The sequence below is a fragment of the Xanthomonas sp. Leaf148 genome, assembly GCF_001423585.1.
In the GTDB taxonomy this organism is placed as follows: Bacteria; Pseudomonadota; Gammaproteobacteria; order Xanthomonadales; family Xanthomonadaceae; genus Xanthomonas.
In genome coordinates, this window is sequence record NZ_LMOP01000012.1 from 345,392 (window position 1) to 403,062 (window position 57,671).

Genomic DNA, 57,671 nt, shown 5'->3' on the forward strand with positions numbered 1-57,671 from the left:
ATTCCACCCCGGCCCCGTAGAATGACGCCTTTCCGGCGACAGGCCGGGGCCCCGGAATTGTCATGATCCACAACGATGTACTGCGCAGCATCCGCTACATGCTCGACCTCAGCGACGACAAGGTGGTGGAAATCACTCACCTGGCCGACCCCGAGTTCGCGCTCGACAAGCCGCAGGTACAGGCCTGGCTGAAGAAGGAAGACGAGCCCGGTTTCGAGCCCTGCACCGATGCGATGCTGGCGCGCTTTCTCGATGGCCTGGTGCTGCGCTTCCGCGGCCGCGACGAAAGTCAGCCGGCCCGCCCCCTGGAAACCCGCGTCGGCAATAATCTAGTGCTGAAAAAACTGCGCGTGGCCTTCGAACTGAAGGACGTGGACATGCACGCCATCTTCGCTGGCGCCGGCTTCCCCCTGTCCAAGCCGGAACTGTCGGCCCTGTTCCGCCAACCCGGCCACAAGAACTTCCGCCCTTGCGGCGACCAACTGCTGCGCGCCTTCCTCAAAGGCCTCACCGCCCGGGTGCGCGAAGCGGGGTAAGTGTGCCTGGCGCACTGCCCGACGGATCCCGATCCGTACGGGCGTGGCGCAGCGCAGCGGCATCGCGGCTTGCACAGCTGACGCATGTAGATAACGCAAACCCAACACCGCGATCACTACGCTTCAAAAGTGACCACACGGATGTGACGAATGGGGAGTGCACCAGGATTGCGTGCCGACTCACGTTGGCACGAGTCAGCATCGGCATTGCTCGCTGTGTTCGTGCTGCACGTGGTGTTTGCCGTTTGGCTCATACACCTGTCCGCTAGCCACATGACATCGCAGCGCGACATCACCGCCACGCGCATCACCCTCACGTTCATCGCAGGTGACCCGTCGCCAGCACCCACCCCGCCTGTCCTGATGCGGCAACCAGCCACCAAGGCACCGACGCGCACGAACACGCGCCTCATCGCGATTGCGCAACAGCCTATCGGACCCACGTTGGCGACGCCCTCGCCCCTCACTCCCGGCATGGCAGCGACCGGCACGCCCGGCTTGAACCTGCATGTGCACGACACCACGCCAGTGATCGCTGCAAGCAGCCAGCGCCTGCTCACGCCGCCGGATGCCTTGCCGGTGGACACCACGCGCTTCAACCAGGCCTGGGCGCCGGATGGTGGCGAAGTGCAGCAGACCTGGGCCTTCCGCTCCGGCTTGGCGCGCGCGGCTTTATCGATGACCGGGGCCTTACGCCAGCCCTGCAACCAGCGCGAGCGCGATCAACGCCTGGAAAAATGCTTCGGCAGGCAATACCAGAGCGACGTGGAACCGCCCGCGTCGCCCGGCCGCTGAAACAGGCGACGCACCTGCGAAAATCCATCGCCGCTGCCGCGCCATGATGCAACCCACACCACCTAGCAAGCCGTGGTCAGCCGGCAACGCGCGGCGCGCAGAAACCGGCGTGCAGACTTCGCCCTTCTTGCCGGCACCGCAAACCCACCGCGCACCTGTCGGCGACGCTGCGGCTGCGCGCCGCGCTCACGCAGCCACCACCAAGCGCGGCTTGCGTGCATCCAGTCGGAACACCGACACCGCTTCGCTCAGCTCCACTGCCTGTTCTTCCATCGCACGTGCGGCGGCCGAGGCTTCCTCCACCAACGCGGCATTGCGCTGGGTGGTTTCGTCCATGTCGTTGACGGTGCGCGCCACCTGTTCGATGCCCGACGATTGCTCGCGCGATGCAGCGGAAATCTCGGCGATCAGCGTGGTGACCTGCTGTACCGATTGCACGATGTCCTGCATCGTGCGTCCGGCCTGATCCACGCGCGCGCTCCCGCGCGCCACGCTCTCCACCGATGCATCGATCAACTGCTTGACCTCCTTGGCGGCACCGGCCGAGCGCTGTGCCAGCGCGCGCACTTCGGAGGCCACCACCGCAAAGCCGCGGCCCTGTTCGCCAGCGCGCGCGGCTTCCACCGCCGCGTTCAACGCCAGGATATTGGTCTGGAACGCGATGCCGTCGATGACGCTGATGATCTCGGCGATCTTCTTCGACGACACTTCGATCTCGCCCATGGTATCGACCACGCTGGCGACCATCTCGCCGCCACGGCCGGCGATGTCGGCAGCGGCCTGCGCACCACGGCTGGCCTGCTGCGCGGTGTCGGAGTTCTGCCGCACGGTCGAGGTGAGTTCTTCCATCGAGGCGGCGGTTTCTTCCAGATTCGCCGCCTGTTGTTCGGTGCGTTGCGCCAGATCGCTGTTGCCGGCGGCAATTTCTGCCGAGGCGGTGCGGATGGTCTGCGCGGCCAGCGTGATATCGCCAACGATATCGGTCAGGCGTTGCACGGTGGCGTTGGCATCGTCGCGCATCCGCGCGAACACGCCCTGCTGGTTACCGCGCATGCGCGCGGTCAGATCGCCATCGGCAATCGCCTTGAGCAGCTGCGACAACTCGCCCAGATTCTGGTCCACGTTCTGCATCAGGCCATTGAGGCCCTCGACCATGCCGCGGAATTCGAACTTGTAGGCATCGGCATTGCCGCGGGTCGCAAAGTCGCCGGCCGCAGCGGCGTCCACCAGGCCGCGAATTTCGCCATTGATGGCCGCCAGGTTGCGCTTGGTGGTGTCCATCGCATCGGTAATCTGCGCCTTTTCGCCCGGCAGGCGCGGCATGTCCACCGACATGTCGCCCACCGCGTAATGCTGCATCACCTGCAGCATGGTGCCGATCAGGCCCACCTGCGCGCCGATCAATCCGTTGGTGTCATCGACCATGCGGCCGTAAGCGCCGGGAAACGCCTGCGCGTCCATGCGGTAGCTCATCTGCCCGGCTTCGTGGCGCTGCGCCATGTCCGCCTGCGCGCTGGAGACATCGGTAAGCGTGTTGACCACCTGCCCCATTGCCTGGCCAAGCAGGCCGATTTCATCGCGATTACTGACCGCAGCCCGCGCGGACAGATCGCCGGCCGCCACCAGGCGTGCCGCACGCGCGACGTTTTCGATGGGACGCACGATCGAGCGACGAATCCACCACCCCAACACCACCACCAGACATAACGCCGCAGCAATGGTGGCCAGCGCCGAATACACCAGCATGTGCTGCGCCGATTGCGAACTTGCCAGTACGGCCGCATCGGCCAACGCCTTGCTGCGCGCGACCAACGCCTCCAACGTCTGGCTGGGCGCGCGGTCCTTGCCCTTGACCAGCTGGTCGCCCACCTGGGTGTCGTAACCGGACTCGGCAAACTTGCCCAACGCCGCTTCGTAGCTGACCTGCAGTTCCAGATGCGCCTTGGCAAAGTCCTGCGCCAACGTGCGCGCCTGCGGATCGGCCAGCGCGCCTGCCAGTGAGGTGACCGTGCCCTGCACACTCTTGCCTTTGTCGCGGAAGGCAGTCAGATGTTTTTCGAGCTGTGCGGGGTCGCGGCCCCGGATCAGCACGTTCTTCCATTCCTGCACCTGCAGGCGGAAATCGCGGGTGAGTTCTTCGCTGGCCGAAGCCTGCGCCACTTCCACCGGCACCTTGCCGGACAGACTCAACCAGGCAGAGCCCAGACCGCCAAGTGCGCATAACAGGATGATCGACAGACCAAGCGCAAGGGCGCCCAGCAGCTTGCTTTGCAGACTGACAAAACGCGGGGACGGGGTGGACATGGTCAATCCAATGACGGGTTCAACCGGGTTATCGACGCCGGCCATGCACTCTGAAGCATGCAAGCCTCCTGCATTTGCACTCGTCGGATCCGCCCCGCGGCAACCTAGCGGACGCTGCCGGAGCGGCTGTGGGGCGCATATCTTTGTGCACGCAGGCTCTTGGTCCGCAGCACGTTGCCGGGTAGCAAGCGCTGGCGGCAAGCCCAAGCAATTGCGTTGCCGACAGGCCCTACGCCATTCCCTGACAGGCTTCACCTCGATCCCCGACCATCGCACCGGCGCGAGCAGGCCCGTATCCTTGCCGCGCATGACCGAACCTGCATTCCCCATCGCCCCACTGCTGCCGCAGATCCGCGACAGCCTGGCCGCCCACCCGCGTCTGGTGCTCGAAGCCCCGCCCGGTGCCGGCAAGACCACCCAGGTGCCGCTGGCGTTACTGGATGCGCCGTGGCTGGCCGGCCGCAGCATCGTGATGCTGGAACCGCGCCGGGTGGCCGCGCGTAGCGCTGCGCTGTTCATGGCGCGCCAGTTGGGCGAGCCGGTCGGCGAAACGGTGGGCTACCGCATCCGCTTCGAAAACAAGACCTCTGCGCGCACCCGGATCGAGGTGGTCACCGAAGGCATCCTGACCCGGATGATCCAGGATGACCCGATGCTGGAACGCGTGGGCGCGCTGCTGTTCGACGAATTCCACGAACGCCATCTGGCCGGCGACCTCGGCCTGGCATTGGCGCTGGACGTGCAGGCACAGGTGCGCGAGGACCTGCGCATCGTGGCGATGTCGGCCACGTTGGATGGCGAGCGGCTGGCCGGCTTTCTGGATGCGCCGCGTCTGAGCAGTGCCGGGCGCAGTTTTCCGGTGGAGATCGCACATTTCCCCGCGCGCCGCGACGAAGCGCTGGAACCACAGACGCGGCGCGCAGTGGAGCATGCCCTGCTCACCCATCCCGGCGATGTGCTGGTGTTTCTGCCAGGCCAACGCGAGATCGCGCGCGTGCAAGGCGCCTTGCAGGACGCGCTGGACCCGGCCATCCAGGTATTGCCGCTGCACGGCGAGTTGTCGGTGGACGCGCAAAGCCAGGTGCTGCAGCCGGATGCGCAGGGCCGCCGCCGCGTGGTGCTGGCCACCAACGTGGCAGAGTCCTCGGTGACCTTGCCCGGCGTGCGCGCGGTGATCGACAGCGGCCAGGCGCGCGAGCCGCACTACGACCCCAACAGCGGCTTTTCGCGGCTGGATGTAGCCACCATTTCGCAGGCGTCGGCCGACCAGCGCGCCGGCCGTGCCGGACGCGTGGCCAGCGGCTGGGCGTACCGGCTGTGGCCGCAATCGCAGCGCCTGGAGCCGCAACGGCGTGCCGAAATCGCCCAGGTGGAACTGGCCGGCCTGGCACTGGAACTGGCCGCCTGGGGCAGCGATGCGCTGCGCTTTGTCGATGCCCCGCCCGCTGGCGCGCTGGCCGCCGCGCGCGAATTGCTGCAACGGCTGGGCGCGCTCAGCGACAGCGGCGGCATCACCGCGCTGGGCCGCCGCATGCTGGCGCTGGGCACGCACCCGCGTCTGGCCGCGATGCTGGCGCAGGCCGGCGCTGCATCGCGCCTGGCACTGGCCTGCGACCTGGCCGCGTTGCTGGAAGCGCGCGACCCGCTGCGGCAGGGCGGCGATGGATTGGCCGCACGCTGGCGCGCGTTGGCGGCATTTCGCCAGGGCCGCAACGCGCCCGATGCCAACCGCGGCAGCCTGGCCGCGATCGACAGTGCCGCCAAACAATGGCGCCGCCGACTGCGCTGCGACACCGCCCCACCCACCAGCGTGGAGGCGCACGCGCTGGGCGACCTGCTCGCGCATGCCTTCCCCGACCGCATCGCCGCACGCCACCCGACCGACCCGTTGCGCTATCTGCTCGCCAACGGCCGCAGCGCGCGTTTGTTTGACCGCAGCGACCTGCGCGGCGAACCGTGGCTGGTCGCCAGCGAGCTGCGTTACGAAGCCAAGGACGCCCTGCTGCTGCGCGCCGCTCCGGTCGACGAGGCTTATCTGCGCCGCAGCCTGCCCGAGCGCTTCGTGCAGCAGGACGTGGTGCAGTGGGACGCCGACAAACGCGCCTTGGTCGCGCGCCGGCAATCCAGCTTCGACCGCATCGTGCTCGACAGCCGCCCCGCCGGCCGTGTCGATCCCGCCCAGGCGGCCGGCGCACTGACCGAGGCGGTGCGCCAGCTCGGCCTGGACGCCCTGCCCTGGACCGAGACCCTGCAGCAATGGCGCGCGCGCGTGTTGTCGCTGCGGGTGTGGATGCCCGAGCTGGAGCTGCCCGATCTCTCCGATACCGCATTGCTTGCCTCGTTGGACCGTTGGCTGCGCCCGGCCTTCGCCGGCAAGACCCGGCTCGACGCGCTGGATGAGTCCAGCCTGGGCGAGGCGCTCAAAGCCGCACTGCCGTGGGAACGCCGCCAGGCCATCGACCGCCACGCTCCCACCCGCATCAACGTGCCGTCGGGCATGGAACGCCAGATCAGCTACGCACTCGACCACACCCAGCAACCGCTGCCGCCGGTGCTGGCGGTCAAACTGCAGGAGCTGTTCGGCCTGGCCGAAACCCCGCGCATTGCCGATGGCCGCATCCCGCTGACCCTGCACCTGCTCTCGCCCGGCGGCCGCCCACTGCAGGTCACGCAGGATCTGAAAAGCTTCTGGGCCAACACCTATCCGGACGTCAAAAAAGAAATGAAGGGCCGGTATCCCAGGCATCCATGGCCAGACGACCCCTGGACAGCTGCCGCAACCCATCGCGCAAAGCCCCGCGGCACCTGATCCGCCATGCTTTAGCCCCTCTCCCGCCCGGAGAGCGGTTGGCGTGCGGGGACGGCCGCGCGTTGATCGTGCAATGCAAAACGACATCTCTCTTGAACGCAGGCAACAACGCTTTTTAACCGTTAGCCAAACGGCGCTTACTGCCGCTAACGCCGCCTATACGCCATTGGCCACAGACTGCAGGTCACGTACTCGGAAAGGAAACGCCTTCAATGAGCAAGCTGACTGTGATCACCGAACGCGCCCTGGAGCGTGCCCTGGAACTGGCCGGCACCGCCGGCGACCAACTGCGTCATGCCGCATCCACTGCGGGCGACCAGGCACGTAGCGCCGGCAGCAGCCTGCGTCATTTCGGTCCGGGTGCCAGCGAATGGCTGAAGACCGGCGTGGCCCTGGGCGCAGTGCGCAGCGGCGGCAAGGCGGCCAGCAAGCTGGTCAAGCGCAACCCGGCCATCACCGTGGCAGCGGCCGTCGCCGGCCTCGGCCTGATCGGCTATGCGGTGTATCGCAAGCGCCAGCGCGATCAGCAGGTGCTGGGTGGCAATGTGCACCGTCTGGACCGCGAACACGCCAGCAATGCCAATGCACGTCGCGCCGCCTATCAGCGCCGCGCCGCAGTGACCCCGAGCGACGGCGTCGAATAAGACACCGAGTCCGCCGAACAGGCGGATTGCACTGCACAACGCCACGGCCTCTCGCCGTGGCGTTGTCGTTTGTGGGCAGGCATTGCATAGCGCTGTGTGGCACTCAGCCGCACAGCAACCCACTACGTTGCCGGATCGCTACATCGCTTTAGAGCAGCTAAGCAAACGACGAGGCGCACCGCCAGGCGGCCGGTGCTCGGTGCTCGGTGCAGCACGGAATACCCGTACACGTACACGCGGGATCCGAGTGCGGCATCCACACCCACGTAAGAGCTGCTCGCTACGTGTCGTCATCCGCTCGTTGAAAGAGGCATGCAATCGCCGCATTTCGATCGCATCACTGGCGATTGCAGCCATCGCGCCATCGAGGTGATCGCAACACCCCAGCGCTATCTACGCGACCCACGCCCCTGTCGCAGGCCAGGCGTGTCATCCACACGCCACTGGCCAGGCGCGAGCGCATCCAGTCTCCAGTCGCCGATCGCCACCCGCACCAAACGCAAGGTGGGCAGACCGACCGATGCGGTCATCCGACGCACCTGACGGTTGCGGCCTTCGGTGATCTGCAGTTCCAGCCAGGCATCGGGCACGGTCTTGCGCACACGCACCGGCGGATTGCGCGGCCACAGCTCCGGCGCGGGGTCGAGCTTGCGCACCGCTGCCGGCCGGGTCGGGCCGTCGTTGAGCAGCACGCCATCGCGCAAGGCCTGCAGCTGTGCTTCCTGCGGCTCGCCTTCTACCTGCACCCAGTACGTTTTGGGCTGTTTGTGCCGTGGGTCGGTGAGCCGATGCGCCAATGCACCATCGTCGGTAAGCAACAACAGCCCTTCGCTGTCGTGATCCAGGCGGCCCGCCGCGTACACGTCCGGCGGCAGGCCGAACTCAGCCAGCGTGCGCTTGGGCGGCTGCGAGCGGTCGCTGAATTGCGACAGCACGCCATAGGGTTTGTTCAACAGCACCAACATGGACAGACCTGTTGCAGGACAGCGCTGCGCGCGGCGATCGCCGCGCGTGGCTGTATGACGTAAGCAAGATGTGCGCCGCCAGCATCGCGGTCGCTGGCATGCGGCATCCCGTGAGAACAACGGAAACTTCGGGTGCGCAGGTCACCCCATGGTCAGACGCCGCTGTCCGCCACGCATCGCAGATCCCGTCTCGACGCACTCGCAACGCAGATGCACTGCGTTCTTACGCCGGCTGTCATACACACCCAACCGCACGCCACATGACCGCCGTTATGCGCAGCAACCACTGCATGCCGGCCGCATCTGCGCCGGCATGCAGACACGTGCTTACTGTTTGACGAACTTCAAGGTCATGCGGTCGCTCTCGCCGATGGCCTTGTACTTGGCATCGTCGGCCTTGTCGTGGCTGTTGCTCGGCGGCAACGTCCACACGCCACCCGGGTAATCCTTGGTATCGCGCGGATTGGCGTTGAGCTCGCTTTTGCCTGCCAGCTTGAAGCCCGCCGCTTCGGCCATCGCGATCACCTGCGCCTGACCGACATAGCCGCTCTTGTCGTCGGCCGGCACGTCGGTCTTGGCGCGGTGCTCGACCACACCCAGCACGCCGCCGGGCTTGAGCACCTTGTAGAAGCCGGCGAACATCGCCTCGGCACTGCCGGCCATGCGCCAGTTGTGCACGTTACGGAAGGTCAGCACCAGGTCGGCCGAGTTGTCCACGCCGAACGACGGCGACTTGGGCACATACGACACGAACGACGGCTTGCCATACACCTCGGGCTTGGCCTTGAACTTCTTTTCCAGCTCGTCGCGCGCACGCTGGGCGTAATCGCGGTTACGGCCTTCGGATGCCGACGCCGGGTCGACCACCGCTGCCACGTACTTGCCCTTCTCGCGCAAGTAAGGCGACAGGATTTCCGAATACCAGCCGCCGCCGGGCGTGATCTCGATGACAGTCTGGGTCGGCTTGATACCGAAGAACGCCAGCGTCTGGCCCGGGTGGCGGTACTGATCGCGCTGCACGTACACACGGTCGCGCCAGTTGCCATTGATGGCCGCCTGCAACGCGGCATCGGGCGCCGGCAGGCTCGCGCTGTCGGCCGGCTTCATGGCCATTGCCAGGGGCGCACTCATCGCCACCATGACACTCATCACACACGCACAGGCCAGCTTGTTGCGGATCATCGCAGCGCCCTCTTCCGGGTAAAAGTAGCGCGAGCCTAGCACGCGGCCCGGGGCCTGCCATGTGCCCGAATCGCAATGCTCAGCGGTGGTTCGCATCGCCGTGCATCCGCGAGATGTTCATATCCTGTGAGCCGATGCACACGATCGGCGGAACGCTGAATCCACATCGATGTCACACGCATGATCGGTGTGCATGACTATCCTGTCGGCAGTTCGCATCAGGAGCTTCCACGATGACTCACCCCCGCGCACTGGGCCGCTCCGGCCTGCAGGTTCAACCGATCGTCTTTGGCGGCAATGTGTTCGGCTGGAGCGCCGATGAGGCGACCTCGTTCGCCTTGCTGGATGCATTCGTCGATGCCGGCTTCAATCTGATCGACACCGCCGATGCGTATTCGGGCTGGGTGCCGGGCAATCGCGGCGGCGAATCGGAAACCATCATCGGGCGTTGGCTTGCACGCAGCGGCAAGCGCGACAAGGTGCTGATTGCGACCAAGGTCGCCAAGTGGAGCGAGCATCCCGGCCTGTCGCCGGAGAACATCGCAGCGGCGGTGGAAGATTCGCTGACGCGTCTGCAGACCGATGTGATCGACCTATACCAGGCGCACGAAGACGATGAGTCGATTCCGCTGGAAGCCACGCTGGCCGCGTTCGGTCGTTTGATCGAACAAGGCAAGGTGCGCGCGATCGGCGCGTCCAATTACAGCGCGTCGCGCCTGCGCGATGCGCTGGATATCTCCGAGCAATACACGCTGCCGCGCTACGAGAGCCTGCAGCCCGAATACAACCTCTACGACCGCGCCGGCTTTGAGGCCGAGTTGGAACCGCTGGTGCGCGAGCGCGAGCTCGGCGTGATCAGTTACTACTCGCTGGCCAGCGGCTTTCTGACCGGCAAGTACCGCAGCAATGAGGATGCCGGCAAGAGCAGCGCGCGTGGCGCCTCGGTGGTCAAGCAATACGTCAACCCGCGTGGCCTGCGCATTCTGCAGGCGCTGGACGACCTGGCCGCGACCCACAACGCCACGCCGGCCCAGATTGCGCTGGCCTGGTTGATCGCACGCCCCGGCCTCACCGCGCCGATCGTCAGCGCCACCAGCGTGACCCAGCTGCACGATGTGCTGGCTGCTGCGCAGCTGTCGCTGAGCGCCGAGCAGATTGCGCAACTGGATGGCGCAAGCGCGCCGGAACCGGCTGCAGCGTAACGCCGCAACAGCGCAGCATCGGCCTGTTCATTCACTCGCACGGCGACTTCTGTCGCTGTGTTCCCTCGGCCGCGCACGCGCGGCTCCCCTGCGAGGATCTTCCGCATGACATCGATCACCAACCGCCGCATCGTGCTGGCGTCGCGCCCGCACGGCGAACCCAACGCAGACAACTTCCGCATCGAAGAAGTCGCCCTGCCGCCCACCGGACACGACCAGATTCTGGTGCGCAACCGCTTCCTGTCGCTCGACCCCTACATGCGTGGCCGCATGGACGATGGCCCGTCGTATGCGGCGCCCGTGGCCATTGATGCGGTCATGGAAGGCGGCACCATCGGCGAAGTCGTCGAGTCGCATCATGCCGACTATCAGCCCGGCGATCTGCTGGTGCTCTCCGGCGGTTGGCAGACCTATAGCCTGCTCACCCCGACAACACCGCTGCGCAAACTTCCCAAGGACGACAGCCTGCCGCTGAGCACCGCGCTAGGCGTCTACGGCATGCCCGGCTTTACCGCCTACGCCGGCCTGCACGAGATCGGCAAGCCGCAGCCCGGCGAAACGCTGGTGGTGGCCGCGGCCAGTGGGCCGGTTGGCGCCACCGTAGCGCAGTTGGCGCGCCTGCAAGGCTTGCGCGTGGTGGGCATTGCCGGTGGCGCAGAAAAAGTGCGCTACCTGCGTGAGTCGTTGCAGGTGGATGTGGCGCTGGATCATCGCGCCGACGAGTTTGCTGCGCAGTTGCGCGCCGCCACGCCCGACGGCATCGATATCTATTTCGAAAATGTCGGCGGCAAGGTATTCGACGCGGTGCTGCCGCAACTCAACGACTTTGCACGCATTCCGGTGTGCGGCGTGATCGCGACGTACAACAGCCGCGGGCAGGCACTTCCTGGACCCGATCGCCTGCCGGACTTCATGGGCCATGTGCTGCGCAAGCGACTGACCGTGCGCGGTTTCATCCAGCACGATTTCATCCGCCTGATGCCCGCATTTCTGCGCGAAATGGGCCAGTGGCTGCGCGAAGAGCGCATCCAGTATCGCGAGCATGTGCTGCATGGCCTGGATGCCGCACCGCAGGGGCTGATCAGCCTGTTGCGCGGCGAAAACTTCGGCAAAGCGGTCGTCGCACTCGACTGATCAATTCGCAGCGCTCTACCGGCTCTTACGATTCCCCATTCCCCATTCCCCATTCCCAAAAGGAACATAATGACTGTCCCCGCATTCGGCCTCGGCACCTTCCGACTCAAAGATCAGGTCGTTATCGACTCGGTTCGCAACGCGTTGGCGTTGGGCTATCGCGCCGTCGATACCGCACAGATCTACGACAACGAAGCGCAGGTTGGCCAGGCGATCACTGCCTCGGGCGTGCCGCGCGACCAACTGTATGTGACCACTAAAATCTGGGTCGACAAGTTCGGCCGCGATGCGCTGCTGCCGAGTCTGCAGGAGAGCCTGCGCAAACTCGGCACCGAGTATGTCGACCTCACCCTGATCCATTGGCCGTCGCCGAAGGATCAAGTACCGATGCGCGAATATCTGGAAGCCTTGGCGGATGCCAAGCAGCAGGGCCTGACGCGTGCGATTGGCGTGTCCAACTTCACCATTGCCCTGGTCAAGCAGGCGATCGAGATCCTGGGCGCCGAGGCGATTGCCACCAACCAGATCGAGGTGCACCCGTACCTGCAAAATCGCGCGTTGATTGCATTCCTGCGCGAACAGGGGATCCACGTGACGTCCTATATGACGCTGGCGGTGGGCGAGGTGCTGAAGGATCCGGCAATCCTGGCCATTGCCGCGCGCCACGACGCCACCCCGGCGCAAGTCACGCTGGCCTGGGCACTGCAGCAGGGATATTCGGTGATTCCGTCGTCGACCAAGCGGGCGAATCTGGAAAGCAATCTCAAGGCGCAGGACCTGCGCCTGAGCGAGCAGGACATGGGCGAAATCGCCGCACTCGACCGCGGGCAGCGGCTGGCCAACCCGCACGCCATCGCGCCCGACTGGGACTGATGGTGCACCGGCGCCTGCAGCGGGCTGAGAGCGGCTGACAAAACGACTGCGCTCACCACCAGGCGGGCGCAGTCGGTACGCGGTGTGGCATGGACCACTCAGACACTCCGGTTCTGAGTGCGCTGCCCACACCCATCTGATGACTGCTCGCTACGGTATTAGCCGCGCTTGGCGCTGCATGTATCGACAGCGGTGGCGACCGCTCGTCGTCGCGGACTGGTGAGCCGTCACCGGCGCTGCTACGGTGCCCGCACAGGGGGGTAGCCCGGTCACGGAGTCCTACCCATGCACAGCGCAGCCGTTCTGACCCGCAATACCGTCAATGTCGACGCAGAGATCGCCTACTGGCGCGATGTCCATGCCGAAGGGCATCTGGGCGGTTACGCGTTTGCCGATTACGCCCGCCTGCTGATGCTGGGCTACGACATCTACCTGGCGTATCCGCGCGCCACCGAAGCGCAGCTGTACCGGGTACTGCAGGATGCGTACTACCAGGACCAACCGCTGCTGTCGGTGCCGTGGGACCAGGCGCGCTGGATCGTACGCCATGCCTGGCAGCATCTGCAGGATGCAAGCGTGCGGCACTGAAGGCGCCTGCGTTTCGGCACAACGCAAGAATTTTGCAGGATGGACGGCAGCGCAGTTCGATCAAGAAGCGCGTGCTGCGTGTTGTGCTGAGCGCCCTATGCTCGCGATGACTGCACACCGCTACGTTGTTTGATTTGGAAAGGGATATCTTTCGCGAACCGCGTCAAATCAGGTTGGGCAGTAAGCGCGAATCAGCCGCCGTTTTTAAGCGCGCTGATGCTACAAACATCGAACACACGCTGGCGCGATAAGGCAGCTGGCAACATCAACACCTGCACCACACGACGCCCTAAACGCGCGGCATTGCGACCGCTCTACTCCGCGACGTCATCACCCCGGTGACAGCTGGCCGCGCAGCAGCGCGCGGCATCTTGGGCAGCAATCAGTTCAACTGACCCATCGCCATCGCCTGCCGATCGATACGGTGCTTTTCGGCCAGCGCCTGCATGCCTTGCAGCGTCGAGGCGATCAGGCTCGCGTAACGCAGCCGCCACAGGTTGGCGCGGTCGTCGTCGTCCTGTGTGCTGCCCAGCCCATCCAGCACCTGCGGCAAGCGGCGGTCTGCCAAGGCGGACGCGGCCAGATAAGGCTTCGGCGGTGCGATCACATCCACCGGCGCGCGCCAGTCGTTGGCGACGTGGCGGGCAATGCCGGCCAGGTGCGACAACTGATGCATGCCGATCAGGGTTTCGTGCAGCATCTCGCGGCACGCCCACTGCCACAGCGCCACCTTTTCCGATGGGTCCTGGGCGATTTCGGTCAGCGCCAGGTCAACCTTTTCGATACGTGTGTCGAGCATTGCTGAGCTCCGATGCTGCTATGCAACATAATTCACACCATACGCCGTGAGAATCAAGTGAGCCAGTCGTTTGGATACCGTCAGCGCGCCGATGCTCGACCCGGTTCACGCTTTACGACGACCGCCGGTCGGAGCGGCACGGCCGGCACCCTGACTTTCTGCCCATGCAGCCCAAGCGCCGCTGCGTGATGCTGCAGTCCCCCGCCCGCGGTCACTCCCATGCGCCTTGCCGTCCTTGTGCCGCTGCTTGTGTTGGCAACCTGCACTGCGCAGGCCGAGACCGCCAAGCCGCAGCTGTCCTCGCGGCAATGCGAGGTCAGCACCTCCTACGACGTACTGGCCGATAGCGGCGGCATCTGGCTGCGTCGCAAGCAGGGCGCGCCACGCGAGATTTTCTTCCACGGTGGCGAGCTCAACGTGGACCGCCAGGCGCAACCGGTCAGCGCAGCCGATGCGCAACGACTGCGCGAACTCGAACAACGCACCCGCGCGCTGATGCCGGCGGTGACCTCCATCGCCCACTCGGTGGTCGACATCACCTTCGATGCGCTTGGCGGTGTGGTGCATGTGCTGTCCGGAAGCGCACGTCAGCAACGCAAGGTCGAGCAATTGCGCACCGGCGCGCTGGCGCAGGTGGATGGCAGCCTGGGGCGTGGGCGCTGGGAGCAGCAACTGTTCGACGAGCGCTTCGAGGCCAGCGTCGAGGACGCGGCCGAGGATCTGGCCGGCAGCCTCACCCGCAGCGTGATGTGGACGGTGATGACCGGCCGTGCCGGGCAGCTGGAACGCCGTGGCGCGGAGCTGGATGCACGGCTGGAGCAAACCATGCAGCAGCGCAATCAGGTGCTGGAAACACAGGCCCAGGCAGTGTGCGTGCATGCGCAGGCGCTGTATGCCATCCAGCAGGCGCTGGAATACCGCTTCCAGGGCGAACCGTTGCAGATGCTGGAACTCAACACCCCCTCGCCCAAGGATGACGCGCCGGTGTCTGCCAGCGTGGTTGCCACCGCGGCACATTGAACGCGTCACCCGCGTGCTGGCTTTGCTAGTCCAACACCATTGTCTGATGCGCCGCGTCTTCTTCGGAAGAGCCACGCGCTAGCGGAAAGGCGCGTGGCGATCGACCGCGTTTGACCCATTGCTGCCTGGCGCAGCAGCCAGTTGCGTCACGTATCCGACACCGCCTGCCGCTGTTCCAGCTCCAGCACGATGCACAAAACGACGCACACACATACGCCCGATGCGGCCGCACCGGGCGTATCTGCTATGGCAATCCACACTTACACGATGGCACCGAGCAGCGGGCACACACCTCCATCCGGCTCACCGTGAAGTGACCGCGGCAGTTCGCTTGAAGGGTATGCACCACTCGTACTTTCTGCTGCCGAACGCGCCGTCAACAGGGGCTGACGAACACCGACCGGTCAACGGCCGCGGTTACTTGGCCAGATGCTGCTGCAACTCATCGCCCGCCTGACGGATGGCGGTGCGCACTGCCGGGACCTCGCTGAGCGCGTTGAGCAGGCCGTAATCGTGAATCAAGCCGTTGTAGCGGGTCACGGTGACGTCCACACCGGCCTGGTCCAGCTTGCGGCCGTAGGCTTCGCCTTCGTCGCGCAACACATCCAGCTCGGCGGTCTGGATCAAGGTCGGCGGCAAGCCCTTGAGCTGCTCCACGCTGGCCTGCAACGGCGAGGTATAGATCTCGCGGCGCTGCTTCGGGTCGGTGGTGTAGCTGTCCCAGAACCAACGCATCATGTTGCGGCTGAGGAAATAGCCCTGCTGATACTGCTGGTAGGAGCCGTTGTCGAACGCGGCATCTGTCACCGGCCACAGCAGCACTTGATAGCGGAGTGCCGGCGTGCCGGCCGCCTTGGCCTGCAAGGCCACCGAGGTCGCCATGTTGCCACCCACGCTGTTGCCGACCACCGCCAGGCGCGTGCCGTCCACGCCAAGCTCGGCGCCGTGCTCGGCGACCCACTTGGTGGCCGCATAGGCCTGGTGGATGGCAACCGGATAACGCGCTTCCGGCGACGGGCTGTAGTCCACGTACACCGCAGCCGCGCCCGAGGCGCGCGCCAGATCGCGGATCAGCCGCTCATGGGTGGGGAAATCTCCCAATACCCAGCCGCCGCCGTGGAAGAACATAAACACCGGCAAGGTCTTGCCGGCGCTGCCCGGCGGCTTGACCACCACCAGGCCGAGCGGCTTGCCGTCGACGGTGATGGTCTTGCGGGTGACCTCGGCGGCCGGCAGCGTGGCGCCGGCCTGGGCGTCCACCAGTATCTTGCGGGCCTGCTGCGGGGTGAGCTGCTCCATCGGCTTGCCGCCGGAGGAGTTGAGCGCGTCCAGGAAGGCCTGGACCTTGGGTGAGGCGGCCGGTGCGCTGGAATCGGTCGGCGCGGCAAGCGCGCCGCCGATTGCCGACGCCAACGTGCCAACCAACAGCAACGATGCGTAGGGTTTCATGGGGATGTCCGGGGTGGGATCAGGCCAACGTCAGGGTGACGTCGATGTTGCCGCGGGTGGCATTGGAGTACGGGCAGACCTGGTGGGCCTTGTCGACCAACGCCTGCAGTTCGGCCTTGTCCATGCCCGGTACGGCGACGCGCAGTTCGACCGCGATGCCGAAGCCGCCCGGAATCTGGCCGATGCCCACGCTACTGTCGATGCTGACTTCGCCTGGCAGCTTGAGCTTGTCCTGCGCGGCCACGGCCTTCATCGCACCGATGAAGCAGGCCGCGTAACCGGCAGCGAACAGCTGCTCCGGGTTGGTGCCGTCGCCGCCAGCGCCGCCGAGTTCGCGCGGGGTGGACAGCTTGGCGTCCAGTGCATTGTCCGAAGACACGGCACGGCCTTCGCGGCCGCCGGTGGCAGTGGCGTGGGCGGTGTAGAGGATCTTTTCGGGTGAGGCCATGGTGGTTCTCCTGAGTGAGCGCAGTGCGCGTTGAATAAATTGTTAACGATTAAATAGCGTGCTACTTAGTGGATAGAGCGATTTGATGCGATGACCGACTTATCCCGCACCCAGGCTGGAGCGTAGCTTTTCCAGTTCCTGCTTGAGTTGACGCAGTTCGTCCAACGAGCAGGCCGAGGCGCAAAACACCTGCTCCGGCACGCGACCGGCCTTGCTGCGCAGCGCGCGCCCGGCATCGGTCAGCGCAATGATGACCTGGCGCTCGTCGCTGACGGCGCGCGTACGGGTGACCAGGCCCGCGCTCTGCAGCCGCTTGAGCAGCGGCGTCAGCGTGGCCGAATCCAGATACAGCCGCTCGCCGATCTCCGACACGCTGCGGCTATCGGTCTCCCACAGCACCAGCATCACCAGGTACTGCGGATAGGTCAGGTCCAGATCCTTCAGCAGCCCGCGGTAGAGCTTGTGCATCGCCAGGTTGGCCGAATACAGCGCAAAGCACAGCTGGTTATCCAGTTGCAGCAAGGCGTTGGTGCGGTCGTTGGTGGCAGTGACGGTGTCCATGGGTTGCAATTTACATAGCGCACTATTTAATTGCAAGCGATTTTTTGTATGTTTGTGATGGACTGCTGCAGCCATGTCGTCGGGAGTCCAGCGGCCTCTACCGGAGCTATCGGTATCGGTATCGGTATCGGTATCGGCAGGCTAGGTCTTGGCATCGCTCGACACGATGTTGTCGCGTTGGTTTTGCGGAGGGAGGCGACCTTGCACAACGCAGCCCGGCGGTCGCCGTCGCCTCGCCGTTCGATCGCTGTAAACACCGTGGCTGCCATGCCATCGGCCAGCCAGGAGCTGGACAGGAACAGGTCGGTCAGGATGACGCGCGGCAGCATCGGCTGGCGGGTCGACGGGGCGCTAGGCAACCACGGCATCTTGTTCAACTACGCGCAGCCGCCAAACTGGCTCTACCCGCACTCTTCTTCGACGGCGCCGATCTTGTAGCGCCCCGGCGCAGGACGCGCGTGCGCGCTCACGCCCGATGCGCAGTCGCCAGATACTCCGCGCTCTGCATTTCGATCAAACGCGAGGCGGTACGTTCGAAGGCGCCGGCCAGGCGCTGGCCGCTGTACAACGCTGGCGGCGCATCCTGCGCGGTGCAGACCAGATTGACGTGACGGTCGTAGAGTTCGTCGATCAGGTTGACGAAGCGCCGCGCGGCATCCTCGTTCATGCGATCGAAATGCGGAATGCCACCGAGCAACACGGTGGTGAATTCGCATGCGATCTCGATGTAATCGGCCGGACCGCGCGGGCCTTCGCACAGCGCAGCAAAATCGAACCAGGCAATGCTCTTGCCGCGCGCGCGCACCGCGATCTTGCGCGCTTCGATTTCGATATTGCCGCCGCGTGCCTCGGCATTGCCGCTCAATTCGCTCCAGCGCTGCAGCAGCCAGTCATCGGCCTGCGCATCCAGCGGCGCGCGATACACCGGCGAGCGCGTCAACGCACGCATGCGGTAATCCTCGGTGCCTTCGGCATAGAGCTCGACGCAGAATTTCTGCAGCAGCCCGATCGCCGGCATGAAGCTGTCGCGCTGCAAGCCGTTGGCGTAGAGGTTGGCCGGCGCGGTGTTGGAGGTGGTCACCAGGGTTACGCCCTCGGCGAACAGGCGCTCCAGCAGGCGCGCCAGCAACATCGCATCGCCGATGTCGGTGACGAAGAATTCGTCCAGCACCAGCACGCGCAGATTTTCGCGCCATTGCTGGGCGATCTTGGCCAACGGATCGCTTTGCCCGGCGTGTTCGCGCAACTGCTCGTGCACGCCGCGCATGAAGCGGTGGAAGTGCGTGCGGTACTTCTGTTTGATCGGCAAGCCGTCGTAGAACAGATCGACCAGGAAGGTCTTGCCACGCCCCACGCCACCCCAGAAATACAGGCCGCGCACCGGCTCGGGCTTTTTCCAGAACGCCGACAGCCGATCCAGCCAGCCGTCCTGCGCGCTGTCCACCAAGGCCTCGTGGATACGGTCCAGTTCCGCCAGCGCCGCCTGCTGCGCAGGATCGGCGCGCCAGTCGCCGCGTTGTACGCCGGCGGCGTAGCGCTGCGACGGGGTCATCTCACTCATTATGTTCTCCGCGGGCCGGCTGCTGCCCTGCCCGCTCAACGGCGCATCGCCAGGCGATACGCGTGGTCCATGCCGCGGTCAGACAGCGGCCGGCAACCAGCGCCGGACACCATGCTGGATCGCACCGCGCAGGTCGATCAATTTGCGGTGGAAGAAGTGGCTGGTGTCGGGCATGCGCACCAACTCGGGCTGCTGCTCCAGCGTGTCCAGCCAGGCGTACACCGCCTGCGGGTCGACGATTTCGTCGGCATCGCCCTGGATCACCAGCCACTGCTCCGGCGGCTGCATGTCGCTGAAATCCCAGCGCCCGGCCGGCGGTGCGATCGAGATCAGCACCTGCGGCGCGAGCGCACCGGCAGCCCGCAACGACACATACGCACCGAAGCTGAAACCGCCCAGCCAGAGCGTGTCGCCCGGCCGCTGCGCGCGCACCCAATCGGCGACCGCGCGCAGGTCGTCCTGCTCGCCGTCGCCATGATCGAAGCTGCCGGCCGAGGTCCCCACGCTGCGAAAATTGAAACGCACCACGGTGATACCGAGCTCGCGCAGCGCGCGCGCGGCCATGGTGACGACCTTGTTGTGCATGCTGCCGCCCTCGGTAGAGAGCGGGTGGCAGAGAATGGCCGTGAGCGGTTGCGCGGCAACGTCCGGCTCGGGCAGATCGATCGCGACATCCAGCGGACCGACCGGCCCATCCAGCGTCAACGTGGCGGATTCGGTGGGAAATGGGGGATTGGACATGCCTGCATAATAGCCGCCCCGCCGGCCGCGTTCATCGCTCTGCCTGCACACTTCGTTGCGTTGCCCATGCATTTTCTGCTGTTTGCCGTTGTCTGCAGCGTGTTGGTGTCGGTGTTGTTGAAGCTGGCACCGCGTCGCGAGATCGACGTGTTTCAGGCCATTACCTGGAATTACGCCACCGCCTGCGTGCTGGCCGTGGCACTGCTCAACCCCGCATTTTCCAGCCTGAGCGCGGCGACCACGCCGTGGCTGGCACTGCTGGGCCTGGCGGTTGCATTGCCAGGTATTTTCCTGGTGCTGGCGCGCTCGGTGCGCGTGGCCGGCATCGTGCGCACCGACGTGGCGCAACGGCTGTCGCTGCTGTTGTCGCTGGCGGCGGCGTTTACCGTCTTCGGCGAAGCCGCCGGGCCCTGGAAGCTGGCAGGGCTGGGCGTCGGATTGCTGGCGATGGTCGGCATCGTGCAGCGCGCGCATGCACCGGCGACGGTCGAGCCCGCATCTACCACCGGCGCGCAGGCACGTGCGTGGCCCTGGCTGCTGGGCGTATGGGTGGGCTTTGCGCTGATCGATATCCTGCTCAAGACGATTGCGCTTTCGGGCACGACCTCACTCACTGCGCTGACGCTGTGCTTTGCAATCGCGTTCGGGTTACTGCTGTGCGTGCAGCTGGTGCGCATGCAGCGCGGCCATCGGCTGCATCCGCGCAGCATGGCCACCGGGTTGCTGCTGGGCGTGCTCAATTTCGGCAACATCCTGTTTTACGTGCGCGCCCACCAACAGCTGCCGCACAGCCCCGCCACGGTCTTTGCGACGATGAACATCGGGGTGGTGGCGCTCGGTGCGTTGGCCGGTATCGCAGTGTTCGGCGAGCGCACCACGCGCTGGACGCGCGTGGGTCTGGGATTGGCGGTGCTGGCGATTGCGCTGATTGCCTGGGGCTCGCGCTGAGGGGCCAACTGCATCGTCACGTCGCGGCTGTCACCCGTACGCCACCGGCGCCCGCATGACAGCGTGCAAAGACTTCAACGCTCCCACTGCGGGAACGGATCCTCCAGCAGTTGCCACTGCGCCGGACCCTGGCGCAGTTCGTGATCGCTGAGCAGACAGGCATCCAGTGCGGCGCGCGTGTGCGTCGTATCCATTTCCACACCGATCACCGCAAGCTCCTGGCGACGATCCCCCCATAGCGGGTGCCAGAGCCGCTGCATGGCGGCGTACTCGGTGGCATCGCCTACTTCATGCAGCTGCGGTAGCGGCGCGGTCCAGCATTGAGTCTGCTGCCGCTGCCAACCGATGTCGGTGTACGGCAGCGGCGTGATGCTGGTCTGCAGCCGCTCGCCGATCGATTGCGCATCCACACGATGGCGTGCGGCAAACCAGAAGCCGGCAGCATTGGTCTGGGTGGCGCCGCCCACGCTGGACAACTCGCCCACCCAATCCATGCGGCTGGCCAACCAGAAAAATCCCTTGCTGCGGATCACCTGCGGCAACCCATTGTGCACCATGCGCGCAAACCGCTGCGGGTGAAACGGCCGACGTGCGCGATACACGAAACTGCTGATGCCGTATTCCTCGGTCTCCGGCGTGTGCTCACCACGCAGTTCCTGCATCCAACCTGGCGCCAGCTGCGCACGGGTGAAATCGAACCGCTTGGTATCGAGCAGTTGATGCAATGGCACATCCCCGTGGGTCGCATCCACCATCGCCGCCTCGCGATTGAGCGCACGCAGCACCGCGCGCAGACGTTGCAGCTGCGCTGCATCGATACGGTCGCACTTGCTGATCACCAGCACATCGGCGAACTCGACTTGTTCGCCCAGCAATTGCACCAATCCGCGCGTATCGTCCGGCCCGGCTTGCTGACCCAGCTCGGCCAGCGTCGTGGCCGAACCGAAATCCTCGAGAAAACGGCTGCCGTCCACCACCGTCACCATCGTGTCCAGGCGCGCGATATCCGACAGGCTGAAGCCATCTGCGTCGCGCACTGCGAAGGTCGCCGCGACCGGCATCGGTTCGGCGATGCCGGTCGATTCGATCAGCAGATAGTCGTAGCGACGCTGCTCGGCCAGCCTGCGCACCTCCTGCAGCAGGTCGTCGCGCAGCGTGCAGCAGATGCAGCCGTTGCTGAATTCCACCAGCGTCTCTTCGGTCCGCCGCAATGCCGCGCAGCCGTTGCGCACCAGCTGCGCATCGATGTTGATCTCGCTCATGTCGTTGACGATCACCGCCACACGCAGGCCCTCTCGGTTGTGCAGGATGCGGTTGAGCAAGGTGGTCTTGCCGGCACCCAGAAAACCGGACAACACGGTGACGGGAAGACGGGGATCGCGGGTGGGGGACAGGGACATCCGGACAACCTCGGGGGAGTGAAGTGTTACTATATAACACTTACTCAACGAGACCGCGTCCATGCGTGCAACCGCTTCGTTACTGGATACCTCGGCCATCGCCTTGTCCGGCCTGTGCCTGCTGCATTGCCTGGCACTGCCTCTGCTGGCCGTTGCGCTGCCACTGCTGGGTGCCTGGAGCCGGGCCGAATGGGTGCACGTCGTATTTGCCGCTGCGGCGGTGCCGCTGAGCGGTTTCGCGCTGTGGAGCACGCATCGACGCCACGCGCTACCGGCGCCGGTGTGGGCGTTGGCGGGTTTTGGACTGGCCGGCCTGGCATTCGGCGCCAGCGGCATTGCAGGCGGCACTCTGGAAACACCCATCACGGTCACAGGCAGCTTGCTCCTGGCCAGCGCGCACCTGCTCAATCTGCGGCTGCGCCGCAGCGCTGGGCAATGTGAGAGCTAAACCTGCTGCGGCTCGGCCCGGCCTAGACGGCGTTGTGGACGCTGGCGTTCAAGGCGCGAGCAGGCGGTGCAATCACAAGCGCTGATGGCCGTTTTGGCGAAGACTCGCCGCTGCGATTCTGCACTGGCTATCGGCACGATGGCGTTGCCGACGGCACTGCTGCACGCGCGCCTGACAGCAGGCATCGGCGACAACATGCCTTCGTGATATAGCAAGACGGCAACACGGCAACGTATATAGCTGGTCGCTGCATCCGCGCACCAGCACCGCCGCGACGACCGCGCCTCGGCGTCACCTACAACGAAAAGCCCAACAACACCGGGTCGTGATCGGAGCTGCGCCACGGGCCGGGCAGGTTGCGCTTGGCGTAGCCGGCGTCGTCCATCGCATCGGCATTGACGTGCCATTCCACTGCGCCGCGCAGTTGCTTGGCCATCGCCGGGCTGAGCAGCGCATGGTCCAGGCGCCCGCTCATGCCGTCGTAGACGTAGCTGTAGGGCTGCTTCACCCCAGCCACCGCAAAGGCATCCTGCCAGCCACTAGCGCGCAGGCTGCGCATCGGCGTTTCCATCGCGTAGGCGTTGAAGTCGCCCAGCAGCACGGCCAGCTTGGTCTGCGCGCCGGTGGGGTCGGTCTGCAACCATTGGTGCAGACGCTTGGCCGATTCGGTGCGCGTGGCATTCCAGCACGCTTGGCCGTCCTGCTGGTCGGCATCGGCGCCGCTGGCGGTGCCGCAGCCCTTGGACTTGAAGTGGTTGGCGACCACCACGAAGGTGGCGCCGCGGCTGCTGCGGAAAGCCTGCGCCAACGGCACGCGGCTATGGTTGTCGAACGGCCCGCCGGTCAGCGTGGCCGGCTTGCCCACCGGAGTGACCTGCGAGCTGCGATAGAGCATGCCGACCCGGATCGCGTCCTCGCCCGGGCCGCTGGCGGTATCGACGAACTGCCAGTCCTTGTCCTTGCCGGCGGCGTTGAGCGCGGCCACCAGCTGCGCGACGGCCGCATCGGCGCCGTTGCCGTCGTTTTCCAGTTCCATCAGCGCGGCCACGTCGGCCTGCAACGGCAGGATGGTGGCAACCAGCTTGGTCAGTTGGGCCTGGAATTGCTCGTGCGTGCGCGCGCCGCGCTTGGTCGGAAAACCACCGCCGCGGCCATTGCCGTTGAAGAAGTTCTCCAGATTGAACGAGGCAATGCGCAGATCGCCGCCGACCTGCGGCGCCACCGCCGTCGGCATGGCCGGCAGCGTGAGCGGAGTCAGCACCTGGATGCGGTACTGGCCGTCATAGCGCTGGTCGACGATGCCGTCGACCGACTTGAGCAGGCTGCCGCTGCGCAGCACCGCCTCGGGTTGCAGATACGACACCGTCTTGGGGCTGCGTCCATTGCGCGCATCGTCCAGCAGCACGCGGCGGCGCGCGTTCTCGGTTTCGACCTGGGCAAAGGCCGGGGTGCCGGCGGCGGCCACTTCGCTCGGCTGCCACAGCCGCCCACCGAATGCAGCGACCAGCTCGCCGTAGGTGTCCAGACGGTCGCTGCCGTTGAGCGTCAGCGCGGCGATGCGCACATGCTCGCCTTCCAGCGCTTCCCAGTTGGCCGGCGGCCCGCTGAGCATGCGCACCGGCACCGGCTGGCCGCTGGCGAGCCGTTCGATGCTGCTGGCATCCACCGAGGTCAGACTCCCCTCGCCGCCTGCCGACACCTCGCGCACCGTGCCGATGATGCGGACGCGATCGCCCACCGCCACCTCGGCATTGCCTGCACCGGTGACAAACAGGCCATGCGAGCGCCGCGGCTCGAAGCCGGGCTGCTGCACGAACAGGCCGGCCAGCCCGGCACGCGTATCGGCAGTGACGATGCCTTCCACGTCGACCACACGGCCGTCGTAGGGGCTGCGGGTGTCCTCGCCCTGCACATCGGCAATCGACAGACGCTGCGGCGCGCTGTCGGCCGCGCTGCACAGCAGCGGCGCCAGCAAACCGATCACACCGAGCACAAGCAGCGGGCAACGCGACATCGAAACACTCCAGAAGATAGGTCAAACGCAAACGCCGCCCGGAAGGCGGCGCGTGAGGACGGGGGCGCAGGAGCAGGCTAACAAACCGCTGGGAAGTACCGCCAGATCCTGCGTCGACAGGTCCGTGGCGGACCGGCGGCACCCGGTGTGCACGTCGCCACGTTGACAGACCCGTGCAATGAAACGCGCACCGACCCGGCGAGCGAGCTCATCAGACGCACCCGCCACACACGCACCGCCACAGTGGACGCGGGCCTGTTGACGTCAACGACGCCGCAAAAGGTTATTTCAGATTGCCCAGCATCCAGTCGACCGTTGCGCGCACCTGTTCTTCGGTCAGCCCCGGGTTGCCACCCTTGGGCGGCATGATGCCGCCGTCCGGGCCGGTGTAGCCCTCGATCGCGTGCTTGTACAAAGTGTCCTTGCCCTGGGCGATACGCGCGTCCCAATGCGAGTGATCCAGCGTCGGCGCCTTGCCCACGCCGGTGGTATGGCAGGCGGTACACAGGTTGTCGAAGATGGTCTTGCCGTCGGTGGTGCCACCGTAGGCGGACTGCGAGGACGCCTTGGCCAGCGCTGCTGCCTGGGCCGCAGCCTGTGCGGCTGCACCGGTGGTGCCGGCATAGACCGCGCCCGCCGGTGCGATGCGCTGCTGCACGCGCTTGACGGCAGTCGGCGACACCTCATCGGGGATGGCACGCTGCAAATAGGCTGCCAGGGCGATCAGGCCCAGGGTGATGACTACAAGTAATCCGATCACCATCGAGAATTTTTTCAGGAACTCGAGGTCGTAATTCCGCACGCGCTCACCCCTGGCTGTTGGTCGAAGACCTCTGCTAACGCCGGAGTATAGAGCACAGTTCATGCCCGTCTGACCAGCGTGCATGACAGTTTTTGCCGCGATGTGCGCTGCGCCCTGACCGGCTGTAGCCCCTGTGCGCGGGCACGCTCGCGCCCGCCGACAAATTGCCGCAGTGCCGCATGGCATGTTGGTCTCTGCGAAGGGAATTGCGTATCATTCCCATCAACCCACGGTGACGCGCCTGCTGCCTCGCCCGGTCCCGTCAACGAGGAGTCGCCGCGATGAAGTCTTTCCTGCTGTCCTGCCTGGCCTTGGCCAGCATCAGTCTGTCCGCCCAGGCCCACGAAATCTGGATCGAACGCGATGGCAGCGGCCCGGTACGCATCTTCTTCGGCGAGCCAGCGCAGGAAACCCTCGACCACGGCCAGGACGAGATCAAGCGCGTGGTGAAGCCGAGCGTGTTCGGTCCCGCCGGCAAGGCCGGTGCCCTGACGCGTGGCGACGACGTCCTGACCGCGCCGCTCTCCGGTGCCGGCGATGCGTGGCTGAGCGATGACAGCGTGTTCGAACCGTGGAAGGGCGAAGCCGGCGGGTTCGAGACGGTGAGCTATTACGCCCGTGCCGGGCGCAGCACGCCAGCGGCCAAGCTCGATCTGGAGCTGGTGCCCACCACCGCCAACGGCAGCACGCTCACCGTGCTCTATCGCAACAAGCCGCTGCCCAAGGCTGAGGTCACCGTGATCGACCCGCAGAAGTGGCAAAAGACGCTGACCTCCGACGACAAGGGCCAGGTCACCCTGCCCAAACTGCGCGCCGGTCGCCACATTCTGGTGGTGAACAACAAGGAGCCGGTGAAGCGTGAAATCGCCGGCAAGCAGGTGTCGATGGTGCATCACATCAGCACCCTGACCTTCGTCGCCGAATAAGCATCGCGTTAGGTCAGCCACGCCTGTCGCCCGCCTGATGTCCAGTGCATCGCCCCTGTCGCTTCCGTGGTTCCGGCGCCCGTGGCTGGGCGTGCTTGCGCGCACGCTGGCGGCGATCTTCGGCGGCTACGCGCTGGCCAGCGCGACCAATCTCTTGCTTGCGCTGGTCTTGCCGTTGCCGCGTAGCGAAGCGGTCTTGACCAGCATGCTGGTCGGCATCGTGGTGTGCGCATGCGCGCCGCTGTGGGCATTCGCCACCGCCAGCGTGTGGCGTGCCTGGGCCGGCATTGCGGTGCCGGCGGCACTGATGTTGGCGCTGGCCACCTGGCTGCAACGGGGTATGGCATGAAGCAGGGATTCCGCCAGTCGATGGCCTGGCTGCACACCTGGACCGGGCTGCTGGTCGGCTGGGTATTGCTGCTGATCTTCATGGGCGGCACGGCCAGTTATTACCGCGACGAAATCAGCCGCTGGATGCGCCCGGAGCTGCCCACCACCACGGTGAGCACGGAGATCGCACTGCGTAGCGCCGAACGCTATCTGCAAACGCATGCAGCCGACGCGCTGAGCTGGAACATCACCTTGCCGGAGACGCGCAACCCGGTGGTGAGCATGTATTGGCAAAATCCTGCCCCCGCCGACGGCAAACCGGCAAGCCGCCGGCAACTGTATGGCAATGCCATCATCGATCCGGCCACCGGCAAGGAGATCGCCGCGCGCGACACGCTGGGCGGCGAATTCTTCTACCGGCTGCATTTCGACCTGCATTATCTGCCGGTACTGTGGGCGCGCTATATCGTGGGGTTCTGCGCGATGTTCATGCTGGTGGCGATCATCAGCGGCGTGATCACGCACAAGAAGATCTTCAAGGACTTCTTTACCTTCCGCCCGGGCAAAGGCCTGCGGTCGTGGCTGGATTTCCATAACGTCAGTGCGGTGACCGCGTTGCCGTACCACGCGATGATCACCTATACCGGCATCGTGACCTTGATGTTCATGTACCTGCCGTGGGGCATCAAGGCACGCTACGCCGACGACGAGATGCGCTTCTACGACGAGTCGGCCAACCGCGTGGCCGATACGCGGCAAGCGGCCGGTACGCGGGCGCCGATGCTGCCGTTGGAGCAGTTTGTGGAGCGTGCGCGCCGCGATCTGCATGGGGCCGACATCGGCAACGTGGCGGTGTCGCTGCCCAACGATGCGCATGCCGCCGTTGGCGTGAGCCAGTTGGCAGCCAAGCTGTCCACCACCGCGCCGTCCATGCTGTACGACGCGGTCAGCGGCGAGCGCCTGCAACGCAGTAGCGCGCCCGGCGGTGCGAGCGAAACACGCGGCGTGATGGTCGGCCTGCATATCGCGCACTTCGCCGGCCCCTGGTTACGCGTGCTGTTTTTCAGTTCCGGATTGCTGGGCTGTTTGATGGTGGCCAGCGGCGTGGTGATGTGGGCGGTGAAAGAACGGCCCAAGCATCTGAAAGCCGGCCGCATCGGGTTTGGATTGCGTCTGGTGGATGCACTCAATATCGGCACGGTGGCCGGCTTGCCGATCGCCTTCGCCAGTTTCTTCTGGGCCAACCGGCTGTTGCCGGTGACGCTGGAATCGCGCGCGGCGATGGAAGCGAACCTGTTCTTTGCCGCCTGGGGTGTTGCGTTGCTGGCTGCGTTCGTGTGGCCGCGCCGCGCGATGTGGAGCTGGCAGCTGTACATAGGCGCTGCCTTGTTCGCGCTGGTGCCGCTCGTCAACGCAGCGACCACCGATGTGCATCTGGGCGTCACGCTGCCGGCCGGGCAATGGGCGTTGGCCGGTGTCGATCTGGTGTGCCTGGGCCTGGGCGTGTGCCTGGGCATTGCCGGCTGGCGCCTGCAGCACTGGAAGGCGCCGCAATCGGCAGCCGCGCGCCGTGCACGCGCCACCACGACTGCGACAGCGGTGCAAAACAACGTCCCCGTGCAGGAAGGCGCATGAGCGTGCTGCTGTTGCTGGCGCTGAATTTTTCCGGATTCGCCGCGCTGTGTCTGGCAATGGAAAAACATCAGCACGAGGTCCGTGGCCGCAGTCTCGGCACTGCCCGCACGCAGCAGCTGCGCATCGTCGGTTGGCTGCTGCTGTCGCTCACCTTCGGCATCGCCGTCCATGCACAAGGCTGGGGTATCGGCCCGGTGCTATGGCTGGGGACAGTGACCGCTGCAGCGGCACTGTTATCGCTATGGCTGTTGCCGTACCGGCGTGCACTGATCCTGCCGGCCGCAATGGCCGCCCCGGTGCTGGCCGGCATGGCGCAGCTGCTGGCCGGTTGAATCCGGTCGCGCTGTTTTCGCGGCGGCAGTGCCCTGGGTTGCAGCGGTTTCTGGTGTGCTGCGATTTCCGGTGCTTTCGCGCACGCGGCGTTGCTGGGCACGTGGACGGACCAGGCAATCTTCAGGACATTGGTCACGCGCGTTTTCCTCGCATCGCGGCCGCAATGACACCCCATGCGTTCGATGCAGGATCCGCAACTGCCGCGCGTCTGGCCGCTACACCGCTGTCGGCGGGTCGCCCCAACTGCGGCCATCGCGCGGCAGGCGTCCATCGTCGAGCACGCGCAGCACCTGATCGGGCTGCAGCATGTCCAGGAACACCGCCACGTTGACGCCATTGGGCGCGGCCATGCTGGGGAAGATCACGCCGGGAATCAGCGCCTCGCGCAGCATGTCGCCAAGCACCCAGCTGACCGGCTCGACCTTGTTGACCAGCGCCTTGCGCCAGTCGTCGGTCCAGTCGGCCCATAGCGCGTCCCAGCTTGCGTCGAGCAGGCGCAGGTCGGCCAGCGCAGGCAACGCGGCCGCATAACTGACCAGCGTAAACGGCGGCAGGAACGGCGCCGCCTGCGCATATTCGGCAGCAGCGGTGTCCAGTTCCATGGCCAGATACAGTGCCGGCTGACCGAAGCGGTTGAAGCGGCCACCCGATCGCGCGGCGCCCGCACCACTCAGCGGTTCGGCGGCCCAGCGCGGAGTGAAGGCGCGATACAGCGTGCAGTGCGCCGGGGCGCTCAGCCTCAACCCGCGGCCCCGGCGGCGACGGTGCGCAGATACGTCAGCGCGTCGTCGGTGCGGCCCTGCTTGACCACTTCCAGCAGCGTGGCGAATTCGAACGCAGGAATTGGCGTGTTTTTGAGATGGAACACCAGTTGGCGCTCGTCCGGCTGGATCTGCGCCATCGCCACCAACAGGCGCGACAGGTTGCGCAGCAGATCCTGCACACGCGGGCTCTCCGGGTGCACGCGCAGACTGTTGCGATGCACGCCGGCAAGCTCGGCCAGCTCCTGCTGCGACAACTCCAGCAGGCCCGCCATGGCCGACGGCGAGAGGATGGTGCGATCGGGCGCGCGCAGCCGCTCGGTCAGGGACAGCGGATTGAGGACGGCGACCATGGCATGTGCTTCGATACGGAGTGCGCACAGTATATGCACAGTAATCCGCCTCCATCCAGCACAACTAGATGCATGGTCAGTGCATCCTCAGGCGGGCGCGGCTGCGCCCACGGCGCGTAGGCAGAAGCCGCAGATCGCCTCAACCAAGTGCTCGCCCTGCTGCGGATCGCCCCGGCTAGGGGCAATCGGCCCGACAAGGGCTTCGGTAAAGGCGCCGACGATGCAGGCCGCGGCCGCATCCAGCGACTGCTCGGGGAACTCTCCGGCCGCCACGCCTTCGGCGAGCAACTGACGAAACACCTCGCCAAACAGTCGACGGCCACGGATACGTTCGGCATCCACCTCGCTCTCCACCGGCTCGGCGATGAAGGCGTAGGCCAGCGCCGGGCCGGCCAGCGCTCGCCGCACAAAGGTGGCGATGGCGCTGCGCAGGCGCTCGGCCGCGCTGGCATCGGTGGTGGCGATGGCGCGCAGGATGGCCATCTCGCGCTGCACCGCCGCGTCGAGAACTTCGACGAAAAGCTCGGCTTTGGAGGGGAAATGCCGGTAAATCTGCCCGGTCGAGACTCCGGCGGCCGCTGCGACGGCGGTGATCGGGGCATTGCGGTAGCCGCCTTCGGCGATCAGGGCGCGGGCCGCGTGCAGGATGCGTTCGCGATTGCCGGCCAAGCGTTCTTCCATCAGGGCGGAGCGTCGATAAGCCATGGTGTGATTCTGGGTTCAATAGTTGAATTTTAGTTCACTTTTTTGTCGCGGACCGCTAGGCTGCCCCACATACGCCGTGCGGCCCGCCCGCTCCCACCCGGCACGTCCCGATCCTTGTGGAGTCGCTCCATGCATGTGCCGTCCTTGAACTTCGAGCTTGGCGAAGAGATCGATCTGCTGCGCGAAAGCGTCGCGGCGTTCGCCAGCCACCATATCGCCCCGCTCGCCGCCGCGGCCGATCACGACAATGTGTTTCCGTCGCAGCTGTGGCGCCTGTTCGGCGAACAGGGCCTGCTCGGGCTCACCGTGGAAGAAGAATACGGCGGCAGCGGCATGGGCTATCTGGCGCATGTGGTGGCGATGGAAGAAATCTCGCGCGCCGGCGGCGCCATTGGTTTGTCGTACGGCGCGCATTCCAACCTGTGCCTCAACCAGCTGCGCAAGAACGCCACGCCCGAGCAGAAGCAGCGCTACCTGCCCAAGTTGTGCACCGGCGAGCATGTCGGCGCGCTAGCGATGAGCGAGGCCGGCTCCGGCTCGGACGTGGTGTCGATGAAGCTGCGCGCCGACGCGCGCGGCGACCGCTTCGTGCTCAACGGCAGCAAGATGTGGATCACCAACGGCCCCGATGCCGACGTGCTGGTGGTGTACGCCAAGACCGACCCGGATGCCGGCGCACGCGGCATCACCGCGTTCATCGTCGAAAAGGGCATGCCGGGGTTCTCGACCGCGCAGAAACTCGACAAGCTGGGCATGCGTGGCTCCAACACCTGCGAGTTGGTGTTCACCGACTGCGAGGTGCCGGCCGAAAACGTGCTGGGCACGCTCAACGGTGGCGTGCGCGTGCTGATGTCCGGGCTGGATTTCGAACGCGTGGTGCTGGCCGGTGGCCCGCTTGGACTGATGGCCGCCGCGATGGATGTGGTGTTTCCGTATGTGCATGAGCGCAAGCAGTTCGGCGAGCCGATCGGTACCTTCCAGTTGATGCAGGCCAAGCTGGCCGACATGTACGTCGGGCTCAATGCCTGCCGCGCGTATGTGTATGCGGTGGCGCGCGCCTGCGATGCGGGGCGTACCACGCGCCAGGATGCAGCCGGGGCGATCTTGTACGCCGCCGAAAAGGCGACCTGGCTCACCGGCCAGGCGATCCAGGTACTTGGCGGCAACGGCTATATCAACGACTACCCCACCGGGCGCTTGTGGCGCGATGCGAAGTTGTACGAGATCGGCGCGGGCACCTCGGAGATCCGCCGTATGTTGATCGGCCGCGAGCTGTTCGAACGCACCGCCTGACGGAGCCACCATGAGCGTGATCACCAGCAAGCTGCAGATCAGCAGCGACAGCTTTCAGGCCAATGCCGCTGCGATGCGCGTCGTGGTGGATGACTTACGCCGCACCTTGGCGCACACAGCGCTCGGCGGCAGCGAAGCCGCGCGTGAAAAGCACGTCGCACGCGGCAAGCTGCTGGTGCGCGCACGCATCGACGCGCTGCTCGACCCCGGCAGCGCCCTGCTGGAAATCGCGCCGTTGGCAGCACATGGTCTGTACGACGATCAGGTGCCGTGCGCGGGCGTGGTGGCCGGCATTGGCCGCGTGTCCGGCGTGGAATGCGTGATCGTGGCCAACGATGCCACCGTCAAGGGCGGCACGTATTACCCGATGACGGTAAAAAAGCATCTGCGCGCGCAGGAAATTGCGCAACAGAATCGCCTGCCTTGCATCTATCTGGTCGATTCCGGCGGCGCATTCTTGCCATTGCAGGATGAAGTCTTCCCCGATCGCGATCACTTCGGGCGCATCTTCTACAACCAGGCCAACCTGTCGGCGCAGCGCATCCCGCAGATCGCCTGCGTGATGGGGTCGTGCACCGCCGGCGGTGCCTATGTGCCGGCCATGAGCGATGAAACGGTAATCGTGCGCGAACAGGGCACGATCTTTCTCGGTGGCCCGCCGTTGGTCAAGGCCGCCACCGGCGAAGAAGTCAGCGCCGAAGAGCTGGGCGGCGCCGATGTGCATACACGCATCTCCGGGGTGGCCGACCATTTCGCCGACAACGATCTACAGGCACTGGCACGCGTGCGCGCGATCATTGCGCAACTCAACTGGCGCAAGCCGGCTGCATCTTTGGCGCTGCAGGCGCCGTTGCCGCCGCGCCATGCCGCCGACGAACTGTATGGGGTGATCCCTGCCGATACGCGCAAGCCGTTCGATGTGCGCGAAGTGATCGCGCGCATCGTCGATGATTCGCAGCTGGACGAATTCAAGCCGCGCTATGGCAGCACCCTGGTCACCGGCTTTGCGCATCTGCACGGCTACCCGGTGGGCATCATCGCCAACAACGGCATCCTGTTTTCCGAGTCCGCGCTGAAGGGCGCACACTTCATCGAGTTGTGCACGCAGCGCGGCATTCCGCTGGTATTCCTGCAGAACATCACCGGCTTCATGGTGGGACGCAAATACGAACATGGCGGCATCGCCAAAGACGGCGCCAAGCTGGTGATGGCGGTGGCCTGCGCCAAAGTGCCCAAGTTCACCGTGGTGATCGGCGGCTCGTTCGGTGCCGGCAATTACGGCATGTGCGGCCGCGCGTATTCGCCTAATTTCCTGTGGATGTGGCCGAACGCGCGCATTGGCGTGATGGGTGGCGAGCAGGCCGCCAGCGTCTTGGCCACCGTGCGCCGCGACGGCATCGAAGCCAAGGGCGGCGCGTGGTCGGGCGACGACGAAGACGCCTTCAAGGCGCCGATCCGCGCCCAGTTCGAGCAGCAGGGCCATCCGTACTACGCCAGCGCACGGCTGTGGGACGACGGCATCATCGATCCGGCCGATACACGTCGTGTGCTCGGCCTGGGCTTGTCGGCGGCGTTGAATGCGCCGATCGAGCCAACGCGTTTTGGCGTATTTCGCATGTAAGCGGCAGCGTGTGCTGGCAGGCACTGCAGGTGTTGCCGGCTGCGCGCTGCGATTGCTCCATTGCCAAACAGGTAGCGTTCGACCAGATGTCAGCATCACCCGTCCGTCTCCAACGCATGCATCGCACCTGCTGTCTTCGCACAACGACACATCCGCGTTTTTAATCGCAAGACTTTAATCGCACGACCGCCGGCCACGCTGGCGATGTGCAGAGACCGACCCGATGACACAGCACGACTCCATTGCCACAGCACCGCAGCGGCCGTTCGACAAGATCCTGATCGCCAATCGCGGCGAGATCGCGTGCCGGATCATGGCGACCTGCCGCAAGCTCGGCATTGCCACGGTGGCGGTGTATTCGGATGCCGACCGCGATGCGCGGCATGTGCGTCTGGCCGACGAAGCGATCCATCTCGGCCCGGCACCAGCGCAACAGAGCTATCTGCGCGGCGATGCGATTATCGATGCGGCACGTGTCAGCGGCGCCCAGGCGATTCACCCCGGTTACGGATTTCTTTCTGAAAACGCGGCGTTTGCAGACGCCTGCGCGCAGGCCGGCATTGTGTTTATCGGCCCGCCTGCAAGCGCGATTCGTGCGATGGGCGACAAGAGCGCGGCCAAGGCGTTGATGGAACGTGCGGGCGTGCCGTTGACGCCGGGCTATCACGGCGACGAACAGGCCCCTGCGTTTTTGCGTGCGCAAGCCGATGCCATCGGCTACCCGGTGTTGATCAAGGCCAGCGCCGGCGGTGGCGGCAAGGGCATGCGGCGGGTCGATACCAGCGCCGCGTTCGACGAGGCATTGGCCAGCTGCCAGCGCGAGGCGCAATCGGCGTTCGGCAATGCGCACGTGCTGGTGGAGAAATATGTCGAGCGTCCGCGGCATATCGAGATCCAGGTGTTCGGCGATACGCATGGCGAGGTGGTGTATCTGTTCGAACGCGATTGCTCGGTGCAGCGCCGGCACCAGAAGGTGCTGGAAGAAGCGCCCGCACCCGGCATGACCGAACAACGCCGCGCAGCGATGGGTAAGGCAGCCGTGGATGCGGCGCGCGCGGTGGGATACGTCGGCGCAGGCACGGTGGAATTTATCGCCGGGCCGGATGGCGATTTTTATTTCATGGAAATGAATACCCGGCTGCAGGTGGAGCACCCGGTGACCGAGTTGATCACCGGCACCGATCTGGTCGAATGGCAACTGCGCGTGGCCGCAGGCGGGCCACTACCGCAACGCCAGGATGCGCTGCGTATCCACGGGCATGCACTGGAAGCGCGCCTGTATGCCGAAGATGCCGACCGCGGTTTTTTGCCTTCGACCGGTACCCTGCGCCAGCTGCAGTTGCCGGCTGCCAACGCGCATGTGCGCATCGATGCAGGCGTGGAGCAAGGCGACACCATCAGCCCGTATTACGACCCGATGATTGCCAAACTCATCGTCTGGGATATCGACCGCCCCGCCGCACTGGCGCGTATGCGCGAGGCGCTGGCACAGGTGCATGCGGTGGGCGTCACTACCAACAGCGCCTTCCTTGCGCGTCTCGTCGGCACCCACGCGTTTGCGACTGCCGATCTGGATACCGCGCTGATCGAACGCGAACATGCAGCGCTGTTTGCCGATACGGTGGTTCCGGACACCGCCTGGTGGTGTCTGGCGGCGGTATTAATGACACACGCGTTGCCCAAGGCGACGCCGGACCCGGCCGACCCGTTTTCGCCGTGGCAGGACAGCGATGGGTGGCGCATCGGCGCGCATGCAGCGCACACCGTGCGATTGGAAGCCGCTGGCGAGCATCGCGAACTGGGCGTGCGTCGCCTCGCCGATGCGTGGCAGGTCACGCACGCAGGCACCACACACACGCTGCGCTACCACCCACACGACAACGCACTGCGGGTGGAATTGGATGGTCGCCAGTGGCGTGCGCACGCCTTGCGTGATGGCACCGCGCTGATCGTCAGTGATTCCACCCAACGCGCGATCTTCCATCACCACGACGCGTTGCTGGAGGCGGACCAGCCAGCGCACGACGCCGGCGGACTCACTGCACCGATGCCCGGCCGCATCGTGGCGCTGGTCGCGACAGTGGGGCAACCGGTCACTCGCGGGCAGGCGTTGGTCGTGCTGGAGGCGATGAAGATGGAACACACCCTGCACGCCCCCAGCGACGGCACGGTACAGGCGTATCTGGTGGCCGAAGGCGATCTGGTCGCCGACGCCGCCTTGTTGGTGGAATTCGTGTCCGCGAAAGCGTAGACCCGCCCGGCAGGGTGACCAACGGCACGTCCGCGCGCATCGGTCCTGGTCGTAGCGTGGCAGTATCGGCTGGATTGGCCGCGACCCCCAACCGGAGACTTTCATGCAACGCCTGCTTCTCGTTTCCAGCATGCTGCTGGCCTTGTCCGCCTGCAGCGACAAGACCGCACCGGCCGACAGCACTGCGGCAACCCCGACGCCGGCTGCCACGCGTGCACCGGCGGCGCCGCCGGAACTGATCACCCGCGACGCGCTGTTCGGCAATCCCGAGCGGGCGAACGTCAGCATCAGTCCGGACGGCAAGTACCTGAGTTGGGTGGCCCCGCTGGACGGCGTGCTCAACGTCTGGGTCGCGCCGGTGGATGCACCGGATCAGGCACGCGCGATCACCAAGGACACCGCACGCGGCATCCGCAGCTATTTCTGGACCCATCACACCGACACCTTGTTGTACCTGCGCGATAACGGCGGCGACGAGGATTTCCATCTGTTCTCGGTCAACCTGAGCGATGGCAGCAGCAAGGACCTCACCCCGTTCCAGAAAACCAATGCCGAGGTGGTCAGGATCAGCGCACACCACCCGGAGTCGATCATGGTCGGCATGAACGACCGCGACGCCAAGTGGCACGACCTGTATCGGGTCGATCTGGCATCGGGTAAACGCACCCTGGTGCAGAAGAACACCGACAGCCTCGGCACCTATCTGCTCGACGGCGACTACCAGCTGCGCTATGCCACCCGTGCCACCGACGATGCCGGCAGTGAGTTGCTGGTGCCCGATGGCAAGGCGTGGAAGAGCGTGGATCGCATTCCGTTCGAGGATGTCACCAACACCTCGCCGCAAGGACTGACCGACGACGGCAAGACGCTATACATGCAGGATTCGCGCAGCCGCGATACCGCTGCGCTGTATGCCATCGACACCGCCAGCAATGCACGCACGCTGCTGTTCGAAAACCCGAAGGTCGACGTCGGCAAAATCTTGAGTGACCCCAAAACCGGCGTGGTACAGGCGGTCTCCACCGATTATCTACGCGAAGAATGGAAGGCGCTGGATACCGGGATCGCTGCCGACCTGCAGAAACTCAAGTCGCTCGGCACCGGCGATGCCGAGGTCTCCGCACGCACGCTCGATGACCGCACCTGGATCGTGGCCTACTCGGCTGCGGAAACGCCGACCACGTACTACCGCTACGATCGCGCCGACGGCGGCAAGCTGAGCAAACTGTTCTCCGCCCGCCCCGCACTCGAGGGCAAGCCGCTGGTGCCGATGTGGCCACAGGCACTGACCGCGCGCGATGGCCTCACCCTGGTCAGCTACCTCACGCTCCCCGCCGAGGCCGACGCCAACCACGACGGCAAGGCCGACAAACCGGTGCCGTTGGTGCTGTTCGTGCATGGCGGCCCGTGGGCGCGCGACAGCTATGGCTACGGCCCTTACGAACAATGGCTGGCCAATCGCGGCTACGCGGTGCTGTCGGTGAATTTCCGCGGCTCTACCGGCTTCGGCAAGGCCTTCACCAATGCCGGTAACGGCGAGTGGGCCGCCAAGATGCACGACGATCTGCTCGATGCGGTGCAGTGGGCGGTCAAGCAGGGCGTCACCAAGCCAGACCAGGTCGCCATCATGGGCGGCAGCTACGGTGGATACGCCACGCTGGTGGGCATGACCTTCACTCCGGACACATTCAAGTGCGGCGTGGACATCGTCGGCCCGGCCAACCTCAATACGCTGCTCGGCACCGTGCCACCTTACTGGGCCAGCCTCTACAAGCAACTGACCAAGCGCATGGGCGACCCCGCTACCGAAGCCGGCAAGCAATGGTTGACCGAACGCTCACCGCTGACCCATGTCGACAAGATCAGCAAGCCGCTGCTGATCGGCCAGGGCGCCAACGACCCACGCGTCAAGCAGGCCGAAAGCGACCAGATCGTCAACGCGATGAAGGCCAAGAGCATCCCGGTGACCTACGTGCTGTTCCCCGACGAAGGCCACGGCTTCAGGCGCCCGGAAAACAGCAAGGCCTTCAACGCGGTGACCGAAGGGTTCCTGAGCCAATGCCTGGGCGGCCGCGCGCAACCGATCGGCGCGGACTTCGAAGGCTCCAGCCTCACCGTCCCGGAAGGTGCCGACAAAGTCACCGGTTTGAGCGATGCGCTGAAGACGCATACGCAGGCGATTCGGAAGTAGGTATCCGGTGGTGCAGCCGGAGGCGGCTGAACGTATCTGCGGATACTGATCGCATTGCGCTCGGCGGCTATCCACCGAGCGCAATGCGGAGTGCGGCACATCGACCGAACGCCATCACTCCACAACAGATGCCGTGATCCCACGGTGGGGCCACCCGCGCAGTGCGCGGGATGGCCCACCGTTTTCGGCATCGACATATACGCGCGCTTGGCATGACGGCGGCGCCCAACGCAGCAGCCGATCACGCAAGAATTGTCGGTTAGGTCGACGCCCAGACTTCGTTATTGGGATCAAGCTCCATGGTTTGCATGCTATCGCCGCGCACACCGAAGCCGCACAGCGCCACAACACCTTCCATGATCGGCTCCAGGCCGAGCAATGCTTCGATCTGGACTTCATTGATCGCGCAGGTGACGAATGCACCCAAGCCCACATCTGTGGCTGCCATGTACAGCGTTTGCGAAAAATGGCCTGCTTCCAGCGCAAGCGCGCGATACGCCTTTGCATGCATGCGGTACTTCCAGAAATTGCGGTAGTAACGCGGACAGAGCGCCACGATCACCTGCGCATTGGCGAACCAGTCCTGCCCTGCCAGTAGAGTCAGCGCAACATCCTGCAGATTGTCCACCTCCACACCAAGCGGCTCCAGGGCATGATCGACGGGAAGATAATGGTAAATCCCATCCGCGATACCCGACACGCTGCGGATCAATAGATACGCGTCCAACGGATGCAGACCGCCACCCGACGGACTTGAGCGCTTGAGAAACACGGTTTCCGGATCGGCCTCCAGCACTGCATTTGCAGCGAAGGTTCGCTCGATGATCCGCGCAAACACCGCAGCATCCATGTGCGCATCGGTTTCGAAATTTCTGCAGGTGGTACGACGTCGGAGCACTGTGTCCAGGTAGCCGTGGTCAGGGGCGCGTGCAAGGCAGATTGCATCGGTCGTTCCCCGTCGCACCTGCTCGGGTGGCGGCGGGCCGAAGGTCCGCAGCAATGCGCTTGCCGTGTCCGCGCCTGCGTCCTTGGCTGCCTGCGCTGAGTCGACATCATTCCAACGGGTAAAGGCGTGATAGGTCGCTGCGAGTGGATGCCACTGGCTGTGGCGCTGGACGGTATCGCGCTGTTGTGCCGGATGCGTCTGTTCGCTGTCTTCTAGTAGCAGACCCTTGTCCAACAGCGATCGCACAACAGATGGGTCTTTAATGGTCGTGGCGTCTTGCCATTTGCTCGGACTCATCCGGCCCAACACAAGCGCCTCCGTTTCGGTCAGGACACACTCCGCATCCAGATGCGGCGCAAGCGCCACCCAGCGTAATGCACGCGAGGTACCGGCACCTCCTGCGCACAAATCGACAAGATCAATTGCAACAGACTCTCTGGGCTCGAGATAGACAACCGCACAACGCCTTACCCGCATGTTCTTGAACTCATCTTTAGATTGATCTTCTAGCGGTCTGGACTTAGATTTCTTGAAGACCTCCCTACCATTGAAGAGCATGAACGAGAACGAGAAAGGCCCTGCCCCGCTAAAACCGGACACCGCGCACAGGCTGCTGGATCTTCTGGCAACCGATGATGGATTCCGCGATCTGTTCAAGAACGACCCGAAGGCCGCACTGGTGCAGGTCGGTCACCCCCCCGAGGATGCAGCACTGCTCGCCGCTCAACTCAAGGTAGAAACCCTGGCCGACAAGGCTTCCATCGCACAGGCACGCGACGACATACACGTCAGCCTGACGTCGTCGGTCAATATGCAGCCGATTCGACTCAATGTTCCCTCGGGATCGACGCCCCAGCTCAAGAAGTAATCGTGCTGCGGCAAATGACATCCTGGTTCATTTGCCGCCAGCCTTCATGGCATCGAAGACATTCATCGGCTGCTGGCACCACCCACAGCCGCCGAATTCGGCATAAGCGCGCCCATGCGCGTTTTTCAGCCATCTGGATTCGTTTGCCGCAGAACGTTGATCGTTCAAAGACGTGTACGCCTCTTTCAAGACGACGTGATACTGGTACGCCTCAGTACCATCCAGACGCGGCTTGAGCAGCTGGACGGCCTCGCTGGCGCGCCCCTCAAGGAGCGCCGTCCGTGCCTGCAGTAGCAAGACCAGCTCGGCCACAGAGGGCATCTTGGCCAGCTCCGGCTTGGCCATGAGGGTCTGCAAGACCGCCTTGGCCGTTGCCGCGTGCCCCAGGCGTTGCCCTAACAATGCCAAGGAAGCGGCGACCACGGCATTGGAGCGCTGGCTGAAACCATCCGCGCTTGTCGAGATGCTCGCCAACGCCTCAGGAACCGTCGCCTTGATCGTCGCCAGGACCTCGGCATGCTGTCCCTGCGCATATTGGGCTGCGGCCATGGCGACGACCGATTGCCGATAGCGTGTCGACGTGTGCTCTATCCCGTTGGAAAGACGCTGTATTTCTGGAAGCGCCTTGTCGCTGCGCCCTTCATCGATATAGATGGAGACCTGATCGAAATAGGCGACATCCAGGCGTTTCTCGTCCGGCCAGATGGCATGCGCAGCCGGAAAATCTCCCATCACCGCCAGGGTGACCGCTTCCCAGACTGCAGCCGATGCCAGACCTGACGCTCTTGCCGAGCGAAATGCTGCCAGTGCTTCCTTCTTTTTCCCCAACGCCAACTGCATCCGACCGAGAAGCTCTAGTGCCAACGGATCGTATTCGTAGCGCGACGATGCCGCACTCTTGGCGTAGACAAGCGCCTCACTATAGCGATTGCGCGCTTCCAGCGCGTACGCCGTATTTTCGGCCGCAGCGAAATCATCCGGATACAGATTGGCCATCTGCATCCATTTCTCGTATGCGTTTATTGGATCCTTGATCTGTGCGTACCACGCGTCCAGGTAGACCTGCTCGCGCGGAGGAAGCTTTTCTCGAAAGCTGAGGGCTTTTTCCAGATAAGGCAATCCGAGGAGTGGTTCTTCCAAGTAATAATTACAGCGCGCGACGCCGACGTTGGCCAGTGCAAATGTCGGGTCAAGCTCCACGGCCCTCATGTAATAGTCACGTGCACGCCGATAATGCCCGGTGCCAAATCCGCGCTGCGCCAGGGCGTACGCGTTCAATGCATCCATGTTTGCAGTGGACACGCGCGGCAACGGTGCAGAATTCACCTTGATCGACGCTAGCGTTTCGCCAAGTCCTGCACGCAGATTGGAGCTGACTGCGTCAATGGAAGACAGCAAAGAGCGCTGGCCGCGGCCCTCCGAGTGATACATGTAGATCGTCGCCTGCGTGACAGGATCGATCACTTCGACGGTGACCCGGAGGTTTCCGCCGACATCCGCCACGCTGGGCAATATCAAGGCTTTGGCGCCCGAGCGCAGGGCGATTTGGGCACCCAACGTACGATCGATCTTGGCACGATCACTCTGCTTCATCAGTTCCAGCATGTCGTGCGCGCGTTTCTCGGACACGAGGTTGACGTGCTTGGACTGCTGGAGACTGAGCCGTAACGCCTGCTGCAACGGGTCATCCAGCACGGCGCTGTCGGTGAGGTTGTGCAGGTCGCCGACCACCACCCAATCGCGTTCGGCAAAAGCGATGGCAGGCTCCGGACGACCGATGACCCACAAGATGCCGGCGGTCAGCACGATCAATGCGACCTCCGTCGCCAACGCCGCCGGCCGGCGCCACAACGGCACATCGCGCCACGCCTTGGCGGAGTTTTTCGGGGTGCGCAGCGGGGTCAGGCCGACTTCGCCGACCTCGTAAATTTCCATCGGCGTGGGCACGCCTTTGAAGCGCCAGCGGCCGTGGGATTTCCACAGGATGCGCTCGACCCGCTCGCCCAGTTCGCGCGCGGCGCGGTGTGTCAGCGATTCGGCCACGGCCGAGATCAGGATCTGCCCAGGCCGCGCCATCGACATCAGGCGTGCGGCGGTCGGTTTGGCCAGGCCTTCGACTTCCAGCGGTTTGGCGCCGATGCTCACCGCCTCGTCGCTGTTACGCCAGGTCAGCACTTCGCCGACATGCAGGCCTTGGCGTGCGCACAAAATGAGCGCGTGGGCATCGCTCATCGCCTTGAGCCCACGCGCGTAATCCAGCGCAAAGCCCAACCCGTCGATCGGGCGGTCGAACAACAGCAGCAAGCCGTCGGAGCGGTCGATCAGGCGGCCGCGCCACTGCTGCTGCAGCTTGACCACCAACCGATCGTGTTCGCGAAACAGCGCGGCGGCGGCGTTGTCGCCGATGCGTTCGACCAGTGCGGTCGAATCGCACAGGTCGGTGAGCAACAGGGTTCGCAGACGCGGCGCCTGCATCGCCTCCGACGACGCGTCCTTGCGTGCGTGGGTGCGGGCGCTCATGCCTTAGCGATGCCCCGGTGCAAGCGTGGTACCGGATGGCAGCGGTGCAAGCGCTTCGTGCATGGCCAACACATTGCCGCCCTGGCGCTTGGCTTCGTACAGCGCGCTGTCGGCGAGCGTGTACCAGTCGTTCCAGGCCGCATCGGCATCGATCATGCACAGGCCGACGCTCACCGAGCAGCCCTGCTCGCTCTGGCCGTTGCACAGGCGGGCCTCCACCGCGCGCACGATGCACTCGCCAATGTGGTGCACCAGTTCCGGGGTGCCTTGTGCGACCAGCACGCAGAATTCGTCACCGCCAAGACGGCAGGCAAGGTCGCCCTCGGCGATGACCGAACGCAACGCATGCGCCACGTTCTGCAACACGCGGTCGCCGGCAAGATGACCGAACTCGTCGTTGATGCGCTTGAAGCGGTCGCAGTCGATCAGGATCAGGCCGACGCCCGGCACGTTGCCGGCGCGTCGGCATTCCTGCAGATACAGCGCCAGACCGCGCCGGTTGTGCAACCCGGTCAGCTCGTCGGTACGGCTGAGTTCTTCGGTGTGGTTGAGCTGATGCGAGGTGACGTAGAGATTATCCAGCGCCGCTTCCAGATCGTGGTTGCGACGGCGCAGCTGGCGGATCAGCAACTGCTCGTTGTTGACCACGCGCACGATAGAGCGACGCAGGAAATGCGCCACCATCGAAGGGTCGTGGTCGACCAGGCGCTGAAAATCGTCGTGCGCCAGTTCGATCAGGCGGCTGTCCATGGATGCGCTGGCACCGGCACTGCGCGCATGATCGCCGATCAGCAGCCCGAGTTCGCCAAAAAATTCGCCCGGGCCCAGATGCTTGAGCATCAGATCCTCGCCGAAATCCAGGTCGATCTGGCCACTCACCACGATGAACATCTGCGTGCCGATCGCACCGCGCTCGAACAGCGCCTGGCCTGCCGCAAGCTCACGGGTACGGCCGAAACGGGCGAAAAACGCCAGTTCGTCAGCGGTCATCAACGCATGCAGCCCGTCCGAGAGCGTCTTGGCGACGCTTCCCGTCGGCTCGACTGCGCCTGCGGTGTTGTGGCAAGTCATCCTGTTTCCTTAGGCCGGCCTGCAACGTTAGCCCATGGACAAATCCTACAGGACCCCCTTGTTCAGCACCAGATCACACTTGTTCTCATTACAAAAGAGACGAATTGTCGGGTACTGCTTAAAAAAAAAGGGCCCGGTTTCCCGAGCCCTTCCCCCTCCCGGGGTGGCGAAACGTGGGCAGCCCGCTGCAGGCTAGGCCGCCTTCTCGCCGTGAAACTGTTCTTCTTCGGTAGAGCCGCGCAGCGCGGTGGTGGACGACTGCCCCTGCTGGATCGCCTGCGTCACCGCATCGAAGTAGCCGGTGCCCACTTCGCGTTGATGCTTGACCGCAGTGAAGCCCATTTCCGCCGCATCGAATTCGGCTTGTTGCAACTCGACGAAGGCGCTCATCTGGCGGCGCGCATAGCCGTGCGCCAGGTGGAACATGCCGTAGTTGAGCGCATGGAAACCAGCCAGGGTGATGAACTGGAATTTATAGCCATAGCTCGCCAGCTCGGTCTGGAATTTGGCAATGGTGGCATCGTCGAGATTCTTCTTCCAGTTGAAGCTGGGCGAGCAGTTATAGGCCAGCAACTTGCCTGGAAACTTGGCATGGATGGCCTGTGCAAATGCACGCGCGAATTCCAGATCCGGCTTGCCGGTCTCGCACCAGATCAGATCCGCATACGGTGCGTACGCCAACCCGCGGCTGATGGCTTGATCCAGCCCGTTGCGGGTTTTGAAGAAACCTTCGACGGTGCGCTCACCGGTAGTGAACGGCTGATCGTTGGCATCCACGTCGCTGGTGATCAGATCGGCCGCTTCGGCGTCGGTGCGTGCAATCAGCAGCGTCGGCACACCCAAGACATCGGCGGCCAGGCGCGCGGCGTTCAATTTTTCGATGGCTTCGCGCGTGGGCACCAGCACCTTGCCGCCCATGTGGCCGCACTTCTTGACCGATGCCAGCTGATCTTCGAAATGCACGCCGGCAGCGCCGGCTTCGATCATCGCCTTCATCAGCTCGAAGGCGTTGAGCACGCCGCCAAAACCGGCTTCGGCATCGGCCACGATAGGCTGCAGGAAGTCGATAGTGTCGTTACCTTCGGCATGATGCAGTTGATCCGCGCGCAGCAAGGTGTTGTTGATGCGCTTGACCACCGCCGGCACCGAATCGGCCGGGTACAACGACTGATCCGGATACATCTGCCCGGCCAGGTTGGCATCGGCTGCCACCTGCCAGCCGCTCAGATAGATCGCCTTCAAGCCGGCCTTGACCTGCTGCATCGCCTGGTTGCCGGTCAACGCGCCCAGGGCGTTGACGAACGGGGTGGCGTGCAACGAAGTCCACAACTTGTCCGCGCCCAAGCGCGCCAACGAATGCTCCACATGCACGGTGCCGCGCAGGCGCACCACATCGGCGGCGGTGTAGTTGCGGGTGATGCCGGTCCAGCGCGGGTTGGTGGTCCAGTCCTGCTGCAGTTGTTCGGCGTTTTGCAGTGCGGTGCTCATCTTGCGTTCTCCTGAAGAGGGACGACGGATGGAACGAGGAAGAAACGGCATGCATGACACGGCATGCGGCATGGCGACGCCGTCGTTGCGCATGCGCGCAACGGGCGTGTACTGCGTGGAGGTGAGGAGTGCAGCGACAGCGTGCGAGGTGTCGCTGCAACGCAGTGATTAATCGATCAGTTGGTACGCCGGCACGGTGAGAAAGTCCGCCAGTTCATCGGCCCGGCTGAGCTCTTCCAGCAACGCAATGGCTTCATCGATTCGCGCTGCGCCGGGGAGTGCCGTGGTTGTGCCCAAGCGTGCCGGCAATGCGCGCAAGGTTGCCTGCAGCAGCTGTTGATCGATGGCGGTGCCGTCGTCCAGATGCTGGCCGTGATGCAGCCACTGCCACAGCTGCGCGCGGCTGATTTCGGCGGTGGCGGCGTCTTCCATCAGGTTGTGGATCGGCACGCAACCGTTGCCGTCCAGCCAGGCCGCCAGATACCGCACGCAGACTTCGACATTGCCTTCGAAACCGGCGCGGGTGACGCTGCCGGCGGACGGTGCGATCAACATGTCGCGCGTCACCTGCACATCGTTGCGCAACACATGCTGCTGATGCGCGGTGGGCATGTGCTCGTCGAAGAGTTTCATCGCCACCGGAATCAAGGCCGGATGCGCCACCCAAGTGCCATCGTGGCCGGCGGTGACCTCGCGCAGCTTGTCGGCGCGCACGCGGGCCATGGCCTGCTCGTTGGCGGCCTCGTCGTGGTTGATCGGAATCTGCGCGGCCATCCCGCCCATCGCATGCGCGCCGCGGCGGTGACAGGTCTTGATCAGCAGTTCCGAATACGCCTTCAAAAACGGCTGGGTCATGGTGACCTGGCCACGCTCCGGCAACACGCGGTCGCGGTGCGCACGAAAGGTCTTGAGATACGAAAAGATGTAGTCCCAGCGCCCGCAATTGAGCCCGACGATACGCTCGCGCAGCGCGTGCAAGATCTCGTCCATCTCGAACACCGCCGGCAGCGTTTCGATCAGCACGGTGACCTTGATCTGCCCATGCGGCAGACCCAGCATCGCCTCGATATGCGCCAGCGCGGTGTCCCACAGCGCGGCTTCTTCCATGCTCTGCAACTTGGGCAGATACAGGTACGGGCCGCGGTCCTTGGCCAACAGTGCGCGGCCGTTATGAAAGGCGAACAGTGCCGCATCGAACAGGCCGCCGGCCAGCGGCTGGCCATCGATGTGGACGTGTTTTTCGTCCAGGTGCCAACCGCGCGGGCGGACGATCAGCACCGCACGCTCGGCTTCGGGGCGCAACGCGTAGTGCTTGCCATTGGGCGCATCGAAGGTCAGCTCGCCGCGCACGGCGGCGGCCAGGGTGCGCTGGCCGGCCAGCAGGTTGCGCCAGGTCGGCGCGGTGGAATCCTCGAAGTCGGCCATGAACACCTTGGCACCGGAGTTCAGTGCGTTGATGACCATCTTGGGGTCGGTCGGGCCGGTGATCTCGACGCGGCGGTCCTGCAGCGCCGCCGGCAGCGCGGCCACGCGCCAGTCGCCCTCGCGGATGGCGCGGGTGTCGGCACGGAAGTCCGGTAGTTGACCGGCATCGAAGGCGGCCTGGCGGGCACGTCGCTGGGCCAGACGCTGCTGGCGGCCAGGCTCGATCGCCCGATGCAGCGACACCAGCAGCGCCAGCGCGGCCGGCGGCAGCAGCTCCGCCTGCCCTGCGACCTGGGTGGTCAGCGACAGACCGGGCGTGGCGTGGGCGGTGGGACGTGAAGCGAAAGCGGTGGCAGACATGTGGAGGTCCTTGTGCATCCGGACCTGCACCGTGCGCCCCCACCAACTATTTGACAAAGCAGTTTTATCAATGCTGTAAATAAGCTGGACTTATACTTACGCTGGAAGCCTGCTCGACATGGCGCCAACCCCTCGATTTTCCTATAAATCCGACCGCCTCAAGCCGCTGCGTGCGTTCTGTCAGACGGTCCGTCTGGGCTCGGTCTCACGGGCTGCTGAGGCGCTATACGTCAGCCAGCCGGCGGTGACGCTGCAATTGCAGGCGCTGGAGCGCGACCTGGGGGTGGCCTTGTTCGAGCGCTCCGGGCGACGCCTGGCGCCCAGCCGGGAGGGACAGTTGCTGTACGACATGGCACTGCCGCTGGTGGAAAGCCTGGACGGCCTGGAGGCGAGCTTCCGCGAAAAAGTGCGCGGGCTGGATGCCGGCGAGCTCAACATCGCCGCCAACAGTTCCACCATCCTGTATCTGCTGCCACGCATCGTGGCGAACTTTCGCGCCCGCCACCCGGATGTGCGGCTGACCCTGCACAACGCGATCAGCGCCGACGGCACCGACCTGTTGCGCGAGGATGCGGTGGACCTGGCGGTCGGCTCGATGCTGGATGTGCCGGCCGATCTCAACTACGCGCCGGTGTATCGCTTCGAGCAGCTGTTGATCACCCCGCCCGATCACCCGCTGGCGCACAAGGCCACGGTGTCGCTGCAGGATCTCTCGCCCTATCCGTTGATCCTGCCACCACGTCGGCAGGTGACCTATCGCCTGGTCGACCTGATTTTTCAGCAGGCGCGCGTGCCGTACACGGTGGCGCTGGAAGTGGGCGGCTGGGAAGTGATCAAGCAGTACGTGGCGATGGGCATGGGCATTTCCATCGTCACCGCGATCTGCGTGACCGATGCCGATCGCGACAAGCTGGCAACGCGCTCGCTCAAGGAATACTTCCCCACCCGCAGCTATGGCGTGGTGGTACGCAAGGGCAAGTATCTATCGCCGCAGGCACGCGCGTTTATCGAATTGATCCAGCCGGATCTGTTTACGCCGCGCGGGTATGACGAGAGTGGCGATTCGGAGCGCTAGCAACATCGCTCTCGCAGCGAGCGATAACTGATTTAACGCCCCCCCGCGCACCGTCGCCTTCGCACCGTGCCGGACGCTGATACTGCGCAGTAGCGTGACAACAAAGCATGCACGAAACCGTTGCACAGGCGATGAGTTGCGTGGCCTTACCCAGGAGCCCCGTGTACGTCGGCAGTGCGCGCTCGCAAGCGTCATTTAGATGACAACAATGCGCGCTTGTTAACGCCTGCCCGTGTGCACAGGCACAGCTGAAGACCAACAACTAGAGCGCCTTGGTCAGATGCGTGCGGACAGCGCGAATGAATCGAAGTGTGCGGGCAGCAGTGCCGATTGCAGGCACCGCCCACGCCGCCCGATGGACGCGAAGCCGTGTTGCCTGCGGCACTTACTCGCGCCCGTAAAGCCCCAGAAACATCTCCACCGCCGACTCGGCCACCTGCGCTTGCTGGGCGGGCGACAGCGGCGGCTGCCCCATCGCCAACTGCGGCCAGAACGCGAACCCCTTCACCAGCGCCTGCAATTGCTGCGAGGCGAATTCCGCATCGACCGCTGCCAGGCGGCCATCGGCCAGCGCGGCGCGCAGCCAGGTGGTGGTGCCCTCTTCCTTGCTGCCCAGTTGCGCCAGCAGGGCGCGCGCGCGTTCGGGCGAGTGGATGCATTCGGCAATCGCCACGCGCGACAGATCGATAAAGGCGGCATCGTCGAGCAGCCGCAGCTTTTGCTGCAGCAATTGCGTCAACTGCGTGCGCAATGATTGGTCGGGGCGATAAACCAGACTCACTGCCTCGGCACTGCGTTGCCACAGCCCGCGCAGGATCTCGCCGAACAACGCGTCCTTGCTGGAGAAATGGTTGTAGACGGTGCGCTTGGACACGCCCGCCGTCGCGGCCACGCGGTCCATGCTAGTGGCCTCGAACCCGTGCTGGCTGAATTCGGCGATGGCCGCTTCGAGAATGGCGTGGCGCTTGCGGTCGGTAAGCCGCTGCGGTGCCGGCGCTGCGTCGGATGAACTGGACATGGTGCAATGTTACACCGAGCAGTTTACATTCCCAAAATAAAACTACACTGTGTAGTGTAACTAAAGCGCCGGTACCGCCGGTTCGCCCGCCCCCAACGATGGATAGCGTCGTGCTCACCCAGTCCCGCCACCTGCCACCTACCGCTTCGCATGCCGCCTCGCCGCAGTTCCGCAACGGCCGGTTCCGCAACGCACTGCCCACCCGCTTGAGTCAGCCCGGTGTGTTGGCTGGCCTGCGCCTGCTGTGGGAGGTGCTGTTCAACAAGCCCGCGCACACGGTGCCGTCGCAGGCGCTGCCGGTGCTGCCACTGAGCGCGGCGCAGCTGCGCGACGCGCCCGACCATAGCCTGTTCCGGCTGGGCCATTCCACGGTGCTGATGAAACTGCGTGGCGGCCTGTGGTTGACCGACCCGGTGTTCTCCAAGCGCGCCTCGCCGTTCGCGTTTGCCGGCCCCAAGCGCTTCCATGCGCCGCCGATCGCGCTGGACGACCTGCCGCCGCTGGCCGGCGTGCTGTTGTCGCACAACCACTACGACCATCTGGACCGCGCCACCATCCGCGCCCTGGCCGACCGCGTCGGTGTATTCGTCGCGCCGCTGGGCGTGGGCGATCTGCTGGTGCGCTGGGGTGTGGACCCGGGCAAGGTGCGGCAGCTGGATTGGTGGCAATCGGTGGACGTAGGTGGCCTGACCCTCACCGCCACGCCGTCGCGGCATTTTTCCGGCCGCGGCCTGTTCGACCGCGACCGCACGCTGTGGTGCTCGTGGGCGATCCAGGACGCCGATCTGCGGGTGTTCTTCAGCGGCGACGGCGGCTATGGCCCGCACTTCAAGACGATCGGCCAGCGTCTGGGGCCGTTCGATGTGGCGCTGATCGAAAACGGCGCCTACGACCAGATGTGGCCGGACGTGCACATGCAACCGGAGCAGAGCCTGCAGGCGTTTATCGATATCGGCGGCCGTACCTTGCTGCCGATCCACAACGGCACCTTCGATCTGGCCATGCATGTCTGGTCCGAGCCGCTGGAACGCATCGTGGCGCTGGCAGCGGCCGCGAACGTCGCGCTGGCCACCCCGCACATGGGCGAACGGGTGGATTTACGCAGCCCGGCCACCGGCGAGCGCTGGTGGCGCACGCTGCCCGAAACGCTGGCGTTGGCGCAATGAGCGGCTGGACCCTGGCCGACATGCCACCGCAGCGCGCAAAAGTGGCCGTCATCACCGGCGCCAGCGTGGGCGGGCTGGGCTATGAGACCGCGCTGGCGTTGGCCGGTGCCGGCGCCAGCGTGGTGCTGACTGCGCGCAACGCCGACAAGGGCGAAGCCGCACGGCAGGCGCTGCTCGCCGTGCATCCGCACGCCACGGTGCGCGTGGAAACGCTGGACCTTGCACACCTGGCATCGGTGCGCGCGTTCGCCGAGCGACTTGGCGCGCGCCAGCAATGGGTGGACCTGCTGATCAACAACGCCGGTGTGATGGCGCCGCCGCAGCGGCAGACCACCGCCGACGGAATGGAGCTGCAGTTCGGCAGCAATTATCTGGGGCATTTCGCGCTGACCGCGCAGCTGCTGCCGCTGCTGCGCGCGGCAGCGGCGCCACGTGTGGTCAACCTGTCGAGTCTGGCGCATCGCAGTGCCCGCATCGATTTCGATGATCTGCAGACCGCACGCCCGTATCGGCCGTGGAAGGCGTATGGCCAGTCCAAGCTGGCGATGTTGATTTTCAGCATGGAACTGCAGCGGCGCAGCGACGCGCAGGGCTGGGGCCTGCGCGCCATCGCCGCGCATCCCGGTCTGGCGCGTACCGCCCTGATCGCAAACGGACCGGCGGCTGGTGGTCGCCGCACCGCAATCGGTGCAGCGACCGCGCTACTGGGGCCTTACATCAGCCACTCCGCGGCCGCTGGCGCGCTCCCCACGTTGTATGCCGCCACCGACCCGCAGGCACAGGGCGGCGGGTACTACGGCCCGGATGGCCTGTTCGAACTCAAGGGCGCCCCCGGCCCGGCCACCATCGCCCGCCAGGTCCACGACCGGCAGGTGGCAACGCGCTTGTGGGAAACCTCCTGCACGCTGGCGGATGTGGCGCTCTGATCACGACGCGCTGCAGACGGTTGCGCATCGGCTGCGCGTGTTCGCCTGCAGGCCCGCACGCGCTGCGCGGGCACTGCTGCGCCAGTGCCTACAGCCGGTTCCACTCCAGGCCTTCGCCGCGCCGGTAATACACCGCCACTGCCTTGCCGTACACCGCCGAGGCATCGACAAAACCGAAATAGCGCCCATCCAGGCTATCGCCGCGGTGGTCGCCCACCGCCAATACCTTGCCGGCCGGCACGCGGACATCGTGCAGATCCGGCCCACCGCCGGCATCCAGATTCAGGTGCGCAATGCGCGCACCGAAGCGCTCGCGCTCACCCTCGTCATCGATCTGCAGCGGTTGGCCGTTGATGGATAAATGCCCATTGCGCAGATCCACACGGTCGCCTGCCACGGCCACCACGCGCTTGATCAACCGCGTGCCATCGCGCGGCGAATCGAACACCGCCACATCCCCACGCTGCGGTCGGTCGCCATCGATGACGATGCGGTTGCTCAGCGGCAATCGCCAGCCGTAGGCGTGCATATCCACCACCACGCGATCGCCCGGCTGCAAGGTCGGCTGCATCGAGCCGCTGGGCACCTGGTAATGATTGGCAAACGAGGAGCGCGCAGCGGTCAGCAAGACCAGCATGACCAGTAGCGGCAGCAGTTCCTTGCGCGACCACTGTGCGGCGCGCTGAAGGCGGGAGGTGGGATGCGATGGGTGCATGGGAGATCTGTCGGGTGGTCGGCAGCCGGCTTGGCGCTCCGACGATGCGCCTGGGCGATGGGCTGTGGAAGTGACGAAAGACATGGCAAGGGCCGTTGTTGCGTGTGGGGACTTGCGCGAGTAAGCAAACGTGTTTCACCAGCCGGTGGCCGATCGAGCAACAACGAAACACGTCCTCAGCCCGTTGCGCTGCGACAGGTTCGCAATCTGCGGGATACATTTTTATCAGGGACGTGCATGTTGCTTACAAAAAAACCTCGCGCATCCATGCACGCCGCCCTGCGGGTTGTCACTACCGGACTTGCCGCTGCGGCATGGGGATTGAGAAGCCAATGGCGAAAACAACAGCAACAGCAACAACCGTAGGTTTACTGCACCTTCCCGATTGCGCTAACGCAAACGGGATGGCACAAGGGCCATCCCGTTTCGTCTACTGCAAGCGCTCACCGGTGCAAACAAAGCCACCCAAACGCATCGCTTATTCCGTCAACCCACGATTTTCCAGAAATGCATTGACGCTGGGATCCTTGCCGCGGAAATCGCGGTACAGCGTGGCCGGATCGACGGTGTTGCCGCGTGAGAGGATCTTGGCGCGGAAAATATCGCCGTTCTTGCGGTTCAAGCCACCATTTTCTTCGAACCATTCGAAGGCATCGTCGTCGAGCACTTCCGACCAGAGGTAGGCGTAATAGCTGGCTGCATAACCCATCTCCCAGATATGGTTGAAATAGCTGCTGTGATACCGCGGCGGCACGTCAGCCATGTCCAGCTTGAAGCGCTTGAGCGCATCGGTCTCGAACCGGCCCACGTCCTGCAAGGGTGCGTCGGCCGGCAAGGTGTGCCAGGCCAGATCGAGCAGCGATGCCGACAGGGTCTCGGTGATCGTGTAGCCGCTATTGAAGCTCTTGGCCTTCTTGATCTTTTCCACCAGCTCGGCCGGCATCACTGCGCCAGTTTGATAATGCTTGGCATAGTTGGCGAAGACCTTCGGATCGGAGGCCCAGTGCTCGTTGAACTGCGAGGGAAACTCCTTGAAGTCGCGCGGCGTTTTGGTTCCGGAAATCCCCGCGTAGGTCACCTTGGAGAACATGCCGTGTAGCGCGTGGCCGAACTCATGGAACACCGTGGTGACGTCGTCGAAACTCAGCAACGCCGGCTGGCCGGCAGCGGGCTTGGTGAAGTTGCAGACGTTGTAGACCACCGGCTTGGCGCCGGTCAGCCCGCTCTGATCGACGAATGATCCCATCCACGCGCCACCGGACTTGCTGTCGCGTTTGAAGTAGTCGGTGTAGAACAGCGCCATCGAGGTGCCGTCTGCATCGAACACCTCGTATACCTTCACGTCCGGATGGTAGGTGGGAATGTCGGTGCGCTGCTTGAAGGTGATGCCGTACAGCTGGGTGGCCGCATAAAAAACGCCGTTCTGCAGCACGTTATCCAGTTCGAAATACGGCTTGATCTGCGACTCGTCCAGATCGTACTTGGCCTTGCGTACCTGCTCGGCATAGAAATCCCAGTCGGAAGCGGCCAACTTGAAACCGCCTTTCTGGGCATCGATGACTTTCTGAATCTCGGCTGCTTCGCGGCGCGTCTTGGCCGTGGCCGCCGGCACGGTGTCGGTCAGCAGCTTTAGCGCCGCATCCGGGGTCTTGGCCATCTGGTCGTTCAGTACGTAAGCGGCATAGCTGTCGTAGCCCAACAGCCTGGCGCGTTGAGCGCGCAACTGCGCCAGTCGCTGGACCACCTTGCGCGTGTCGTTGTCATCGCCCTGTTCGGTGCGCTTCTGCGAAGCCTGCATGATCTGCGCACGCAACGCACGATCCTTCAAAGAGGCGAGAATGGGCTGCTGGGTGGTGTTCTGCAAGGTCAACAGATACTTGCCGTCGAGCTTGCGCTGCTTGGCGGCATCGGCGGCGGCGGCGATATCGCCCTCGCTCAAGCCAGCCAGCCGGGCCTTGTCGTCCACAACCACCGCAGCGGCGGCCGTGGCAGCCACCAGCTTTGCGTGGAATTGCGTGGACAGCGTGGTTTCCTCCACATTGAGCTTGCCCACGGTGATCTTGTCGGCATCGGACAACAGCGCGCCGGATGCGACGAACCCTTTGTATGTGATCTCGACCAGGCGCTTTTGCTCCGGATTGAGCTTCATCGCATCGGACTGGTCATGCACCGCCTTGATGCGCGCAAACAGCTTGGGATCCAGAATAACTTCATTATTATGCGCCGCCAGCTTGGGCCCAAGCTCCTCCTGGATTTTCTCGCGTGCCGAATTGGTATCGGCAGAGATCACCCCGGAGAAAATATCCGACACGCGCGACAGTACCTCGCCGCCGCGATCAAATGCTTCGATGGTGTTTTCGAACGTCGCCGGCTCGGGGTTGGCGGTGATCTTGCGCGCGTCCGCAAGTTCCAGACGCATACCTTCCTCGAAGGCAGGCAGATAATCGCTGTCCTGGATTTTGTCGAATGGCGGCGCCTTGAACGGCAGCGTGCTGGCGGTCAACAACGGATTGGACCTGGCCACAGAAGACTGGCTGGTGGCGGTATTGCCGGTCGTGGTCGCGGGCTGCGTATCCGGCGCTTCTTTTCCGGAACAGGCAGCCAGCGCCAGGGTAATGGCAGCTGCCAGAATGAGGGTACGCGACATGGAGTATGGAATTCCTGAGTGATCACAGCAGCCGGCAACGTTAATCGGTTTTCCGGCATCGGGCATGTGCTGCCGAACTGATCGGCATGGCGGGGTTAAGGACAGCGCTTGCTGTTGCAGAAGATGCAATGACCTCATTGAAGGCGATAGGGCAGGGATAGTGCCCATGCGCAATGGCCGATGACTTGGCGAGAGCGAATGACTGGCGATAAAAACGAAACGGGATGGCACCGCCATCCCGTTTCGTTCACCGATTAAGGATTGCCGATCACCCGGCCAACCCACGGTTTTTTAGCAGTGCCTTGACGCCTGGATCCTTGCCACGAAAATCGCGATACAGCTGACTCACATCCACCGAATTACCAGGCGCGAGAATCTTGGCGCGGAAGAGATCCCCATTTTTCCGCGTCAAACCGCCGTTCTCGCTGATCCACTCGAACGCGTCATCGTCGATGACCTCCGACCAGAAGTACGCGTAGTAACTCGCCGCATAACCACGGCTCCAGATATGGTCGAAATAACTGGCGCCATAGCGTGGCGGAACCTCAGGCAGGTCAACCTTGTAACGCTTCAGCGTGTCGGCCTGCATGGCACTCACATCCTGCATCTCTGCGGTCGCTGGTTGGCCATGCAAGGCCAGGTCCACGATCTGCGCCGAGAGTGACTCGGTCATCAGATACCCGCTGTTGAAGGTCTTTGCATTCTTCAGCTTCTTCACCAGCGCCTCCGGCATCGCCTCGCCGGTCTTGTAGTGCTTTGCGTAGTGCGCGAAAACAGATGGGTCGGTCGCCCAGTGCTCATTGAACTGCGAGGGGAATTCGGAAAAATCTCGCGGCGTAGCGGCGCTATCCAACGAGGAATACTTCACTGTCGACAACATGTAGTGCAGCGCATGGCCGAACTCGTGAAACATCGTGGTGACTTCTTCCATGCTTAGCAACGCAGCCTGCCCATCGGCCGGCTTGCTGAAGTTACACACGTTATAGATCACCGACTTGGCGCCAGTGAGTCCGTTGCGCTGGACCAAGGAGCCTGCCCACGAACCACCGGACTTGCTCTCCCGCTGGAAATAGTCCGTGTAAAACAGCGCCAACGAGGTACCGTCTACATCGAAGACTTCGTAGACCTTTACGTCTGGGTGATAGGTCGGGATGTCGGTGCGCTGCTTGAAGGTGATCCCGTACAGCTGTGTGGCCGCATAGAAGACGCCATCATTGAGCACGGTATCCAAGGCGAAATACGGCTTGATCTGCGATACGTCCAGATCGTACTTGGCCTTGCGCACCTGCTCGGCATAAAAATCCCAATCCGACGCAGCCAACGTAAAACCGCCATGCTGCGCATCGATCAGCGCCTGGATCTGTGCCGCTTCCCGGCGTGCCTTGGCCGTGGCGGCGGGCACCGTGTCGGTCAGCAGTTTCAGTGCCACCTGCGGCGTTCTGGCCATCTGGTTGCGCAGGCTGTAGGCCGCATAGCTGTCGTACCCAAGCAGGCTGGCACGCTGCGCACGCACCTGCAACAAGCGCTTGATGGTGTCACGCGTATCGTTGGCATCGCCCTGCTCGGCGCGTTTTTCCGAGGCCTGCAGTATCTGCGCACGCAATGCGCGATCCTTCAACGAAGACAGCACCGGTTGCTGCGTGGTGTTTTGCAGACTCAGAAGATATTTGCCCTCAAGTTTGCGCGCCTTGGCAGCAGCGGCGGCGGCAGCGATATCGCCCTCGCTCATGCCGTCGAGCTTTGTCTTGTCGTCCACCACCACCGCAGCGGCCAAAGCCGCGGCCGTCAATTTATTGTGGTACTGGGTGGTGAGGTTGGTCTCTTCCAAGTTGAGCTTGCGCAAGGTGGCTTTGTCTGCATCGGAAAGCTGCGCTCCGGCCTTGATGAAGCTGTCATAGCCGTGCTCGAGCAGGCGCAGCTGTTCCGGCGTCAGTGCGAGCGTATCGCGCCGATCGTAAAGGGTCTTGAAGCGTGCAAACAGCTTCGCATCCAGTGCGATCTCATCGCCGAGGGTGGCCAGCTTGGGGCCGATGTCTTCATCGATTTTCTGCCGCGCAGCGTTGGTATCGGCAGTTGAAATGCCTAAGAAGATGTTGGAGACATAGGCGAGTGTTGCGCCGCTGCGTTCCAGCGCCTCAACCGTGTTCTCAAAGGTGGGTGGCTCCGGGTTTTCGGTAATGCCGTGCAACTCGTGCCGGACCTGGCGAATGCCTTCTTCAAAGGCCGGCAGATAATCGCTGTCGCGAATCTTGTCAAATGGCGGCGCCTGAAATGGCAGCGTGCTGGGCACAAGCAGCGGATTGGACGCCAGATCCGCAGATGTGGTGGCCGGTGTCGCGGCACCTGCGGCGGCAGGTGTGGTGCCCGGGGAATTCTTTTCCGAACATGCGGCCAGCGCAAAGGTGACCGCAGCAGCCAGAATAAGTGAACGTCGCATGGTGTAGTGATCCTGCAGAACATGTAACCGGACACAGGACGGATGCCTCGACGTCCGGCATCGGCCCTGAATGAGCAGAGCGCCACAGCTGCACTACTGCGCGTTGGCTGTCGCCAAGTATCTGGGCGATGCCTGCATGACATCCGGCAGGAACGGAATCGGCGGCCTTGAAAACGAAACGGGATGGCACCGCCATCCCGTTTCGTTCACCGATTAAGGGTTGCCGATCACTCGGTCAAACCGCGATTCTCCAGCAGCGCCTTGACGCTGGGATCCTTGCCGCGGAAATCGCGGTACAGCGTAGCAAGATCCACGGTGTTACCACGCGAGAGAATCTTGGCGCGGAAAATATCGCCGTTCTTGCGGTTCAATCCGCCGTTTTCCTTGAACCATTCGAAAGCGTCGTCGTCGAGCACTTCCGACCAGAAATACGCGTAATAGCCGGCCGAATAACCGCCGCCCCAGATGTGGTCGAAATAGCTGCTGCGGTAGCGCGGCGGCACTTCGGCCAGGTCCACCTTGAAGCGCTTGAGCGCATCGGCTTCGAACTTGCTCACGTCCTGCAACGGCGCATCCGCCGGCTGGGTGTGCCAGGCCAGATCCAGCAGCGCTGCCGACAGATATTCGGTGGTGGCGTAGCCGCTGTTGAAGGTCTTGGCCTTCTTGATCTTTTCCACCAGTTCGGCCGGCATCACTGCGCCGGTTTGATAATGCTTGGCGTAGTTGGCGAAGACCTTCGGATCGGACGCCCAGTGCTCGTTGAACTGCGAGGGGAATTCCACAAAATCGCGCGAGGTGCTGGTGCCGGCGATCGAGGGATACTTCACCTTGGAGAACATGCCATGCAGCGCGTGGCCGAACTCATGGAACAGCGTGGTGACGTCGTCGAAGCTCAGCAACGCCGGCTGGCCGGCAGCGGGCTTGGTGAAGTTGCAGACGTTGTAGACCACCGGCTTGGTGCCGGTCAGGCCGTCCTGTTCGACGAACACGTCCATCCACGCGCCACCGGACTTGCTGTCGCGCTTGAAGTAGTCGGTGTAGAACAACGCCATGGAGGTGCCGTCGGCATCGAAGACTTCGTACACCTTCATGTCGGCGTGGTAGGTCGGGATGTCGGTGCGCTGCTTGAAGGTGATGCCGTAGAGCTGGGTGGCCGCATAGAAAACGCCGTTCTGCAGCACGTTATCCAGTTCGAAATACGGCTTGATCTGCGACTCGTCCAGATCGTACTTGGCCTTGCGCACCTGCTCGGCGTAAAAGTCCCAATCGGAGGCGGCAAGCTTGAAATCGCCGGTCTTGGCATCGGCACGCTGCGCGTCGATGACCTTCTGCATCTCGCCCACTTCGCGGCGCGCCTTGGCAGTGGCCGCCGGCACGGTGTCGGTCA

Annotated in this window: 48 protein-coding genes and 1 other RNA gene (1 of these 49 cut by a window edge); 24 read left to right on the forward strand and 25 right to left on the reverse strand. The window is 64.4% G+C overall.

Features of this window, described 5'->3' with window-relative positions; genetic code table 11:
* Positions 1-62: 62 nt before the first annotated feature.
* Both ASF90_RS18600 and ASF90_RS23675 read left to right on the forward strand, forming a co-directional pair.
* Positions 63-536 (forward strand): DUF1456 family protein, encoded by a 474-nt coding sequence (locus ASF90_RS18600; RefSeq protein ID WP_055853578.1) that lies wholly within the window; start codon positions 63-65, stop codon positions 534-536.
* Between the two features lie 444 nt (positions 537-980).
* Positions 981-1,331, forward strand: coding sequence for a hypothetical protein (locus ASF90_RS23675; RefSeq protein ID WP_153066517.1), 351 nt, complete (start codon positions 981-983; stop codon positions 1,329-1,331).
* 186 nt (positions 1,332-1,517) lie between these two features.
* On the opposite strand, the gene ASF90_RS18610 is transcribed toward ASF90_RS23675, so the two are convergent.
* Positions 1,518-3,635 carry a methyl-accepting chemotaxis protein gene (locus ASF90_RS18610; RefSeq protein ID WP_055853965.1) on the reverse strand — a complete coding sequence of 706 codons (2,118 nt, stop codon included), beginning with the start codon at positions 3,633-3,635 and terminating at the stop codon, positions 1,518-1,520.
* 307 nt (positions 3,636-3,942) lie between these two features.
* Here ASF90_RS18610 and hrpB point away from each other — a divergent pair, with 307 nt between their 5' ends.
* Together hrpB and ASF90_RS18620 are read left to right on the forward strand one after the other, a co-directional pair.
* Entirely contained in the window at positions 3,943-6,444 is a 2,502-nt protein-coding gene (hrpB, locus tag ASF90_RS18615) for an ATP-dependent helicase HrpB (protein ID WP_055853583.1), read from the forward strand.
* Between the two features lie 212 nt (positions 6,445-6,656).
* Complete coding sequence (locus ASF90_RS18620) at positions 6,657-7,088, forward strand: hypothetical protein (RefSeq protein WP_055853585.1); 432 nt, start codon at positions 6,657-6,659, stop codon at positions 7,086-7,088.
* Positions 7,089-7,477: 389 nt separating this feature from the next.
* Here the strand turns inward: ASF90_RS18620 and ASF90_RS18625 are convergent, their stop codons facing one another.
* Positions 7,478-8,053, reverse strand: coding sequence for a pseudouridine synthase (locus ASF90_RS18625; protein ID WP_055853588.1), 576 nt, complete (start codon positions 8,051-8,053; stop codon positions 7,478-7,480).
* A gap of 327 nt (positions 8,054-8,380) precedes the next feature.
* The gene (locus ASF90_RS18630) at positions 8,381-9,235 is read right to left on the reverse strand and encodes a class I SAM-dependent methyltransferase (RefSeq protein WP_055853969.1); all 855 of its coding nucleotides are present in this window, start codon (positions 9,233-9,235) and stop codon (positions 8,381-8,383) included.
* Between the two features lie 233 nt (positions 9,236-9,468).
* On the opposite strand from ASF90_RS18630, the gene ASF90_RS18635 reads away from it, so the two are divergent.
* The 5 genes from ASF90_RS18635 to ASF90_RS18650 all read left to right on the forward strand — a co-directional run bounded on the left by ASF90_RS18635 (position 9,469) and on the right by ASF90_RS18650 (position 13,032).
* Entirely contained in the window at positions 9,469-10,437 is a 969-nt protein-coding gene (locus ASF90_RS18635; RefSeq protein WP_055853591.1) for an aldo/keto reductase, read from the forward strand.
* A 105-nt stretch (positions 10,438-10,542) separates the two neighbouring features.
* Positions 10,543-11,571, forward strand: coding sequence for an NADP-dependent oxidoreductase (locus ASF90_RS18640; RefSeq protein WP_055853593.1), 1,029 nt, complete (start codon positions 10,543-10,545; stop codon positions 11,569-11,571).
* A 69-nt stretch (positions 11,572-11,640) separates the two neighbouring features.
* Positions 11,641-12,444: a 2,5-didehydrogluconate reductase DkgB gene (gene dkgB / locus ASF90_RS18645; protein WP_055853595.1), complete on the forward strand. Its 804-nt coding sequence runs from the start codon at positions 11,641-11,643 to the stop codon at positions 12,442-12,444.
* An 89-nt stretch (positions 12,445-12,533) separates the two neighbouring features.
* A non-coding RNA gene (locus ASF90_RS22925) (sX9 sRNA) lies at positions 12,534-12,608 on the forward strand.
* A gap of 121 nt (positions 12,609-12,729) precedes the next feature.
* Positions 12,730-13,032 carry a hypothetical protein gene (locus tag ASF90_RS18650; RefSeq protein WP_055853597.1) on the forward strand — a complete coding sequence of 101 codons (303 nt, stop codon included), beginning with the start codon at positions 12,730-12,732 and terminating at the stop codon, positions 13,030-13,032.
* Between the two features lie 382 nt (positions 13,033-13,414).
* On the opposite strand, the gene ASF90_RS18655 is transcribed toward ASF90_RS18650, so the two are convergent.
* Positions 13,415-13,831 carry a hypothetical protein gene (locus tag ASF90_RS18655; protein ID WP_055853599.1) on the reverse strand — a complete coding sequence of 139 codons (417 nt, stop codon included), beginning with the start codon at positions 13,829-13,831 and terminating at the stop codon, positions 13,415-13,417.
* Between the two features lie 219 nt (positions 13,832-14,050).
* Between ASF90_RS18655 and ASF90_RS18660 the strand changes: the two genes are divergently transcribed.
* The gene (locus tag ASF90_RS18660; protein ID WP_055853602.1) at positions 14,051-14,851 is read left to right on the forward strand and encodes a DUF2884 family protein; all 801 of its coding nucleotides are present in this window, start codon (positions 14,051-14,053) and stop codon (positions 14,849-14,851) included.
* A 417-nt stretch (positions 14,852-15,268) separates the two neighbouring features.
* Here ASF90_RS18660 and ASF90_RS18665 read toward each other — a convergent pair whose 3' ends face one another.
* The 5 genes from ASF90_RS18665 to ASF90_RS18690 all read right to left on the reverse strand — a co-directional run bounded on the left by ASF90_RS18665 (position 15,269) and on the right by ASF90_RS18690 (position 19,611).
* Entirely contained in the window at positions 15,269-16,300 is a 1,032-nt protein-coding gene (locus tag ASF90_RS18665) for an alpha/beta hydrolase (protein WP_055853604.1), read from the reverse strand.
* 19 nt (positions 16,301-16,319) lie between these two features.
* Entirely contained in the window at positions 16,320-16,748 is a 429-nt protein-coding gene (locus tag ASF90_RS18670) for an organic hydroperoxide resistance protein (RefSeq protein WP_055853607.1), read from the reverse strand.
* 99 nt (positions 16,749-16,847) lie between these two features.
* Entirely contained in the window at positions 16,848-17,309 is a 462-nt protein-coding gene (locus ASF90_RS18675) for a MarR family transcriptional regulator (protein ID WP_055853609.1), read from the reverse strand.
* 466 nt (positions 17,310-17,775) lie between these two features.
* Positions 17,776-18,870, reverse strand: coding sequence for a cell division protein ZapE (zapE, locus tag ASF90_RS18685; protein WP_055853613.1), 1,095 nt, complete (start codon positions 18,868-18,870; stop codon positions 17,776-17,778).
* Between the two features lie 78 nt (positions 18,871-18,948).
* A complete protein-coding gene (locus tag ASF90_RS18690) occupies positions 18,949-19,611 on the reverse strand; it encodes an alpha/beta hydrolase (RefSeq protein ID WP_055853972.1) in 663 nt (220 codons plus the stop codon).
* A 66-nt stretch (positions 19,612-19,677) separates the two neighbouring features.
* On the opposite strand from ASF90_RS18690, the gene ASF90_RS18695 reads away from it, so the two are divergent.
* Positions 19,678-20,559, forward strand: coding sequence for a hypothetical protein (locus ASF90_RS18695; RefSeq protein ID WP_055853615.1), 882 nt, complete (start codon positions 19,678-19,680; stop codon positions 20,557-20,559).
* A 74-nt stretch (positions 20,560-20,633) separates the two neighbouring features.
* On the opposite strand, the gene ASF90_RS18700 is transcribed toward ASF90_RS18695, so the two are convergent.
* The gene (locus tag ASF90_RS18700) at positions 20,634-21,959 is read right to left on the reverse strand and encodes a GTP-binding protein (RefSeq protein WP_055853617.1); all 1,326 of its coding nucleotides are present in this window, start codon (positions 21,957-21,959) and stop codon (positions 20,634-20,636) included.
* Between the two features lie 61 nt (positions 21,960-22,020).
* Between ASF90_RS18700 and ASF90_RS18705 the strand changes: the two genes are divergently transcribed.
* The gene (locus ASF90_RS18705) at positions 22,021-22,407 is read left to right on the forward strand and encodes a MerC family mercury resistance protein (protein WP_055853619.1); all 387 of its coding nucleotides are present in this window, start codon (positions 22,021-22,023) and stop codon (positions 22,405-22,407) included.
* Positions 22,408-22,702: 295 nt separating this feature from the next.
* On the opposite strand, the gene ASF90_RS18710 is transcribed toward ASF90_RS18705, so the two are convergent.
* Together ASF90_RS18710 and ASF90_RS18715 are read right to left on the reverse strand one after the other, a co-directional pair.
* Positions 22,703-24,421, reverse strand: coding sequence for an ExeM/NucH family extracellular endonuclease (locus ASF90_RS18710; RefSeq protein WP_055853621.1), 1,719 nt, complete (start codon positions 24,419-24,421; stop codon positions 22,703-22,705).
* A gap of 283 nt (positions 24,422-24,704) precedes the next feature.
* The gene (locus ASF90_RS18715) at positions 24,705-25,223 is read right to left on the reverse strand and encodes a c-type cytochrome (protein WP_055853623.1); all 519 of its coding nucleotides are present in this window, start codon (positions 25,221-25,223) and stop codon (positions 24,705-24,707) included.
* 281 nt (positions 25,224-25,504) lie between these two features.
* On the opposite strand from ASF90_RS18715, the gene ASF90_RS18720 reads away from it, so the two are divergent.
* From ASF90_RS18720 to ASF90_RS18735, 4 genes are read left to right on the forward strand one after another with little or no spacing between them, the layout of a single operon-like run.
* Positions 25,505-26,149, forward strand: a complete 645-nt coding sequence (locus ASF90_RS18720; protein ID WP_055853625.1) for a DUF4198 domain-containing protein — start codon at positions 25,505-25,507, stop codon at positions 26,147-26,149.
* A 37-nt stretch (positions 26,150-26,186) separates the two neighbouring features.
* Positions 26,187-26,498, forward strand: a complete 312-nt coding sequence (locus tag ASF90_RS18725; RefSeq protein ID WP_055853627.1) for a DUF3649 domain-containing protein — start codon at positions 26,187-26,189, stop codon at positions 26,496-26,498.
* Positions 26,495-28,114 carry a PepSY-associated TM helix domain-containing protein gene (locus ASF90_RS18730; RefSeq protein ID WP_055853629.1) on the forward strand — a complete coding sequence of 540 codons (1,620 nt, stop codon included), beginning with the start codon at positions 26,495-26,497 and terminating at the stop codon, positions 28,112-28,114. The genes ASF90_RS18725 and ASF90_RS18730 overlap by 4 nt, the downstream gene beginning before the upstream one ends.
* Positions 28,111-28,446, forward strand: coding sequence for a DUF3325 domain-containing protein (locus ASF90_RS18735; protein WP_055853631.1), 336 nt, complete (start codon positions 28,111-28,113; stop codon positions 28,444-28,446). Before ASF90_RS18730 ends, ASF90_RS18735 begins: the two co-directional genes overlap by 4 nt.
* 216 nt (positions 28,447-28,662) lie before the next feature.
* On the opposite strand, the gene ASF90_RS18740 is transcribed toward ASF90_RS18735, so the two are convergent.
* The 3 genes from ASF90_RS18740 to ASF90_RS18750 all read right to left on the reverse strand — a co-directional run bounded on the left by ASF90_RS18740 (position 28,663) and on the right by ASF90_RS18750 (position 30,266).
* Complete coding sequence (locus ASF90_RS18740; RefSeq protein ID WP_055853633.1) at positions 28,663-29,190, reverse strand: RES family NAD+ phosphorylase; 528 nt, start codon at positions 29,188-29,190, stop codon at positions 28,663-28,665.
* Positions 29,187-29,561 carry a hypothetical protein gene (locus ASF90_RS18745; RefSeq protein WP_055853635.1) on the reverse strand — a complete coding sequence of 125 codons (375 nt, stop codon included), beginning with the start codon at positions 29,559-29,561 and terminating at the stop codon, positions 29,187-29,189. Before ASF90_RS18745 ends, ASF90_RS18740 begins: the two co-directional genes overlap by 4 nt.
* A gap of 87 nt (positions 29,562-29,648) precedes the next feature.
* Positions 29,649-30,266, reverse strand: coding sequence for a TetR/AcrR family transcriptional regulator (locus ASF90_RS18750; RefSeq protein ID WP_082473618.1), 618 nt, complete (start codon positions 30,264-30,266; stop codon positions 29,649-29,651).
* A 129-nt stretch (positions 30,267-30,395) separates the two neighbouring features.
* On the opposite strand from ASF90_RS18750, the gene ASF90_RS18755 reads away from it, so the two are divergent.
* From ASF90_RS18755 to ASF90_RS18770, 4 genes are all read left to right on the forward strand, one after another.
* Positions 30,396-31,559: an isovaleryl-CoA dehydrogenase gene (locus ASF90_RS18755; RefSeq protein WP_055853639.1), complete on the forward strand. Its 1,164-nt coding sequence runs from the start codon at positions 30,396-30,398 to the stop codon at positions 31,557-31,559.
* Positions 31,560-31,569: 10 nt separating this feature from the next.
* Positions 31,570-33,180: a carboxyl transferase domain-containing protein gene (locus ASF90_RS18760; RefSeq protein ID WP_055853641.1), complete on the forward strand. Its 1,611-nt coding sequence runs from the start codon at positions 31,570-31,572 to the stop codon at positions 33,178-33,180.
* A 223-nt stretch (positions 33,181-33,403) separates the two neighbouring features.
* Positions 33,404-35,431 carry an acetyl/propionyl/methylcrotonyl-CoA carboxylase subunit alpha gene (locus ASF90_RS18765; protein ID WP_055853643.1) on the forward strand — a complete coding sequence of 676 codons (2,028 nt, stop codon included), beginning with the start codon at positions 33,404-33,406 and terminating at the stop codon, positions 35,429-35,431.
* A 103-nt stretch (positions 35,432-35,534) separates the two neighbouring features.
* Positions 35,535-37,622, forward strand: coding sequence for a S9 family peptidase (locus tag ASF90_RS18770; protein WP_055853646.1), 2,088 nt, complete (start codon positions 35,535-35,537; stop codon positions 37,620-37,622).
* 259 nt (positions 37,623-37,881) lie between these two features.
* On the opposite strand, the gene ASF90_RS18775 is transcribed toward ASF90_RS18770, so the two are convergent.
* Positions 37,882-39,126 carry a putative peptide maturation dehydrogenase gene (locus ASF90_RS18775; protein WP_236699313.1) on the reverse strand — a complete coding sequence of 415 codons (1,245 nt, stop codon included), beginning with the start codon at positions 39,124-39,126 and terminating at the stop codon, positions 37,882-37,884.
* Between ASF90_RS18775 and ASF90_RS18780 the strand changes: the two genes are divergently transcribed.
* Positions 39,125-39,436 carry an NHLP-related RiPP peptide gene (locus ASF90_RS18780; RefSeq protein WP_115559607.1) on the forward strand — a complete coding sequence of 104 codons (312 nt, stop codon included), beginning with the start codon at positions 39,125-39,127 and terminating at the stop codon, positions 39,434-39,436. The two genes, ASF90_RS18775 and ASF90_RS18780, sit on opposite strands and share 2 nt — an antisense overlap.
* Positions 39,437-39,463: 27 nt before the next feature.
* On the opposite strand, the gene ASF90_RS18785 is transcribed toward ASF90_RS18780, so the two are convergent.
* The 4 genes from ASF90_RS18785 to aceB all read right to left on the reverse strand — a co-directional run bounded on the left by ASF90_RS18785 (position 39,464) and on the right by aceB (position 46,300).
* On the reverse strand, positions 39,464-41,956 hold the full coding sequence (locus ASF90_RS18785; RefSeq protein WP_055853651.1) for a putative peptide modification system cyclase: 2,493 nt from the start codon (positions 41,954-41,956) through the stop codon (positions 39,464-39,466).
* 3 nt (positions 41,957-41,959) lie between these two features.
* Positions 41,960-43,027: a GGDEF domain-containing protein gene (locus ASF90_RS18790; RefSeq protein ID WP_055853654.1), complete on the reverse strand. Its 1,068-nt coding sequence runs from the start codon at positions 43,025-43,027 to the stop codon at positions 41,960-41,962.
* Positions 43,028-43,219: 192 nt separating this feature from the next.
* Positions 43,220-44,515: an isocitrate lyase gene (aceA, locus tag ASF90_RS18795; protein WP_055853656.1), complete on the reverse strand. Its 1,296-nt coding sequence runs from the start codon at positions 44,513-44,515 to the stop codon at positions 43,220-43,222.
* A 168-nt stretch (positions 44,516-44,683) separates the two neighbouring features.
* Positions 44,684-46,300 (reverse strand): malate synthase A, encoded by a 1,617-nt coding sequence (aceB, locus tag ASF90_RS18800; RefSeq protein WP_055853658.1) that lies wholly within the window; start codon positions 46,298-46,300, stop codon positions 44,684-44,686.
* A 118-nt stretch (positions 46,301-46,418) separates the two neighbouring features.
* Here aceB and ASF90_RS18805 point away from each other — a divergent pair, with 118 nt between their 5' ends.
* On the forward strand, positions 46,419-47,375 hold the full coding sequence (locus ASF90_RS18805; protein ID WP_055853659.1) for a LysR family transcriptional regulator: 957 nt from the start codon (positions 46,419-46,421) through the stop codon (positions 47,373-47,375).
* 385 nt (positions 47,376-47,760) lie between these two features.
* Here the strand turns inward: ASF90_RS18805 and ASF90_RS18810 are convergent, their stop codons facing one another.
* Positions 47,761-48,393, reverse strand: coding sequence for a TetR/AcrR family transcriptional regulator (locus tag ASF90_RS18810; protein ID WP_055853661.1), 633 nt, complete (start codon positions 48,391-48,393; stop codon positions 47,761-47,763).
* Between the two features lie 98 nt (positions 48,394-48,491).
* Between ASF90_RS18810 and ASF90_RS18815 the strand changes: the two genes are divergently transcribed.
* Positions 48,492-49,559, forward strand: a complete 1,068-nt coding sequence (locus tag ASF90_RS18815) for an MBL fold metallo-hydrolase (protein WP_055853662.1) — start codon at positions 48,492-48,494, stop codon at positions 49,557-49,559.
* Entirely contained in the window at positions 49,556-50,485 is a 930-nt protein-coding gene (locus ASF90_RS18820) for an oxidoreductase (RefSeq protein WP_055853664.1), read from the forward strand. The genes ASF90_RS18815 and ASF90_RS18820 overlap by 4 nt, the downstream gene beginning before the upstream one ends.
* Positions 50,486-50,573: 88 nt before the next feature.
* On the opposite strand, the gene lepB is transcribed toward ASF90_RS18820, so the two are convergent.
* The 4 genes from lepB to dcp (ASF90_RS18840) all read right to left on the reverse strand — a co-directional run.
* Entirely contained in the window at positions 50,574-51,200 is a 627-nt protein-coding gene (gene lepB, locus ASF90_RS18825; protein WP_055853666.1) for a signal peptidase I, read from the reverse strand.
* A 478-nt stretch (positions 51,201-51,678) separates the two neighbouring features.
* Positions 51,679-53,847, reverse strand: a complete 2,169-nt coding sequence (gene dcp / locus ASF90_RS18830; protein ID WP_055853668.1) for a peptidyl-dipeptidase Dcp — start codon at positions 53,845-53,847, stop codon at positions 51,679-51,681.
* Between the two features lie 268 nt (positions 53,848-54,115).
* Positions 54,116-56,284: a M3 family metallopeptidase gene (locus tag ASF90_RS18835; protein WP_055853670.1), complete on the reverse strand. Its 2,169-nt coding sequence runs from the start codon at positions 56,282-56,284 to the stop codon at positions 54,116-54,118.
* Between the two features lie 227 nt (positions 56,285-56,511).
* Positions 56,512-57,671, reverse strand: partial view of a peptidyl-dipeptidase Dcp gene (gene dcp / locus ASF90_RS18840; protein ID WP_055853671.1) — the 3' portion only. The gene runs 1,021 nt beyond the window's last position; the window shows 1,160 of its 2,181 coding nt (coding positions 1,022-2,181); its start codon lies beyond the right edge, outside the window — the gene reads right to left on this strand; it ends in the stop codon at positions 56,512-56,514.

Coding starts and splice junctions, on each gene's coding strand:
- hrpB (WP_055853583.1), top strand. CDS start 3,943: ATGACCGAACCTGCATTCCCCATCGCCCCACTGCTGCCGCAGATCCGC.
- ASF90_RS18790 (WP_055853654.1), bottom strand. CDS start 43,027: ATGACTTGCCACAACACCGCAGGCGCAGTCGAGCCGACGGGAAGCGTC.
- ASF90_RS18760 (WP_055853641.1), top strand. CDS start 31,570: ATGAGCGTGATCACCAGCAAGCTGCAGATCAGCAGCGACAGCTTTCAG.
- ASF90_RS18810 (WP_055853661.1), bottom strand. CDS start 48,393: ATGTCCAGTTCATCCGACGCAGCGCCGGCACCGCAGCGGCTTACCGAC.
- ASF90_RS18610 (WP_055853965.1), bottom strand. CDS start 3,635: ATGTCCACCCCGTCCCCGCGTTTTGTCAGTCTGCAAAGCAAGCTGCTG.
- ASF90_RS18745 (WP_055853635.1), bottom strand. CDS start 29,561: ATGGTCGCCGTCCTCAATCCGCTGTCCCTGACCGAGCGGCTGCGCGCG.
- ASF90_RS18735 (WP_055853631.1), top strand. CDS start 28,111: ATGAGCGTGCTGCTGTTGCTGGCGCTGAATTTTTCCGGATTCGCCGCG.
- ASF90_RS18650 (WP_055853597.1), top strand. CDS start 12,730: ATGCACAGCGCAGCCGTTCTGACCCGCAATACCGTCAATGTCGACGCA.
- ASF90_RS18620 (WP_055853585.1), top strand. CDS start 6,657: ATGAGCAAGCTGACTGTGATCACCGAACGCGCCCTGGAGCGTGCCCTG.
- aceB (WP_055853658.1), bottom strand. CDS start 46,300: ATGTCTGCCACCGCTTTCGCTTCACGTCCCACCGCCCACGCCACGCCC.
- ASF90_RS18730 (WP_055853629.1), top strand. CDS start 26,495: ATGAAGCAGGGATTCCGCCAGTCGATGGCCTGGCTGCACACCTGGACC.
- ASF90_RS18665 (WP_055853604.1), bottom strand. CDS start 16,300: ATGAAACCCTACGCATCGTTGCTGTTGGTTGGCACGTTGGCGTCGGCA.
- zapE (WP_055853613.1), bottom strand. CDS start 18,870: ATGAGTGAGATGACCCCGTCGCAGCGCTACGCCGCCGGCGTACAACGC.
- ASF90_RS18635 (WP_055853591.1), top strand. CDS start 9,469: ATGACTCACCCCCGCGCACTGGGCCGCTCCGGCCTGCAGGTTCAACCG.
- ASF90_RS18765 (WP_055853643.1), top strand. CDS start 33,404: ATGACACAGCACGACTCCATTGCCACAGCACCGCAGCGGCCGTTCGAC.
- ASF90_RS18750 (WP_082473618.1), bottom strand. CDS start 30,266: ATGGCTTATCGACGCTCCGCCCTGATGGAAGAACGCTTGGCCGGCAAT.
- ASF90_RS18725 (WP_055853627.1), top strand. CDS start 26,187: ATGTCCAGTGCATCGCCCCTGTCGCTTCCGTGGTTCCGGCGCCCGTGG.
- ASF90_RS18695 (WP_055853615.1), top strand. CDS start 19,678: ATGCATTTTCTGCTGTTTGCCGTTGTCTGCAGCGTGTTGGTGTCGGTG.
- ASF90_RS18770 (WP_055853646.1), top strand. CDS start 35,535: ATGCAACGCCTGCTTCTCGTTTCCAGCATGCTGCTGGCCTTGTCCGCC.
- lepB (WP_055853666.1), bottom strand. CDS start 51,200: ATGCACCCATCGCATCCCACCTCCCGCCTTCAGCGCGCCGCACAGTGG.
- ASF90_RS18630 (WP_055853969.1), bottom strand. CDS start 9,235: ATGATCCGCAACAAGCTGGCCTGTGCGTGTGTGATGAGTGTCATGGTG.
- ASF90_RS18815 (WP_055853662.1), top strand. CDS start 48,492: ATGGATAGCGTCGTGCTCACCCAGTCCCGCCACCTGCCACCTACCGCT.
- ASF90_RS18710 (WP_055853621.1), bottom strand. CDS start 24,421: ATGTCGCGTTGCCCGCTGCTTGTGCTCGGTGTGATCGGTTTGCTGGCG.
- ASF90_RS18655 (WP_055853599.1), bottom strand. CDS start 13,831: ATGCTCGACACACGTATCGAAAAGGTTGACCTGGCGCTGACCGAAATC.
- ASF90_RS18705 (WP_055853619.1), top strand. CDS start 22,021: ATGCGTGCAACCGCTTCGTTACTGGATACCTCGGCCATCGCCTTGTCC.
- dcp (WP_055853668.1), bottom strand. CDS start 53,847: ATGTCGCGTACCCTCATTCTGGCAGCTGCCATTACCCTGGCGCTGGCT.
- ASF90_RS18640 (WP_055853593.1), top strand. CDS start 10,543: ATGACATCGATCACCAACCGCCGCATCGTGCTGGCGTCGCGCCCGCAC.
- ASF90_RS18675 (WP_055853609.1), bottom strand. CDS start 17,309: ATGGACACCGTCACTGCCACCAACGACCGCACCAACGCCTTGCTGCAA.
- ASF90_RS18660 (WP_055853602.1), top strand. CDS start 14,051: ATGCGCCTTGCCGTCCTTGTGCCGCTGCTTGTGTTGGCAACCTGCACT.
- ASF90_RS18670 (WP_055853607.1), bottom strand. CDS start 16,748: ATGGCCTCACCCGAAAAGATCCTCTACACCGCCCACGCCACTGCCACC.
- ASF90_RS18775 (WP_236699313.1), bottom strand. CDS start 39,126: ATGCTCTTCAATGGTAGGGAGGTCTTCAAGAAATCTAAGTCCAGACCG.
- ASF90_RS18780 (WP_115559607.1), top strand. CDS start 39,125: ATGAACGAGAACGAGAAAGGCCCTGCCCCGCTAAAACCGGACACCGCG.
- aceA (WP_055853656.1), bottom strand. CDS start 44,515: ATGAGCACCGCACTGCAAAACGCCGAACAACTGCAGCAGGACTGGACC.
- ASF90_RS18785 (WP_055853651.1), bottom strand. CDS start 41,956: ATGAGCGCCCGCACCCACGCACGCAAGGACGCGTCGTCGGAGGCGATG.
- dkgB (WP_055853595.1), top strand. CDS start 11,641: ATGACTGTCCCCGCATTCGGCCTCGGCACCTTCCGACTCAAAGATCAG.
- ASF90_RS18700 (WP_055853617.1), bottom strand. CDS start 21,959: ATGTCCCTGTCCCCCACCCGCGATCCCCGTCTTCCCGTCACCGTGTTG.
- ASF90_RS18600 (WP_055853578.1), top strand. CDS start 63: ATGATCCACAACGATGTACTGCGCAGCATCCGCTACATGCTCGACCTC.
- ASF90_RS18835 (WP_055853670.1), bottom strand. CDS start 56,284: ATGCGACGTTCACTTATTCTGGCTGCTGCGGTCACCTTTGCGCTGGCC.
- ASF90_RS18805 (WP_055853659.1), top strand. CDS start 46,419: ATGGCGCCAACCCCTCGATTTTCCTATAAATCCGACCGCCTCAAGCCG.
- ASF90_RS18820 (WP_055853664.1), top strand. CDS start 49,556: ATGAGCGGCTGGACCCTGGCCGACATGCCACCGCAGCGCGCAAAAGTG.
- ASF90_RS18720 (WP_055853625.1), top strand. CDS start 25,505: ATGAAGTCTTTCCTGCTGTCCTGCCTGGCCTTGGCCAGCATCAGTCTG.
- ASF90_RS18690 (WP_055853972.1), bottom strand. CDS start 19,611: ATGTCCAATCCCCCATTTCCCACCGAATCCGCCACGTTGACGCTGGAT.
- ASF90_RS18625 (WP_055853588.1), bottom strand. CDS start 8,053: ATGTTGGTGCTGTTGAACAAACCCTATGGCGTGCTGTCGCAATTCAGC.
- ASF90_RS18755 (WP_055853639.1), top strand. CDS start 30,396: ATGCATGTGCCGTCCTTGAACTTCGAGCTTGGCGAAGAGATCGATCTG.